Source organism: Terrabacter sp. 01T434 (assembly GCF_056398545.1).
Genome location: NZ_JBFTPP010000008.1, coordinates 57,249 through 113,451, shown reverse-complemented (window position 1 = coordinate 113,451; position 56,203 = coordinate 57,249). Strand labels below are relative to the sequence as shown.

The following is a 56,203-nucleotide window of genomic DNA, read 5'->3' as shown; positions in this document are numbered from 1 at the left end:
CTTCCTCGGGCTCCTGCGCGTGCAGAAGCTCCTCGTCGCGGCCAAGCACAGCGCGCCCCGCCTCGAGGACGGCGTCGACGTCACGGCATACCCCGTGCTCTTCGTCGTCGCGGGCGCTGGCACCGTCCGCATCTCCGAGCTCGCCACGACCCTGCACAACGACGCCTCGACCGTCAGCCGGCAGGTCAGCTCGCTCGTCAGCACCGGGCATCTCGAGAAGAGCGCCGACCCGAGCGACGGACGCGCCTGGGTCGTCTCCCTGACCGAGCACGGCAGCAACGCCGTCGCCCGCATCCAGGCGAGCCGAGCGGCGTGGTTCCAGGGGCTGCTCGCCGACTGGGACGGACCGGTGACCACGGAGTTCGTCACGCGGTTGGGCGAGCTCGGTGATGCGCTCGACGCCAACCTCCGGGCCCGGGGTGCACCGACGCCCCCCATGCCCTTCGACACCACCAGAGACCAGAAGCAGAAAGAGGACTGACATGTCCGACACCACCGCCGAACCGCCGCGGGTCGACGCCACTGCGGACGCGCCCGCCGGCGCGGGCCCCGACCGGCGCCCGGTGCTCTCCCACAAGGAGATCCTCACCATCCTCGTCGGCCTGATGATGGGGATGTTCCTCGCAGCCCTCGACCAGACCATCGTCGCGAGCGCGATGCGCGTCATCGCCGACGACCTCAACGACCTCGCCGGCCAGGCCTGGGTCACGACGGCATACCTGATCACGAGCACCATCGCGACGCCGCTCTACGGCAAGCTAGGCGACATCTACGGGCGCAAGAAGCTCTTCCTCTTCGCCATCACGATCTTCACGATCGGCTCGATGCTCTGCACGCTCGCCTGGTCGATCCCGTCCCTCGCGGCCTTCCGTGCCGTCCAGGGCATCGGCGCCGGCGGCCTCTTCTCGCTCGCCCTCGCGATCATCGGCGACATCGTGCCGCCGCGTGAGCGCGCGAAGTACCAGGGCTACTTCCTCGCCGTCTTCGGCACGTCGAGCGTGCTCGGCCCGGTCATCGGCGGGTTCTTCGCCGGCCAGGAGACGATCCTCGGCGTCACCGGCTGGCGCTGGGTCTTCCTCGTCAACGTGCCGATCGCCGTCGCGGCCCTCGTCGTCGTCACCCGCACGCTCCACCTCAAGCACACCCGCCTCGACCACCGCATCGACTACTGGGGCGCCCTGAGCCTCTCGGTCGCCCTCGTGCCGCTGCTCATCGTGGCCGAGCAGGGCCGCGAGTGGGGCTGGGACTCCGCGACCGCGATCACCTGCTACGCCATCGGCGCAGCCGGCATGATCGCGTTCTTCCTCTTCGAGCGCGCCATGGGTGAGGAGGCGCTCATCCCGCTGCGCCTCTTCACGAACCGGACGGTCGCCTCGTCGTCGATCGCCTCGGTCTTCATCGGCATGGGCATGTTCGGCGGGCTCGCCGCGATCCCGCTCTACCTCCAGATCGTCAAGGGTTCGACGCCGACCCAGGCCGGTCTGCAGCTGCTGCCCATGACGCTCGGGATCATGTCCGGCTCGATCATCTCGGGCCAGCTCATCTCCCGGACGGGGCGCTACCGGCACTTCCCGATCATGGGCGCCGCGATCCTCGTGCTCTCGCTCTACGGCTTCCACTTCGTCGGCGCGGACACCCCGCTCTGGAAGACGATGATCGGGATGTTCTTCTTCGGCATCGGCCTCGGCTTCAACTTCCAGCCGCTGACCCTCGCCGTGCAGAACGCCGTCGACCGCCGCGACATGGGCGTGGCGACCTCGTCCGCGACCTTCACCCGTCAGATCGGCGGCACGCTCGGCACCGCGGTCTTCCTGTCGATCCTGTTCTCGCAGGCCGGCACGAAGATCTCCGAGGCCTTCGCGGCGATCGCACCGACGCCCGCCTTCCAGGCAGCGCTGCGCAACCCGACCGGCGGCGACCCTGCCACGAACAAGGCCTTCGTCCAGCAGTTGCAGGCCGCCCAGCAGGGCGGCGGTTCGGGTGCGGGGGTCGGCGGCTCGGCCCTGTCGGACAGCTCGTTCATCAACCAGCTGGACCCGGCGCTCGCCAAGCCGTTCCTCGTCGGCTTCTCTGACGCCATGTCGGTCGTCTTCCTGGTGGCGGCAGGCGTTCTCGTGTTCGCCTTCATCGCGACGCTGTTCCTCCCGAACCTCGACCTCGGTCCCAAGCCGGGCGCCGCGGCGGCCAAGGACGACGAGGCCGTGGCCATCCCCGCCGGCCACTGACGCCGGGTCCCGCTCCCGCTGCTCCACGTCGAGAGGCCACGTTCGGCCGCTGGACGACAGTCGAAAGGCCACCTCTGCTCGCTGGAGGTGGCCTTTCGACATGTCCGAGGCGGCCCTACGTGGCCTCTCGACGGTTCAGGGCACCGAGGGCGTATGCCGGGTGGCGCTGGTGCGCTGGTGCGCGAGGGTCGACAGACGGTGTTGCGCATGATGCTGCGTCTGGTGGGGTCATCACCCCACCAGACGCAGCACCATCGGTCGATCCATCATCGGTAAGCCCCAGTCCGACCGGCCAAAGGTGGCCTTTCGACATGCCGGGGGCGGCCACACGTGGCCTTTCGACGGTTCAGTGCGGCGGGGGCGTATGCCGTGTGGTGCGGTCAGCGGGAGGCGTGCGGTCAGCGGAGGGTGTGCAGCTCGCGGCGGGTCAGGAACGCGCGGGTGCCGAGGGCCATGACGAAGGCGAAGCTGCCGGCGATGATGGCCACCCAGTAGCCGTGCTGGGCCCCGATGTGGTCGACGACCACACCCGAGACGGCCGAGCCGGCCGCGACACCGACGATGATGCCGGTCAGCACGATCGTCATGCCCTCGTTGAGCTGTGCCTTCGGGACGATGCGCTCGATGAGGTTCATCGTCGTGATGAGGGTCGGCGCGGTCGCCATCCCCGCGACCAGCATGAGGCCGGCGAGGATCCAGAGGTTGCTGGCGAAAAGCACCGGCACCTCGAGCACCGCCATGCCGAACGTGCCCGCGACGAGGAGCTTGACGAGGCTGCGCCCGTGCGAGACGTGACCGAAGACGAGCCCGGCGGAGGCCGACCCCACGGCATACAACGCGAGGATGGCGCCGGCTGCGCTCGGCGCGCCCAGGTCCTGCGAGACGGCGAGCGTGACGACCTCGTTGACGCCGAAGATCGCCCCCGTCATCACCATGATGAAGGCGAGCGGGACGAGCCCCGGCACGGTGTACGCGTGCGCCGTCGGGCGCTCGTGGTGCGGGACGACGGGCGGCTCCGTGGAGCGCGCCGAGATGAAGACGAGGACGCCGACGGTGTAGGCGATGGTCGCGAAGGCGAATCCGGCCTCGGGGAAGAGCGTCGTCGACAGCCAGATCGCGAGGACCGGGCCGATGACGAAGGTGACCTCCTCCATGACCTGCTCGAACGACATGGCCGCGTGGAGGTTCTTCGGGTCGTCGGCGAAGATGTGCGACCACCGCGCGCGGGCCATCGTGCCGAGGTTCGGGATGGCGCCGCACAGCGGGAAGGTGATGAAGAGCAGCCACGACGGCCAGCCACGCAGTGACGTGAGCAGGGTCATGACCGCCCAGAAGCCCGACCACAGGAAGAACGGGATGGCGATGCGCCGCTGGCCGTAGCGGTCGACGAGTCGGCCGAGGATCGGCGCGAAGAGCGCCAGGGACACCATGCCGACCGCCACCACGGCCCCGGCCAGTGCGTAGGAGCCGGTGCGCGCCGCGACCATCGCGACCACCGACACGGCGAACATCGAACCGGCCGTGCGGGCAACGAACCCCCCGGCGATGAAGACGCGGGCCCCCGGCACCTCGAAGAGAGGTCGGTAGGACGCCAGCACAGATGCTCCTCTCGGTCGGGGACGGCCAACCTCCCCATCCTTGCATTCCACCACCCGAGGAGCGGAATGCCCGGTTTGCGGTGCGGCGCGCGTCAGCTGCCGTGCTTGCGGCGCAGCGACCACATCTGTGGGGAGCGTTCGAGCTCGACGGCGACGTCCCACGGCATGCCGCCGGGGGCGGTCTCGCGGCGGAAGCTCGCCACCATCCGGCGGGCCAGCGCAGGGTCCTTCGCGACGCGGCCGGCGACCTCGAGCGCGCGATCCTGCACGTCGCCGTCGTCGTATGCCGCCCAGGCGAGTCCCAGCGCGACGGCGCGCTCCCCGTCGACCTCGTCGCCGAAGAGCCCGAGGGCGGCGGCGGCCTCACGCCCGGCGACCCGGTCGATCAGGGTGAAGTGCCCGCCGCCGGGGTGGATGCCGATCTGGGCGAACCCGGGCAGCAGACGTGCCGTGCGCGAGACGATCCGCAGGTCGGTGGCCAGGGCCAGGTTGAGACCGGCCCCGACGGCCGCGCCGCGCACGGCCGCCACGGTCGGGACGCCGATGGACCCGATGGTGGTGAACGCGGCATAGACCGTCTCGAGGTTGCGGTAGGCCTCGTCCTCGACCGGGTCTCGGCCGGTGTCGGCCAGGACGCTGCGGACCGCGCCCGCGCAGAAGTGGGCGCCGCCAGTGACGACAACGGCACCGACCGCGTCGTCGGCCTCCGCCGTGCGGGCCGCGTCGATGAGCTCGCGCGACATCTCCACCGACAGCGCGTTGCGCCGCTCAGGCGCGTCCAGCGTGATGAGCGCGACGCCGTCGGCCACGTCGTAGCGGATCTCGGTCATGCGGCGAATCTCCTTTGGCGAACTGGCACTTCAGCCGCCGTCGTAGGGGTGGACGCGGGCACTCGAGGGCTTCGCGCGACCGGTCGTGATGAGGGTCCAGAGCCGGTCGTGACCAGCCGAGGACGCGAGCGCCGTGAGGGTCTCGTCCCAGTCCTGCAACGAGCCGTACTCGCTGCGCCGGGCCAGGATCGGTTTGGTCAACGTGTGCAGCTCGTGCTCCAGCGTCGTGCCGATCGCGCCGAGCACCTGGTGCGCGCCCCGGACCACGACCGACGCAGCGTGCCCGACGCACGACTTGGCCACCCCGACCGCGAAGAGCATCCCGGGATCGCGCCAGTCCGAGGCGGCGGCACGGGCGACGGCCGCGTCGGTGGCGGCCCGGGCCAGCGCGGTCTCCGAGGCGATGTCGGCCACGAGGTGCTGCACCGCCTGGAAGCGCCCGATCGGCCGGCCGAACTGCTCACGCTCACGTACGTGCGCGAGGACCACCTCGACGACCCGCTCCATCGCGCCGACGACCTGCGCGCACCGGGCGAGGGCGCCGCGCAGGTGGAACTGCTCGCCGATCTCGTGGGCGACGACGGTGCCGGCCTCGAGGTCGTCGAGGTCGAACTCGACCGTGTCGCTGGGCTCGCCGGCCAGGTTGCGCCGCTCCTCGATGGCCACGCGCTCGACGGGCACGTCGGCCACGCGCCACTGGTCCCGATCCTCCCACAGCGCCACGATCCGGCTCGCGTCGCGTGCCCACGTGACGTTGAGGGCGACCCCGGACGGGTCGGGACGGCATACGGTCCGCAGGCCGCCGTCGTTGGGCAGGGCCGCGGCCTCGAGGAGCCAGCCACCGAGCATGTCGTGCTCGGCGAGCGGCACGGGCGCGGCGGCCGCGGCGGCGAGCCCGAGCAGGGCCGCGGCCTCGACCCAGCTGCCGCCGCTGCCGCCGGCGGCCTCGCTGCCGGTCAGGCGGGTCAGCCCGAGGTCCTCGAGCCGCTGCCACAGGCCGCGGTCGAGGTCGACGACGGCGGCGGGCGTGGCGCGGGTGGCACGGTAGTCGTCGAAGAGGTCGGTCAGCACGCCGACGAGATCGGGGTCGGGCGTCGTGGGGGCGGCGAGGTCGTCGAGCTCGTGACGGTCGGCCATCAGCGCATCCCCAGTCCGCGGGCGATGACGCCACGCAGGATCTCGTTGGTGCCGCCGCGCAGGGTGAAGCCCGGTCGCTGCAGGATTGCGGCGTGCAGCAGCGTGTCGAGCTCGTCGTCGATCGCCCACCCCGAGGCGGTGAGGGTGTCGACGTAGTCGGCGATGTCGCCCTCTCCCGTCGTGCCGAGCACCTTGACGACTGCCGCGGCGGTGTCGGCGTCCTGATGGTTCTCGAGCGCCGTGGACACGGCGAACGACATGTGGTGCAGGGCCGCGACGCGCGCGACGTGACGGCCGAGGCCGGGGTCGGTGGGCAGGCGCCCCTCGTCCATGGCCTGTGCGGCGGTCGCGAGGAGCTGGAACGTCGAGAGGACGCGTTCGGGGCCGCTGCGCTCGTAGGCGAGCTCGGAGGTCACCTGCGCCCAGCCGCCGCCGACCTCCCCGAGCACCCGGTCGTCGGGGATGAACACCCCGTCGAGGTGCACCTCGTTGAAGTGGTGGTCCCCGCCCATCGAGATGATCGGGCGGATCGTCACCCCCGGCGCGCGGAGGTCGACGATGAACTGGCTGAGGCCCTCGTGCCGACGGGCCGGGTCGAGCGGCGCCGAGCGGGCCAGCGCGAAGAACGCGTCGGCCTCGTGCGCTCCGGACGTCCAGACCTTGGTGCCGGTGAGGCGCCAGCCCCCGTCGACCCGCTCGGCGCGGGTGCGGACGCTCGCCAGGTCCGAGCCCGAGTCCGGCTCGCTCATCCCGATCCCGAAGACGACCTCACCGCGGCTGATGCCCGGCAGGAACGCCTGCTTCTGCTCCTCCGTGCCGTAGCGCAGCAGCGACGGCCCGATCTGCCGCTCCGCGATCCAGTGGGCCGCGACGGGCGCCCCGACGACGAGCAGCTCCTCCGTGATGACGAACCGCTCGAGGTACGTCCGGCCCTGACCGCCGTACTCGGTCGGGATGACCATCCCCAGCCAGCCGCGCCGGCCCAGCTCACGCGTGAACTCGCGGTCCCACCGGGTCAGCCACGTGTCGACGTGCGGCACGAACGCCCCGGCTGCGACCTGCTCGGCCAGGAACGCGCGAACCTCGAGGCGGAGCTCGGTCAGCGCGGGCAGCTCCCGGGCACCGGGAGGGACGAGACGGGCCGACATGCTCACCTTCCTCACGCGACGTCGCAGCGGTTCGTGCGCCACTCTCCCACACGGGCGCCCGAGGGGCGCGAGGCCGTATGCCGTCCGGTCGAGACCCGCTCGCGCCCTGGCGTGGCGTGGGGCGGGCCGCTCGCTCGAGGCGGACGGATTGCTCTTTCGATCAGAGGCTGGTGGCGACGAGGTAGGCGCAGAGGCCGACGATGACCGTCGTGATGAGGGCGGCGACGGCCGTGGTGAGGCGGTGGTTGACGAGGACGCCCATGAGCCGGCGGTCACGCGTGAAGAGCAGCAGCGGCACGAGGGTGCCCGGCAGCGCGAACGAGAGGACGACCTGGCTCCAGACGAGCGCGTGGGTCGGCTCGACACCGAGGCCGAGGATGACGAGCGCGGGCACGACGGCGAGCATGCGCCGCAGCAGTGGCGCGATGGGGCGACGGCCGAACCCCTGCATGACGACGTCACCGGTCTGGACCCCGACGAGCGTGGACGCGAGGCCCGAGGCCAGGAGGGCGACGGCCAGCATCGTGGCGACGATCTGCCCGGAGTCGGCTGCCAGTGCGGCATACGCCGACTCGATGCTCGCGCCGGCAGCCGACGGCAGGGCCGCGGAGAAGACGACGAGACTGACGTTGGCGACGCCCGCCACGGTCATGGCGGTGACGACACTGCGCACCGTGCTGCGGCCGGCGCGCAGGCGCTCCGAGTGCCCGACCTCCGCCGAGCCGTCGTCGTGACCCCGTGACGCCGCGGAGTGGAAGTGCAGGGCGTGCGGCATGACGGTGGCGCCGACGATGCCGACCGCGAGCAGCGCCGCCGACGAGTCGAGCGGGCCCGGCACGATCGACTTCAGGAGCGCGACGCGGTCGACGTCCGCCACGAAGACCTGCCAGACGAGTGAGGTGATGATGACGACGAGGAGCACGAGCACCACGGAGTCGAAGTGGCTGCGGCCGCGCACCTTGAGCGTGAGAACGACGAGGCTGAAGAGGGTCACGCACACGGCCCCGGCCATGAACGGCATACCGAAGAGCAGCTTGAGGGCGATCGCGCCGCCGACGATCTCGGCGAGGTCGGTCATGATGACGACGAGCTCGGCCTGGGCCCAGAGCAGGGCCCGGCCGACGCCGGGGAAGCGCTCGGAGCTGTGCTCCGCGAGACTCTTGCCGGTGGCCATGCCGAGCTTGGCGGCGAGGTACTGGATGACCATGGCCGAGCAGCTGGCGAAGACGACGACCCAGACGAGGGCGTAGCCGTGCTCGGCACCGGACGTGATGTTGACACCGAAGTTGCCGGGGTCGACGTAGGCGATCGCCGCGAGCAGCGCCGGCACGAGCGTGCGGGGCGCGCTGATGGTGCCGCCGAGGCCCCGCTCCGGCGAGCGGTCGTCGACGCGCGGCTGCTGCGCCACCCGCTCTTCCATGGGAGACAGCATCGGGCCTGCGCGACTCCACCGCCAACTCCCGGCTCAGCGTGCTCCGGCCACGCCCAGCAGGGCCGCGATCCCCAGTGCGCTGCGCGGGTCGTAGGCCGCGGTCCACAGGCCCCCGTGGGCGGCGGCATACGCCTCGTCCTGCCAGGCGGTCGGCTGGGCCGGCGAGCCGGTGCGCAGGTCGTGGACGAGCAGGGCGGCCATCAGCGTGTTCGCGGTGCCCGGCTCGAAGACCTCGATGCCGAAACGGTGGGCGCCGGCGTAGGCCGCGGCGAGCGCCCGGTTCTTCACGACCGAGCGGGTCCGCGTGGGCGGTGCGACCTTGAACGACACGAGACCGCCGTCGGCGCGGTATGCCGTCGCCCGCCACCGCTGGAGCCGCTTGGCGAGCAGGTAGTTGGGGCCCTGCTGGAGCACGACGCTGTCGTTGATGCCCGGGTCCTGGCCCGGCACGTAGTTGCGCCGCAGGAGCCGTCCGCCGCTGACGGTGCGCAGCGGCACCCGCAGCAGCTTCGAGGTGCGGCGGTGCGCGTAGCTGTCGACGGAGCGCTCGACCGCGGCACCAGGCACGGCGAAGACATCGGTCGGCGTCGCGAGGAAGGCGAGGGCGACGTCGTCACGGCCTTTGTCCTCGACGACGTGCCGGGTCAGGGCGTCGACGGCCATCGAGACGCGGACGTTCGTCTCGCCGTCGGCGTAGACGTAGTTGCCGATGGCCAGCGGGCCCTCGAGGGCTGCCACCCACTGCGTGACGGACCCCAGGTCGTGGACGAGGTCGCCGCCGGCCCGCCCCGCAAGGGGCCCGTCGCCGTGACGGACGGGCATGGTGATCGACCCGGCGAGTCGTCGCGTGTCGGCGATCAGCCTGTCCCACAGGTCTTTCCGGGGGAGGTCGACGGCCGCGACATCGGCTCCCCATCGGAGCAGGGAGCGCAGTGGCCCCATCTCGGCGGCCGCACCGAGCACGACCACGGTGCGGTCGGAGAGGTCGAGCCAGTCGGGATTGTCGATGACACGGACAACGGCCTCGGCGCAGGTGGGCTCGACGGTGCCGGCCTCGACCCAGAGGTCGAGGCGACGGCGCAGCGCGTCCCCCGAGAGGCGCTCACCGGCATACGGCACCGACAGCACGCGATCGGGCGTGCCCTCGCCGCGGACGGTCTCGGAGCCCATCGGCTCAGCCCGTTGGTCGGACGCGAAGGCCGCCTCGAGAGGGTGGTCCCCGGTGGCATCCGCCCAGCGCATCCTCCGGTGCAGGGAGTCGAGGCCGCTCGCCGCGATGGTCTGCGCGGCTCCCGGGGCTGCGACCCCTGCCTCGACGAGGCGCCGGAAGTGCGGGAGGTAGCCCTGGCGCCAGTTGGTCTCGCGCTCGGCCGACGCGGCGCCCACAGGGTCGACACCCCGCAGGGCGTCGGCGACGACGGCCCGTCCGGTGGCGGTCGTGCTGCGGCGTCCGGATGCCGGGTCGAGTGGGAAGACCACTCCGCTGGGGTCGCTCATGGGCCCATCCTGCCCGAGTGTCCATCGACGGCAACGAGGCCGACATCACTCCGCCGCGCTGGTGCAGTCCACCACGTGTCCCCCCGAGACGCGCCCGAACGGAGGATCATGGGGACATGAGCACCAAGACGGCCGCCCGTGCGGCAGAGCTGGAGACGAGCCGGGCCAACGAGGTCGAGCGCATCACCGGCCTACGTCGAGAGTTCGCCGACGTCGTGGAGGCCTCGGAGGCCAACATGGCCGATGACGAGCACGACCCCGAGGGATCGACGATCGCCTACGAGCGCACCCAGATCGGCGCGCTGATCCAGCAGGCCGAGCAGCACCTCACCGAGATCGACGCCGCCCTCCAGCGCATCGCCGACGGGACCTACGGTCGCTGCGAGGTGTGCGGCGACCCGATCCCCGACGAGCGGCTCCGGGCACGGCCGGCGGCCCGCACCTGCATCGCTCACGCGGGAGCCGCCCTCCGCCGCTGAAGGTTCGGCGGCCGGTCGGTGCTCAGTGCAGGCCGGCAGCGATGCGGTCGAAGGCCTGGTCGATGTTGCGCTCCAGGCGGCCTGCCCCGCCGTTCTGCTGGTGCTCGATGCAGGCCCGCACCGCCGCGATCGCGACGGCCACGGTGAGGCGCGGCTCGAGCGAGGCCCCGGCCCGGACGCCGAGCCGGCGCTCGAGCGCCGCCGTCAGGGCGTTCTCGATGCGGATGTTGTTGCCCACGAGGGCAGGCGCGAGCGAGGGCTCGCCGAGCAGGATGCGCCGCCGCTTGGCCCGGAGCTCGCGGTCGATCGAGGTGGGCGCGAGCATGCCGGCGAGGATCCGACGGAGGGAGCCGAGCGGCGACTCGCCCTCCGTGTCCTCCTCGAGCGACGCGGCATACGCCTCGAGCTCCTCGGCCGTCGTGCCGATGACGGCGGCCTCCTTCGACGGGAAGTAGTTGAAGAAGGTGCGGGCGCTCACGCCGGCGCGGGCCGCGATCTCCTCGGTGGTGACGGCGGCGAAGCCCTTCTCCTCGACGAGGTCGAGTGCAGCGAGGTTGAGCGCGCGGCGGGTCTCGCGCTTCTTGCGCTCACGCAGGCCGCACGACTCGTCGGTCAGCAGGTCCGTGCTCATGTCTTCATGGTGACACGATCAGTGCATGGACTGCAATTTTGCAGTCACTGCACATTCGGCGTACCGTGGCCGGCATGCCACAGACGACCCAGGGGGTAGCCACGAGCTCCGCGCCGACCACCACCCCGCAGACCCGCAGCGCGAGGCACGCGGCGAAGCCCGCCGGCCTCGACCGTTCGACCCGCAACATCTTCATCGCGCTCATGCTCGGCATGCTCGTCGCGTCGATCAGCCAGACGATCGTCGGACCGGCGATGCCGCGCATCGTCGCCGAGCTCGGCGGGATCGACCACTACTCGTGGCTCGCCACCGCCGCCATGCTCGTCAGCGCGATCACCGTGCCGATCGTCGGGAAGATGAGCGACCTCTACGGTCGGCGTGGCTTCTACCTCGGCGGGCTCGTCGTCTTCATGGCCGGCTCGGTCCTGTCCGGCTTCGCGCAGAACTTCTGGTGGCTCATCGCTGCCCGCGCCATCCAGGGCGCCGGCATGGGCACGCTGATGCCGCTCTCGCAGACGATCATCGGCGACATCATCCCGCCGCGTCAGCGCGGCAAGTACCAGGGCCTCATGGGCGGCGTCTTCGGCCTCGCCTCGATCCTCGGCCCGCTCGTCGGCGGCTTCGTCACCGACAACTGGGGTTGGCGCTACCTCTTCTTCATCACGCTGCCCGTCGGGGTCTTCGCCTTCTTCGGCATCAGCCGCTTCCTCCACCTCGAGCACACGCCGCGTGAGACCGTCGTCGACAAGGCCGGCATCGCCGCGCTGTCGATGACGCTCATCCTGCTGCTCGTGCCGACGTCACTCGGTGGCACGACGCTCGACTGGGGCTCCCCCGCCATCATCGGCATGTACGTCGCCGGCGTCGTCCTGCTCGGCGTCTTCATCGCCATCGAGCGCAAGGCCGTCGAGCCGGTGCTGCCGCTCCGCCTCTTCAAGAGCCCGCTGTTCACGCTCTCCAACATCGCGGCCTTCATGGTGTCGGTCATGATGTTCGGCGCGATGATCTACCTGCCGGTCTACGCCCAGGGCGTGCTCGGCGCGTCGGCCACCAACTCCGGCCTGATCCTCATGCCGATGTCGGTCGCGATGATCGGCCTGTCGATCATCTCCGGCCTCGTGATCACCAAGACCGGCCGCTACAAGCTGCAGACCATCGCGGGCATCCTCATCATGGGCGTCGGCTTCTGGCTGCTCACCCAGCTGCACTACGGCTCGAGCCAGCTCGACCTGACACTGTCGATGATCGTCTTCGGCGTCGGCCTCGGCATGGCGCTGCAGGTCTTCACCCTCATCATCCAGAACTCCTCGCAGCGCAAGGACCTCGGCGTCGCCACCGCGTCGACACAGTTCTTCCGCAACGTCGGCTCGACCGTGGGCACCGCCGTGTTCGGCACGATCATGACGAGCGGGCTCGCCGGCAACATCGCCGCGCACCTGCCGGCCTCCGTCGTCAAGCAGATGCAGGCCTCGGGCCAGCAGGTCAGCGCAGGTTCGGTGCTCGACCCATCCGCCCTGGCCACGCTGCCGCCGCAGGTCGCCACCGGCGTGCAGCAGGGTCTGGCCGACTCGCTCCACACCGTGTTCGTCTGGGGCCTCGTGCCGTTCGTGCTCGCGCTGCTCGCCGCGCTCTTCATCAAGGAGGTGCCGCTGCGCGACACCGTCCACACCCCCGACGAGGCGGGCATCGAGCTGCTCGACACGATGTCGCAGTCAGCCGTCGACGACGAGCTCAAGGTGCCGCTCGGCCGCGAGGCCGGCAACACGCGGACGCACGAGCGCCTGCTCGGCCTGCGCCTGGGCCTGCTCGCCGACTCGGCGCTCCGCGGTGACCGGCCGCTCCTGACCCGGGCCGTGACCCGGCTCGGCGAGGGCGACCTCGACGCCGGCGCGGCGCTGCTGCACCGCACCTCGCGGATGCTGACCTCCGAGGACCCCGCGCTCGTCGCAGAGACGGAGCGGTTCGCCGTCGAGGTCGCGGCGCGGGCCAAGGTCTCGGGCGGCATCCTCGACGAGGCGCTCAAGCGCGAGCTCGCCACCGCCGTGGCCGAGCGCGACGCCCGCACGGTCATGACGACCGTCGAGCCGACCGTGGCCGAGCGTCACGAGGCGGTCGACGTCCGCCTGCTCTCCGCGGTCGGTGACGACCTCACCGCCGCCTACCTCGTCGACCGGCAGAACGCCCGGGTCGCCGAGCAGGCCGAGGCCGCGGCGCGCTGACCTGACCCAACCTGGCCCGACCTGACCCAACCTGAACCGTCGAGAGGCCACGTCTTGTCGCCTCCTGCACATCGAGAGGCCAGTTCTCGCCCCCGAGGACTGGCCTCTCGACTGTCACGAGGCGACCACTGGTGGCCTTTCGACGGTTGAGGGGTGCTGGGAGTGGGCGGTGAGGCTGGACCCGGCGACGCGGCATACGGTGTCGGGATGAGCAAGGTAGCCCTCGTCACGGGCGCGTCGTCCGGCATCGGCGAGTCCATCGCCGTCCACCTCGTCGAGTCGGGGTGGACGGTGTATGCCGTCGCCCGCCGCGTCGAGCGCATGGCCGCGCTCGAGTCCCGCGGCATCATCCCCTTCGCGATGGACGTCACCGACGACGCGTCGATGGTCGCGGGCGTCGACCGCATCATCAGCGAGCAGGGCCAGATCGACGCCCTCGTCAACAACGCCGGCTACGGCTCCTACGGTCCGGTCGAGCACGTACCGCTCGACGAGGGCCGCCGGCAGTTCGAGGTCAACGTCTTCGGCCTGGCGCGGCTGACGCAGCTCGTCATCCCGCACATGCGCACCCGGCGCCGCGGGCGAGTCGTCAACATCTCCAGCATCGGCGGCAAGATCTACGAGCCGCTCGGCGCGTGGTACCACGCGACGAAGTTCGCGGTGGAGGGCTTCAGCGACAGCTTGCGCATCGAGCTCGCACCCTTCGGCATCGACGTCGTCATCGTCGAGCCGGGGCCGATCATCTCGGAGTGGAACACCATCGCCCGCGAGAGCATGGTCGAGCGGTCCGTCGGAACCGTCTACGAGGACCTCGCCCGCCGGATGGCCGTCATGTTCGAGCGGGTCGACACCCCGAGGATGAGCGCCGGGCCGGAGGCCGTGGCGGAGAAGGTGGTCAAGGCGCTCGAGGCCGCGAACCCGGCGGCCCGCTACCCCGCCGGCAAGGGCGCTCGGGCCATCGTCACGGCGCGCAAGGTCCTGCCCGACAAGGCGATGGACCTGCTCGTCCGTCAGGCCTTCAAGGGCTGACCGAGCCGCCGCGCCGTCGCGACCAGCTCGGCGGCAGGCCCCGTGAGGCGACGAGGTTCGCGCCACACCGCTCGCAGCCGTCGGGTGAGAACCAGGCCCTCCACCTCGACGACCCGCAGGGTGCCGGCCTCGACCTGGTCGCGCACCGCGAGGGTGCTGACCACGGCAGGGCCGACGCCGGCGAGCACGCTCGTGCGGACGGCCGCCCCGCTGGCCAGCTCGAGCAGCGGCTCGGCGCGGGGGAGGTCGCGCAGCGCGTCGTCGAGCGTCGTTCGCGTGCCGGAGCCCGGCTCGCGCACGACCAACGGCGTCGCGGCCAGCTCTTCCGGGAGCAGTGCCCTCCGTCGCCGGGCCCATGGGTGGGCGGGCGTGACCACGACGACGAGTCGATCGTGCGCCACGGTGCAGCTGTAGAGACCGCGTGGCACCGAGGGGGACTCGACGAAGCCGACGTCGCACGCGCCGGCCTCGACCTGTTCGAACACATGGGTCGAGTTGTGCACCTGGAGCTGGATGCGCAGGTCCTCGTGGTGCCGACGCAGCTCACCGAGCCACGCCGGGACGAGGTGCTCCGCCACCGTCATGCTGGCGCCGACCGCCAGCTCTGCCCGGCGAGCTTCCCGGAGCGTCTCGGCTGCCTCGAGCAGCCGACCTGCGTCGGCGACCACCTCACGTGCCCAGTGCACCACCACGGTGCCCTGCGGGGTGAGCGCCGAGCCGCGCGGCCCTCGTCGGAGCAACGGCACCCCCAGCTCGCTCTCGAGCCTGCGCACCGCACGGCTCGCGTTGGGCTGGGCCATCCCCTCCCGTCGTGCCGCCGCACCAAGGCTGCCGAGGTCGTCGACGGCCACGAGGACGGCCAACACCGACAGGTCGGGCCACAGGCGTGACATGCGTGGAGCATATGGCTTCACTCCCCATATCAACGAGATATGTATCCATGCAGCATGTCCGGCTACCGGGACAAGGCCGGTGCGACGAGGCTGGCACCATGTCGACCTCCGTCACCCCGCGGCACGCGAAGACCCCCGCTCGACCTGCGGCTGTGGCGGCTCGCGTGCTGCCCGGCCTCGCCGTGGCTGCCGGGGTCTCGGCGGCGGCCCTCGGCGTCAGCCAGTGGCTCCCCTCGCTCAGCCCGCTGCTGCTCGCCATCGTCGCGGGCGCCGCGCTCGCCAACGCCGGCTGGCTCAGCCCGCGCCTGGAGCCGGGCCTCGCCGTGGCGTCGCGACGACTGCTGCGCCTCGGTGTCGCGCTGCTCGGGCTCCAGCTCGCGCTCAGCGACGTGCTCGGGCTGGGGTGGGGAGTCATCGGGGTCGTGGTGGCAGTCGTCGTGCTCGGGATCGCCGGCGCGATGGCCGTGGGGCGACTGCTCGGACTCAGCCGCTCGCAGACCCTGCTCATCGCCGGGGGCTTCTCGATCTGCGGCGCCGCTGCCGCTGCGGCCGTCGACGGCGTCATCGACTCCGAGGACGACGAGCTCGTGACGTCCGTCGCCCTCGTCGTGCTCTTCGGGACGGCGATGATCCCGCTGCTCCCCCTGCTCGCGGGCTGGATCGGGCTGGGCCCGGAGCGCGCCGGGATCTGGGCCGGCGCGTCCATCCACGAGGTGGCCCAGGTCGTCGCCGCCTCCGGCGTCATCGGCGGGGGCGCACTGGCGCTCGGCGTCGTCGTCAAGCTCGGCCGGGTCCTCATGCTCGCGCCGGTGCTGGCTGTGATCAGCCTCCGTGAGCGGCGGTTGCGCTCCCGGGCCGAGGCTTGTGGCCCCATCGACGGCGCGGCAGCCAGCGGCCGCGGAGGTCGTCCTCCGCTCGTGCCGCTCTTCGTCGTCGGCTTCGTCGCGCTCATGGCGGCGCGGACCAGCGGGCTCGTGCCGTCTGCAGCGCTCTCGCTGGCCAAGCCGGCGGAGACCGCCCTGCTCACCATGGCGATGTTTGCCCTCGGCACCGGGGTTCGGGTCGGCTCCCTGCGGCGGGTGGGTCCGCGGCCCTTCGTGCTCGCGGCCGTGACGACGGCGTGGGTGGCGACGGTCTCGCTCGGCGGCATCCTCCTGGCCACCTGATCGTCCCGCGCCGACGGAGACCGTCGTCCGCGGGTCCCGGTCCTGCACGTCGAGAGGCCAGCTCTCGCGACGAGAACTGGCCTCTCGACTGTCGTCGGGCGGCCAGACGTGGCCTTTCGACGGTTGGGGCTGGTGGGGGGTCAGCCCCAGACGAGTGCCTGTGCCGGGTCGGCCATGATGGCGGCGAGGTCGCTGAGGAAGCGGCTGCCGAGCTCGCCGTCGATGAGCCGGTGGTCGAAGCTGACCGCGAGCTGCGTGACGTGCCGGATCGCGATCTCGTCGTTGCCCTGCGCGTCGGTGACGACCCACGGCTGCTTTCGGATCGCGCCGAAGCACACGATCGCCGACTCACCCGGGTTGATGATCGGGGTGCCGCTGTCGACGCCGAAGACGCCGACGTTGGTGATCGTCATCGTGCCGCCCGACATCTCGGCGGGCTGGGTGCGCCCCTCGCGGGCCGTCGCCGTCAGGGCACCGATGGCCTGCGCCAGCTCGAGCATCGTCATGGCGTGGGCGTCCTTGATGTTGGGGACGATCAGGCCACGTGGGGTCGCCGCAGCGATGCCCAGGTTGACGTAGTTCTTCTGGACGATCTCCTGGTTGGCCTCGTCCCACGTCGCGTTCATGCCGGGGTTGCGCCTGACCGCGAGGACGAGTGCCCGGGCGAGCACGAGCAGCGGGGTCACCTTGACGTCCTTGAACTCGCGGCTGCCCTTGAGGCGGTCGACGAGCTCCATCGTCTTCGTGACGTCGATGGTGATCCACTCGGTGACGTGCGGCGCCGTGAAGGCCGAGCCGACCATCGCCTGCGCGGTCATCTTGCGGACACCCTTGATCGGCGTGCGCTCCTCGCGCTCACCCGCACCGAACGGCGTGCGGTATGCCGTCGCGGCAAGGCTCGTGGTCGAGTCCGCCTGCGCTGCAGCGCCGTTCACGGACGCGCCGCTTGCGTGGTTGGTCACGTCGTCGCGGGTGATGACCCCGTCGGCGCCCGTCGGCGTGACCGACGCGAGGTCGATGCCGAGGTCCTTGGCGAGCTTGCGCACGGGCGGCTTCGCCTTGGGCCGACCGGCAGGAGCAGCGCCGGCGTGGACGGCGGGAGCCGGCGACTCGACGCGAGCGGCAGGAGCAGCGGGTTCGGCGATCGGCGCGGCGGCAGCGATCTGCTCGGTCTCCGTGCGGGCAGCAGCCACCGGAGCGGCGCCCATGCCCTTGCGGGCCCGACGGGCGGTGGCGCCGGCCTTGGCGCCGTAGCCGACGAGGATGGCCTCGGACGCCCCTTCGGCCGGAGCGGCCTTCTCCCCGGGGATCGACGGCGCGGCCGCGGGTGCCTCGTCGCCGCCCAGGCCGTCGTCGATCGAGATGATCGGCGTGCCGACGTCGATGGTCTGGCCGACCTCGACGAGCAGGTCCTTGACGGTGCCGGCCCACGGGATGGGCAGCTCGACGAGCGACTTGGCGGTCTCGATCTCGAGCACCATGTCGTTGACCTTGACGGTGTCGCCGGGCGAGACCTTCCACTCGACGATCTCGGCCTCGACGAGGCCCTCACCAGGGTCAGGCAGGTTGAACGTCTTGATTGCCATGTGTCGCAGCCCTTCTCAGTACGCGAGCGCGCGGTCGACGCCGTCGAGGATCCGGTCGAGGTCGGGGAGGAACTCCTCCTCCATCCGGCTCGGCGGATAGGGGATGTTGGCGCCGTTGACGCGGATGACCGGCGCCTCGAGCTCGTAGAAGCACTGCTCGGTGACCTGCGCGGCGATCTCGGACGCCATGCCGAGGAAGCTGCTCGCCTCGTGGACGACGACGAGCCGGCCCGTCTTGCGCACGGACGCCACGATGGTCTCGATCGGCAGCGGCGAGAGGGAGCGCAGGTCGATGACCTCGATGCTCGTGCCCTCCGCCTCCGCAGCGGCGGCCGACTCGAGCATCGTCTTGACGACGGGGCCGTAGCCGACCATCGTCACGTCGCTGCCCTGACGGATCACGTTGGCCTCGAAGAGCCCCCGAGGCGCCGACGCAGCGGACGTGTCGTACTCGGCGCGGTCGTGGTAGCGCCGCTTCGGCTCGAAGAAGATCACCGGGTCGTCGCACGCGACGGCCTGCTGGATCATCCAGTGCGCGTCCTCGGGGTTGCTGCACGCGACGACGCGCAGGCCCGCGGTGTGGGCGAAGTACGCCTCGGGGCTCTCGGAGTGGTGCTCCGGGCTGCCGATGCCGCCGCCGAACGGGATGCGGATGACCATCGGAATCTTCACCGCGCCGAGCGCACGGGCGTGCATCTTGGCGACCTGGCTGACGATCTGGTCGAAGGCCGGGTAGACGAAGCCGTCGAACTGGATCTCGCAGACGGGGCGGTAGCCGCGCAGCGCCATGCCGACCGCCGTGCCGACGATGCCGGACTCGGCGAGCGGGCTGTCGATGACGCGGTCCTCGCCGAAGTCCTTCTGGAGGCCCTCGGTGATGCGGAAGACGCCGCCGAGCTTGCCGATGTCCTCACCGATGAGCACGACCTTGGGGTCGGCCTCCATGGCCTTGCGCAGGCCGTTCGTGATGCTCTTGCCCAGGGTGACCTTCTCGAGCGCCATCAGTTCGCCTCCTCGAAGCTCGCCTTGTAGGCGAGGTAGGCGGCACGCTCCGCCTCCATGACGGGGTGGTCCTCGGCGTAGACGTGGTCCCACATCGTCTCGCCGGGCATCGTCTCCATCGTGACGCAGCCCTCGCGCAGCTCGGCGGCGAACTGGTCGGCCTCCTCGTCGATGCGGGCGAAGAAGGCCTCGTCGGCCATGCCCTCGTGGGCGAGGAGCGTCTTGAGACGCAGAATCGGGTCGCGGAACTTCCACTCCTCGACCTCGGCCGAGACGCGGTACTTCGTCGGGTCGTCGGCGGTCGTGTGCGCACCCATGCGGTAGGTGTAGGCCTCGATGAGCAGGGGGCCGTTGCCGTTGCGCGCCTCGTCGAGACAGTGCTGCGTCACGGCATACGTGGCGAGGATGTCGTTGCCGTCGACGCGGACGCCGGGGAAGCCGAAGCCGCGGGCGCGCTGGAAGAGCGGGATGCGGGTCTGCTTCTCGACGGGCTCGGAGATGGCCCACTGGTTGTTCTGGCAGAAGAAGACGACCGGCGCGTCGAAGCTCGCCGCATAGACGAACGCCTCGTTGACGTCACCCTGCGAGGAGGCGCCGTCTCCGAAGTAGCAGATGACCGCGGTGTCGCGGTCGGGGTCGCCGGTGCCGACGTTGCCGTCCATCCGCACGCCCATCGCGTAGCCGGTGGCGTGCAGCGCCTGGGCCCCGATGACGATCGTGTAGAGGTGGAAGTTGTTCTCCTGCGGGTCCCAGCCGCCCTGGCTGACACCGCGGAAGAGCTGCAGCGAGCTCTGCGGGTCCATGCCGCGCACGAAGCCGACGCCGTGCTCGCGGTAGGTCGGGAAGACGAAGTCGTGCGGCTTGAGCGCGCGACCGGAACCGACCTGGGCGGCCTCTTGGCCGAGCAGGCTGGGCCACAGGCCGAGCTCGCCCTGGCGCTGCAGGGCGTAGCCCTCGGCGTCGAGGCGCCGGATGAGGACGAGGTCGCGGTAGAAGCTGCGCAGGTCCTCGGGGGTCAGGTCCGCGACGTACTTGTCGTAGTCGGGGTGGGACACACGCTGACCCTCGGGGGTCAGCAGCTGGATCATGTCCGGGCCACCGTCGCCGACCGCGGGGGTCGGCTCCTGCAGCTCGGCGACAACCTTGTCGCTCACTGGGGCTCCTTCGCCGGTGAGACCGGCCTACTCGTTCGGCCCGCAAACGGGGGTCTCCCGCTCGTCGGCTTCTGGGGGCGCAAGGCCGCCGTTCGTGACGACGGACACGTGCTTGGTCCTCGGACCGGAACTTACCGGAGAGCCCTGCGAATCTCACAATGCGGGATGGTTCCGCGCCCGGCACGGACGGCGCGCGTGTGGCAGCATGCTCCGCAGCTCACGACAGGGGATGGACATGTCAGCCGAGGGGACCAACGGCGCACGCGCCGCGCGCAAGGCCTGGCGGTCACTGCCGCGACGGACCCGGCGTGAGCTGGTGCTCGCGGCCGTGAAGGGGCAACGACCTCGGACGGACCCGGCCACCTGGCGAACGGCACTCGACTGGGCGCAGCTGTACCCGGCCCAAGCCCTACCCCAGGTCTTGATGGCCGCCTGTTTCCTCTACCTCGCCATCCGCGGGATCTACGACCAGTTCAGCTGGCTGGTCGTGGGCTTTGCCTGCCTCCTGGTGGTCGACGCCGCCTGGACGGCGATCGCGGCCTCCCGGATCCGACGCAGCCCGGGGCCAGTTGACCCCGGGCAGCCCTCGGCGCGCACGGTCGGCCACGGCACGCCCTGACCCGTCGCGATCGATGGCGTATGCCGCGTGCTCGGGTCACGCCCACCGGTGGCGTCAGCGGCGGGTGCCCCACGTCCAGGCCGGGGTGGTGAGCAGGCCCTGACCCTGCACGAGGGTCTCGCCGAGATCCTTGACGAGGGTGACACCCCGCGCAGGTGAGCCGAGCCCCACCGGGACGTCCTCCTCGTCGGCGTCGACCACGTCGAGCTCGCGGACCAAGGCGTCGGCGTGGGAGACAACCATGACCTGGCTGCGCTCGGCCGCGGCTCGGATGAGCCGGGCGAGCGGCGCCAGCAGGTCGGGGTGCAGGGACGTCTCGGGCTCGTTGAGGACCATGAGCGGCGGCGGGTCGGGGGTCAGCAGGGCCGCGACGAGGAGCAGGTAGCGCAGCGTCCCGTCGGAGAGCTCGGCTCCGGCGAGCGGGCGCAGCATCCCGGGCTGGTGGAGGGCCACGTCGAACCGCCCGTTGTCGACGGTCACCTCGAGGATCGCGCCGTCGAACGCGTCGGCGACGGCGCGGTCGAGCTCGGACCGGCCGTTCTCGCGGATCGTCTGCAGCGCCGCCGCGAGATCGCGGCCGTCGTCGGCGAGCACCGGGGTGCGGGTGCCGACCTGAGGCTTCCGGACCGGCGCCTCGGCGTCGGCACGGAAGCCGTCGTAGAAACGCCATCCCCGGATCATCCGACGCACCCGGAGCAGCTCTGGTGCGCGCTCGGGGTCGGCGAGCTCGGTGAGCATGCTCTCCCACGGGCGGATCGACCGCGTCAGCTCGGTCCAACCCGGACGGGCCGTGCGCTGGGCCGCTCGCGCTCCGGACCCCTCGGAAGTCTTGTAGGCGGCCGGGGAGCCGGGCTCCGCGACGGGGTCGGACTCCCACTCCGCCGACTCGTCGTCCCCGCCGCCTCCCCACTCGGAGGCCCAGTCGTCGTCGCCACCGACAGCGGCACGGGTCTCGACGACGCCCCACCGCCGCCTCACGAGGACGGAGCCGGGACGCATCACCGGGCCGGACCACACGACCTCGCGCTTGATCTCGGGGTCGCGCAGGAAGGCCGACGGCGAACCGGCGCCGGCGTCGCTGCCGGAGGCCTGTTGCGGCAGACCGAGGTCGACGAGGTAACCGAAGTCGTCGGAGGCGAAGCCGAGCTGCAGGCTGATCGGCCCCTTGCGCCGCGTGCCCTGGACACCGTGGCCGCGATCGCGGGCACCCCCGAGCGTTGCCGGACCGGCCCAGAGCGCGGACTGCAGGCCGCCCTCGCGGGCCAGCGTGCCGATGACGTCACCCCGACCGCAGCCGGCGAGCAGCCGAAGCGACCGGTAGAGGCTGGACTTGCCGCTACCGTTGGCGCCGGTGACGACGTCGAGCCCGTGCAGCGGCACGACGACGTCTCGCAGGGAGCGGTAGCCGGACACGGCGACGGCGGTGAGCATGTCCCGACGGTAGGCCGCAGGTCCGACAGCGAGCGGCCGCCGTCAGCCGGGCGCCGACTCGCCCGAGGCGCCGTCCGAGCTGCCGGTCTCACCTGCTCCGCTCGACCAGGCCGGGAGCTCCTGCAACGCCCATCGGTTGCCGTCAGGGTCGCTGAAGTGGACGAAGCGGCCCCACGGCTGCTCCTCGACCTCGGACACCTCGACGCCGCGCCCGACGAGCTCGGCGCGCACCGCCTCGGCGTCGGCGATGACCAGCTGCAGGTTGTCGAGGCCGCCGGGCACGATCTGCGTCAGCCCCTTGCCGATGGCGATCGAGCACGCCGACCCGGGCGGAGTGAGCTGCACGAAGCGGATCTCGTCGCTCACCGTGTGGTCGTGGTCGGCGTTGAAGCCGACCCTCTCGACGTAGAACTCCTTGGCCCGGTCGACATCGGTCACGGGCACCGCCACCAGCTCGAGCTTCATGTCCATGCATCGACGGTAGGCCCGAGCGCCGACACGCGGGGACGATGGCCGCCGCCCTCCCGCGCGCGTCAGTCGGGGTCGTCGCTGAACCCCACCGAGGGCGTATGCGTACTGCCGGGTGGCGTGTCAGCGCGCGGTGCCGCGTCAGCGCGCGGTGCCGCGTCAGCGCGCGGTGCCGCGTCAGCGCGCAGTGGCGCGAGGCGCTGCAGCACGAGGGAGGCACGGTGCTCCAGAGCCGCGCTCGGTCCCGGCAGCACGACCGGGACGGCCACGAGCGCGAGCGTCACCGCGAGCACCCCGACTGACACCACCTCGAGCCAGGCCGCCGTGGTCGTGATCTCGACGAGACCTGGCTGCGGACCCATCGACCGGTCGTCGAACGACACCCGCTCGACAACGGACCCCGTGACCGTCGCGAGCGCGACGCCGAGCCCCACGGCGGCCGTCAGCTCCCCGCGCCGCCCCGGTACGACGACCCACGTCGCCAGCCCGGCGGCCGCGAGCACGAGCACGACGACGAGGAGCACGAGCCGGGCCACCGGGTTCGGTCCGCCGAAGGCATCGAGCAGGACCCCGTCGGACGAGTAGACGACCTGCCTCCCCCAGGACCAGATGCGCTGCTCGTACCCCTTGGTGAAGTCGCCGACCTCGGGCGCCCGGACGGCGAACACGCGGGTCGGCCACACGGTCGTGGACGCGGCCAGCAACACACCGACGCCGCCGAGCGCGGCGCCGGCCAGACGCATACGCCAGCCGTCCCGGCGCGATCCGTCCTCTCGGGCGGACGACTCGGCGCCCGCCTCCCCCTCGGTCATCACGGCCGTCGGATCTCGTCGGGCGTCCCCGTGTCGTCGAACGACACTGGCGACGAGGCCAGATGCTCACCGGCCGGCCGCAGACCGGCCGGTTCGCCTGCTCCCGCTGCGTACCGAGGGCCAGGGGCCTGCGTCGCACCGAGCTCCACGACCCGCCCACCAACGCCGGCCGTCGCGACCATGAGCACGACGGCGACGAGCAGCACGACCGCCGCAACCGTCTCGAGCGTCCCGGCTCCCGTCATCTGCGAGCGGACCGTGAGGCCAGAGGCACCCTGGTCGACCTCCCCGAGCGAGCGGCCGAGACGGTCGGCCACCGTCGTCAGCACCCGCCCCGTGAGCAGGGCGACGGTGACGAGCGCGGCGCCGCGCCCCCAGCCGACCCGTCGCGACGCCCAGGCGGCGACGCCGACGAGTGCCGCGACGAGGAGCACCACGAGCACACCGAGGGCTATCGGGTTCCAGTCGTCGCGCAGCTCGACACCCTCCAGACCGGTGACGCGCACCCGACCCCAGCTCCACTCCCACTGGCGGGACAGGAGGGAGCCGTGCTCGCGGTCCGACACCGACATCTCCCACGTCGGCGAGAGCAACGAGGGCACGACGAGCAGGATCGCCGCGAACGCGACGCCGGCCGCGAGCCATCGGCCGGCCGGCCCGTCACGCACCGTGCCCATGCCGACCTCCGACCCCAGCGACACCTCCGCGCCTCGGTGCGCGGCTCACCTCATTGTCGCCCCGTCAGCGGGCGCCGAACGCCGCCGCGACCTCGACGAGCCGAGAGTTGGCCTCGACCTCGCCGATCGTGACACGTACGCCGTCGTCGCCGTACTGGCGCACCGTCAGTCCCGCCTCGGCGCAGGCCTGCGAGAAGGCGGTGGAGTCGGCTCCGAGGGGGAACCAGACGAAGTTCGCGTCGGACTGGGGCAGCTTCCAACCCTGGTCCGAGAGCGCCTGGACCACCCGGTCGCGTTCGGCGACCAGTGACTCGACGCGCTCGTTCAGCTCGTCGAACGCATCGAGCGAGGCGATGGCGGCGACCTGTGCGACCGAGTTGACGCCGAAGGGCGTGGCCGTCTTGCGGAGGGCAGCGGCGACGGGAGGGTGCGCCACGGCATACCCCACCCGGAGGCCGGCGAGGCCGTACGCCTTGGAGAAAGTGCGCAGGACGACGACGTTGGGGCGGTGGCGCCACACGTCGAGCCCGCGCACGGCCTCGGCGTCGCGGACGAACTCGACGTACGCCTCGTCGACGACGACGATGACGTCGCTCGGGACCTTGTCGAGGAACGCCTCGAGCTCGGCCTGGTGCACGCACGGACCCGTCGGGTTGTTGGGCGTGCAGACGAGGATGACGCGGGTGCGGTCGGTGATCGCCGCGAACATCGCGTCGAGGCGGTGCCGGGCCTGCTCGTCGAGGCCGACCATGACCGGCTTGGCGCCAGCCAGCTGCGTCACGATCGGGTAGGCCTCGAACGAGCGCCACGCGAACACGACCTCGTCGCCGGCATCGCACGCGGCGTTGACGATCTGGGCCAGGACGGCGACCGAACCGGTGCCGGTGGCGATGCACTCCGTCGGCACGTCGAGCGCCTTCGCGAGCCGGGCGGTCAGCTCGGTGACCGCCATGTCGGGGTAGCGGTTCACCGTCGCCGCGGCGTCGTCGATCGCCGCGAGCACCGACGGCAGCGGACCGTAGGGGTTCTCGTTGGACGAGAGCTTGTATGCCGTGACCCCGCCGGGTGCCGCCGCGGGCTTGCCGGGCTTGTAATCGGGCATCTGCGCGAGCACCTCGCGCAGACGGACGGTGTTCTCGGCCGTGTCGCTCATACTCGAACTGTAGAGGCAGTGTCCACGGGAGCGACCGGCCCATGGACGCTCCCCTGACGTGGGACCCGGTCTGTGGCTAGGCTCACATCGTCGCGCCACCGCCGCCTCGACGCTCTTGTTCATGCCCGCTCTTTCCGAAAGTCAGATCATGCGCATCGGCATCCTCACCGGGGGCGGGGACTGTCCCGGCCTCAACGCCGTCATCCGCGGCGCCACCCGCGCCGCCGAGGTCACGTACGACAGCACCGTCATCGGCTTCCGCAACGCGTGGCGCGGGGTCATGGACAACGACTACGAGATCCTCGACGTCGACCGGTGCCGCGGCATCCTGCCCCTCGGCGGCACGATCCTCGGCACGAGCCGTGACCAGCCCTTCGCCCACGAGGACGGTCTCAAGCGCGTCCGCAAGGCCTACGACCGGCACGGCCTCGACGCCATCATCGGTGTCGGCGGTGAGGGGTCGATGGGTGTGGTCAACCGCTTGCACGAGAACGGCTTCCCCGTCATCGGGGTGCCGAAGACGATCGACAACGACATCTCCCTGACCGAGATGACGTTCGGCTTCCAGACGGCCGTCCAGATCTGCACGGACGCGATCGACCGCCTCCACACGACGGCCGAGTCGCACCACCGCGTCCTCGTCGTCGAGGTCATGGGCCGGCACGTCGGCCACATCGCGATCTGGTCGGGCCTCGCCGGAGGTGCGGCCATCACGCTCGTGCCGGAGGAGCCCTTCGACATCGACGAGGTCTGCGAGCGGATCGTCCACCGCCACAAGAAGGGCCGCTTCGCCACCATCGTCGTCGTCGCGGAGGGGGCGGTGCCCAAGGCGGGCACCATGGAGATCCCGGCTCCCGAGATCGACAAGTACGGCCACCAGATCCTCGGCGGCATCGGCTCGATCCTCGCCCGCGAGATCCAGGGCCGCACCGGCATCGAGAGCCGGATGACCGCCCTCGGCCACATCCAGCGCGGCGGCTCGCCCGTCGCCTTCGACCGCGTGCTCGGCACGCGTTTCGGGGTCGCCGCTGTCGAGGCCGCCCTCGACGGGGCGTGGGGCCAGATGGTAGCGCTCCAGAAGGGCCGCATCGAGCGGGTGCCCGTCGCGGACGCCGTCGGCACCCTCAAGACGGTCGAGCCCGACCTGCTCCGCCTCAACGCGATGTTCCAGCCGCGCATCCCCGGCGACGAGCACCCCGGACTTCCCGCAGAGGCGCCCACCCCCATGGAACACTGAGCGCATGCTCATCAACTTCGCGCTGCAGACGGTCATCAACGCCGTCGCCCTGTGGGTGGCTGCGTGGGCCATCCCCGGCATCACGTTCGGCGGCGGCTCGACGGGTCAGGTCGTCAAGACCGTGGTCATCGTGGCACTGATCTTCGGCATCGTGAACATGTTCATCAAGCCGCTCCTCAAGCTCATCTCACTGCCGTTCATCATCCTGACGCTGGGACTCTTCGTCTTCATCGTCAACGCGCTGATCCTGCAGCTCACGTCGTGGCTGGCCGGCACGTTCAACCTCGCCTTCCACGTCGAGCACTTCTTCTGGGACGCCGTGTTCGGCGCCCTCATCATCACCTTCGTGTCGATGATCCTCAGCTTCGTCAAGACCGACTGAGCCCGGTCACTCCGGTATGCCGTGAGCCCGCCTTCCGTCCGGAAGGCGGGCTCACGGCATACGACCCCTCTCACACCCGAGGGTCAGAGCAGCGGGCGGTGGAGCGCGAAGCGCAGTGGCTGGCCGGGCCGGGCCTGGGCCGCGTGGGCGACGTCGTCGGGGTGCACGACGGCGACGACGGGGTAGCCACCGGTGACGGGATGGTCGGCGAGGAAGATCACCGGGCGACCGTCCGGAGGCACCTGCACCGCGCCCTCGACGATGCCCTCGGACGGCAGCTCGTGGGTGCGCTGCCGCGTCAGCGCCGGGCCCTCGAGCCGCAGCCCGATCCGGTCGGACGCTGCAGTCACCTCGTAGGTGGCGCGGCCGAGGCGGGTGAGCGAGTCGGCGGTGAACCAGTCGGCGCGCGGACCGGGGACGGCACGCAGCACGACCTCGTGGGGAAGGGGCGCCACCGCGGCGTGGTCGACGCCGGGCATCGGACCCGCGGGCCGGCCCAGCTCGACGGTGTCGCCGTCGCGCAACGGGGCAGGGCCCAGGCGCGAGAGGAGGTCGGTGGCGGCCGACCCGAGCACGAGCTCGCACGCCACGCCACCGCGCAGCGCCAGGTACGTGCGCACGCCACGGGTCGGCATCCCCAGCTCGAGCACCTGACCTGCCCTGACGGTGACGGGCGTGCAGCAGGCGTGTGCCCGACCGTCGACGCACAGCGGGGCCGGTGCGCCGGCGACCGCGACCGTGGCTGCCTCGGTGAAGCGCAGGACCAGCCCGCCGAACGTCGTCTCGAGCGCCGGTGCGCCCTCGGCGTTGCCGACCAGGCGGTTGGCGAGGCGGAGGCTCGGCCGGTCGACCGCGCCCGAGCGACCGACGCCCAGGTGCGCGAGGCCGGGACGGCCGAGGTCCTGGAGCGTCGTCAGCGGCCCGGCCCGCAGCACCTCGATCACGGGTCGAGCCTGGTGAAGCGGACCCGGGTGCCCGGGGCGAGCAGGGCCGGCGGCTCACGGTCGAGGTCCCACAGGGGCGCCTCGGTGCGGCCGATGAGCTGCCAACCGCCCGGCCCCTCCCGCGGGTAGATGCCGGTGAACTCGCCGGCCAGGGCGACGGAGCCCCGGGGGACGCGCGTGCGCGGGGTGGTCCGGCGCGGCACGACGAGGGCGGCGTCCCCCCCGACGATGTAGGCGAAGCCGGGCGCGAACCCGGTGAACGCCACGCGGTAGGTGGCGGCGCTGTGGCGGCGCACCACCTCGTCGACCGACAGGCCGGAGAGGCTCGCGACCTCGTCCAGGTCGTCCCCGTCGTACGTCACGAACACCTCGACCTCGTGGTCGGGCCGGTCCTCGTCACCCCGGCGCACGTCGAGCGCGGCGAGCGCCTCGGCCACCCGGCCGTGTGAGGCGGTGTCGTCGAAGGTGATGAGCACCGTCCGGGCCGCAGGCACGAGGTCGACGACGCCAGGGAGCGCGCCGGCGCCGCGTGCCTCCTCGAGCGTCCGGTGAAGCGCCATGACTTCCGGGAGGTCGTCGCACTCGACGAGCAGCCCGCGGTGACCGGCAGCCAGAGTGCGCATCATCAGGGCACTTCCGTGAACGGGCGGAGCACGACGCCAGCGTCGTCGACCGCGCGACGCACGGCGTGCGCCATCTCGACGGCACCGGGGGTGTCTCCGTGGATGCAGATCGACTGTGCCGCAACGGAAATGGTGCTCCCGTCGATGGCGACGACGGTGCCCTCCGTGGCCATCTGGACGCAGCGGCGCGCGACCACGTCGGCGTCGTGGATGACGGCTCCGGGCTGATGACGCGGGACGAGCAGACCGTCGGGGCTGTAGGCGCGGTCGGCGAAGGCCTCGGCGACCGCGATCAGCCCGTCGGCCTCTGCCCGGATGAGCAGCTCGGAGCCGGCGAGGCCCAGGACCGGCATCGACCGGTCGAAGAGGGCGACCGCCTCCGTGACGGCGCCGGCCGTCACGGAGTTGCTCGCTGCCGCGTTGTAGAGGGCGCCGTGCGGCTTGACGTAGCTGACGCGGGCTCCCTCGACGCCGGCGATGCCGTGCAGGGCCGCGATCTGGTAGATCAGCTCGTCGACGAGCTCGGCCGGGTCCATCTCGATGTGGCGCCGACCGAAGCCGGCGAGGTCCCGGTAGCCCACCTGGGCGCCGACGGCCACGCCGAGCTGCGCCGCGCGGGCGCACACCCGCCGCAGGATGCTGGGGTCGCCGGCGTGGAAGCCGCAGGCCACGTTGGCGCTCGTCACGACGCGGAGCATGGCCTCGTCGTCGCCGAGGGTCCACCGTCCGAAGCCCTCGCCGAGGTCGCTGTTGAGGTCGATGGCACTCATGTGGCGGACCGTACCGTCGCCTCGCTGGGCTGCTCTCCGTGGGTGTCGCGGGTGTGGCGGGTGTCGCGGTGCAGGTCGTCACGCGCCGTCTCGGGTGCGAGCAGGACGCACACCACGGTGACGGCCAGCATCGCCGCGACGTAGGTGGCCACGGCATACGCGCTGTCGAAGTGGGCCAGCAGTGCGGTGGCGACGATCGGCGCGATGCCGCCCCCGACGATCCCGGCCAGCTGGTAGCCCATCGACGCACCGGTGTAGCGCACGCGGGTCGGGAACATCTCGCTGATGAAGGCGGCTTGCGGGCCGTACATCGCCGCGTGCGCGACGAGTGCCAAGACTGCGGCGACGAGGATGAGCACGAAGTTGCCGGTGTCGAGGAGGCGGAAGAAGACGAAGACCCAGACGGCCGCCGCCACGGCTCCGGCCAGGTAGACCGGGCGCCGACCGAAGCGGTCGGAGAGGTGGCCGAACCACGGGATGGCCACGACCTGCACGCCGGCCGCGACGAGGACGGCGTTGAGGGCGTACTGCTTCGGCAGGCCGAGGTAGGTGGCGACATACGTGGCGATGAAGAGGACGAACGTGTAGAAGGCGACGTCGACGCCGACGCGCGCGCCGATGGCCAGCAGCACCTGGCGCCAGTAGCGACGCAGCACCTCGACGATGGGCGCCTGGGGCGCACCCTGGTGCTCGACCTCCTTGAACATGGGGCTCTCGCTGAGTGTCCGGCGGATCCAGATCCCGACGATGACGAGCAGCCCGCTCAGCAGGAACGGGACGCGCCAGCCCCACGACCGGAACGTGGCGTCGGACGTGAGGACCCCCATGAGCGCGAGCACGCCGTTGGACAGCAGCAGGCCGATCGGCACGCCGACCTGGGGCCAGCTGGCGTTGAGGCCGCGACGGTGGCCGGGGCCGCTCTCCAGGGTCATCAGGACCGCGCCACCCCACTCGCCGCCGAGGCCGAGGCCCTGGATGAAACGGAGGACGACGAGACCGATCGGGCCCCACACGCCGATGGCCGCGTACGTCGGCAGGAGGCCGATGGCGAAGGTCGCGAGACCCATGAGCAGCAGGGTCACGACGAGCACGTTCTTGCGCCCGAGCCGGTCCCCGTAGTGCCCGAAGACGATGCCGCCGAGCGGCCGCGCGATGAAGCCGACGGCGAAGGTGGCGAACGCCAGGATGGTGCCGACCAGCGGGTCGAAGGTGGGGAAGAAGAGCTTGTTGAAGACCAGCGCCGCGGCGGTGCCGTAGATGAAGAAGTCGTACCACTCGAGCGAGGTGCCGATGAGGCTGGCGGCGATCACGCGGCGGACCGAGGACACGGAGGACACCGAGGACACCGAGGACACGGAGGACACGGAGGACTTCGAGGACCCTGGGGACACGGACGGGGTCGGACTCATGTCGGCTGCTCCTGACGTCGGGCGCTGACGGCGGTGTCAACGACTGCGGACGACGGTAGTGGATTGTTGAGCAATCCAACAAGACCACAATGGAACATTGTCGCGCCGCCCCGGCTATGCTCGGGGCCGTCACGGCGCAACGACACGGATGGCAGGACGATGACCCAGACGGAGCCCGCACTGCCCACGCTTCCCCGTCGGGCCAGCACGGCTGAGGCTGTGGCCGAGGTCCTGCGTGTCCAGATCGCCGAGGGCCGGCTGCGGCCGGGAACGCAGCTGCGCGAGGAACACATCGCCGGAGCGATGGAGGTCTCGCGCAACACCGTCCGCGAGTCCTTCCGCCTGCTCGGGCACGCTCGCCTCGTCGAGCACGCCCTGCACCGGGGAGTGTTCGTCCGCACGGTCGGACCGGACGAGATCCGGGCGATGTACCGCACGCGTCGGCTCGTCGAGCCGCTCGGCCTCGTGCGCGTCGACGCGCGCGGTGTCACGGCGCTCCACGAGATCGTCGAGCGCGCGGAGTCGGCTGTCTCGCAAGCCGACTGGAGCGCGGTGGGGACGGCGGACATCGACTTCCACCGACGGATCGTGGCCGCCTGCGACAGCGTGCACCTCGCCGCGATGTTCGAGGGGCTCCTGGCCGAGCTGCGCCTCGGCTTCCTGCGCCTGCCCGACGCGCAGACCCTCCACGAGCCCTTCCTGCAGCGCAACCGGCGGCTGCTGGTCCTGCTCGAAGCAGGCGACCTCGAGGCGGCCGTCGCCGAGCTCGACGACTACCTCGTGACGGCGGAGGCCAACCTGCTCGAGGCGGTCCGCGACCGCTGACACGGGCTGTGCGCGAGCCGCCCATGACCCATCGGGGTGTCGGTGGTGAGGGTGTCGGTGCAGGGTCCTACCGTCGTGGCATGCGGTTGCTCCACACCTCCGACTGGCACCTCGGGCGCACGCTCCACGGCGTGAACCTCCACGAGGCGCAGTCTGCTGTCCTGGAGCGCATCTGCGAGCTCGTCGAGGAGCCGCCCGACGGGGTGCCGATCGATGCCGTGCTCGTCGCGGGCGACATCTACGACCGCGGCGTCCCGCCCGTCGAGTCCGTGCAGCTCTTCGAGTGGACACTCTCGCGGCTGTCGGCGGTCACGACCGTCGTCGTCACCTCGGGCAACCACGACTCCGCGATCCGCCTCGGCTACGGCGCCGGCCTCTTCCGCGACACCATCCGGATGGTCACCGACCTCGGTCAGCTCGACCTGCCGGTGCTGCTCGAGGGGAGCGACGGCGTGCGGGCCGCCGTCTACGGCATCCCCTACCTCGACCCCGACCATGCGCGAGTTGCGCTGGCCCGCGGCGGGGAGCCTCTGCCGCGCTCACACCAGGCCGTCGTCGGGGCGGCGTGCGACCGCATCCGCGCCGACCTGGCTGACCGCCCCGGCCTGCGCTCGGTGGTGCTCGCGCACGCGTTCGTCGCCGGCGCCGAGCCGAGCGACTCCGAGCGCTCGATCATGGTCGGCGGCGTGGACCGGGTGGCCGGCACGGTCTTCCACGGCATCGACTACGCCGCGCTGGGGCACCTCCATGGCCCGCAGGCTCCGGACTCGGCGAACGGGTCGGTCGTGCGCTACTCCGGTTCACCGCTGCGCTACTCCTTCTCCGAGCAGGAGCACGAGAAGGTCGTCCTCCTCGTCGACGTCGACGCCTCGGGTCCTGCGCGTGTGACGCCGGTCGAGATCGTCCAGCCGCGCGCCATGGCGACGCTCCGCGGGTGCCTCGACGACCTGCTCGAGGCGGCCGCGTTCACGGCCGCCGAGGACGCGTGGGTGCGGGTCACGGTCACCGACCGGGTCCGGCCGGACTCGCTCATGGACCGCCTCAAGTCCCGCTTCCCGCATGCCCTGCAGGTCTTCCACGAGCCCGAGGGCGCCATCGACCGCGGGCGCGCCGGCACGACACTCGTCAGCGAGCGCGACCCGCGCGAGCTCGGCTCGGACTTCATCGCCTACGTCACCAAGACCGAGGCGAGCGACGGCGAGGTCGACGTCTTCGCGGCGGGCTTCGAGGCGGCCGTCAGGGCCCAGCACCGGGCTGAGGCGCAGGAGGTGGCGTGACGTGCAGCTGCACCACCTGTCCATGACGGCCATCGGGCCGTATGCCGGCACCGAGGTCATCGACTTCACGACCGTCGGGCGCGCCGGCCTCTTCCTGCTCGAGGGCCCCACGGGCTCGGGCAAGTCGACGATCATCGACGCCATCACGTTCGCCCTCTACGGCAAGGTGGCCCAGGCGTCGGCCGACGTCGAGCGCATCCACTCGCACCACGCCGACCCGCGCACCGTGCCCGTCGTCGTGCTCGTCTTCGAGACCCAGTCGGGGCTCTTCCGCGTCCAGCGCACGCCGCGCTTCGAGCGACCCAAGTCGCGCGGCCCAGGCACCACCGTGCAGCAGCCGACGATCAAGCTGTGGCGACTGCAGACGCCCGACGACCTCGCGGGCGGCGAGCTGCTCTCGACCAACATCGGCGACTGCGACGACGAGATCACCCGCGCCGTCGGCCTGACCCGCGACCAGTTCGTGCAGACCGTGATCCTGCCGCAGGGCGAGTTCGCGACGTTCCTGCGGGCCCGGTCCGAGGACAAGGGCAAGCTCCTCGAGAAGGTCTTCGGCACGGCCTTCTTCCGCCGGGTCCAGGACGAGATCGTCGAGGCCGGGCGGGCCGCGCAGGCGCGGCGCCAGTCGGCCGTCGACGAGATCCGCCTCGCCGTCCACGCCCTGGCCGTGTCGGCCGGGCTCGAGACCGAGCGCCGGGACGTGCTCGAGGCCCTGAGCCGCACCGCCCCCGAGTCCCTCGACGCCGAGCTGACACAGGTCGTCGACGAGCTGACCACGCGCGAGCGCCACGCGGGCAAGGCCAGCCGCGAGGCGATCGAGACCCACAAGCAGATGGCCGACATGGTCAGCGACGCCCGGCTGCGCATGCAGCGCCGCGAGCGGCTGAGGCAGCTCCAGCAGCAGGAGCACGACCTCGGCAAGCAGGCGGTGGCCTTCCGACGGCTCGGTGAGGAGGTCGCGCGCGCCCGCCAGGCTCGTCCCGTCGCCGGCGCCGTCCGCACCCTGGCCCAGTCCGAGGCGACGCTCAAGCGCGCCGAGGTGGCCCTGACGCAGGCCCGGGAACGGGTCCAGCCCGCCCTGCGCGACCGCGGTCCGGCCGCCCTGCGCGAGGCCGCGGCCCAGGCCCGTGAAGTCGTCGGCTCCCTCACCGGCGCCATCACCGTCGAAGGGGCGTTGCCCGGCCGCGTCAGGGAGCTGGCGCTGCTGCGCGAGCGGCTCGACGGCATACGCCGGTCGGTGGCATCCGTGTCGACCGAGCTCGAGGCGTTGCCCGCAACGATCGCGATGCACGACGCGGCCCTGACCGAGGCGCGCCGCCTCGCAGCGCTCCTCGACGGACGGGCGGCCGAGGGCGAGCGCGCCCGGGACCGGCTCGAGGCAGCTGTGGCCCACGAGGCCGCGGCATCCCGGGTGCCCCGCGCCGAGTCTGCAGCGGCTGCGGCGCTGTCGACGGTGGCGGCGGCGGAGACGTCGCTCGCCGGGTTGCGCCGGGCTCGCATCGACGGCATCGCCGGCGAGCTGGGTCTCTCTCTCGTCGAGGGCGACCCGTGCCCGGTCTGCGGCTCCGTCGAGCACCCGTCCCCGGCCCACCCGACGCTCGATGCCGTGACGCCCGAGCAGATCGACGCGGAGGAGTCCAGGGTCGGGCAGCTCCGGGAGCAGGCCACGCGGGCGGTCGAGGCGCTCGGCACCCTGCGGTCCGAGGTGCGTGAGCTCGCGGCGCGCTGCGACGGACTCGACGTCGCGACGGCCCGGGCGCGAGCCGAGTCCGCTGCTCACGAGCTCGCCGCGTCGGTGCAGGCTCGCTCCGACGTCGAGGCGGGGGCGGCCCGCGTGGCCGACCTGCGCCGACGCGTCGACGAGCTGTCGGCGCAGAAGAGCAACCTCGGGGCCGACGCCGCCCGCACCGAGCAGTCCGCGGCCGACCTCGAGGCGCGCGTCACCGAGGAGACGTCTCTCGTCGAGCAGGCCCGCGACGGCCACCCCAGCGTCACGGCCCGGCGTGACGACCTCGTCGCCGCTGCCGCCCGAGTGGACGCCCTCGTCGACGCCCTCGCCCAGCGCGACGTGGCGGCTGCGTCCGTCGCCGAGGACACCGCGGCGCGCGACGCCGACCTCGCCCAGTTCGGCTTCGCCGACGTCGCCGAGTGGATGGCGGCCGACCGTGGGGCGGAGTGGATCAACGCCAAAACGCGTGAGATCGCCGAGTTCGAGCGTGCCTGCACCCAGGTCAGGGCGGGGCTCACCGGTCCCGAGCTCGCCGACGTCCAGCTCGACGCCCTCTTCGACGACATCGAGCAGCTCGAGGCGCTCGCCGCCGCCGCCAAGAAGGAGCTGGAGGCCGCGACCAACGCGCACGGCAGCCTGCGCGACCAGGTCAGCCGCACCAAGCGACGCGTCACCGACGTGCGCGAGGCCATGGCGCGCAACGCAGCCGTCATCACTGAAACGGCTGACGCCGTCCGGGTCGGCCAGCTCGTCGCAGGCAACGGCGACAACCAGCTCAACCTCGACCTGGCCAAGTACGTCCTCATCCGCCGCTTCACCGAGGTGCTCTCTGCCGCCAACACCGAGCTGGGGCGCTTCTCCGGAGGCCGCTACACGCTCGAGCACACCGACGCGAAGAAGGGCAACGCCAAGTCGGGCCTCGGCGTGCGTGTGCACGACATGCACACCAACCAGGTCCGCGAGGTCGGCACGCTGTCCGGCGGCGAGACCTTCTACGTCTCGCTGTCGCTCGCGCTCGCGCTCGCCGAGGTGGTCCGGGCCGAGTCCGGCGGGGTCGACCTCGGCACGCTCTTCGTCGACGAGGGCTTCGGGACGCTCGACCCCGACGTGCTCGACGACGTCATGCACACGCTCGAGGGGCTGCGCGAGGGCGGCCGCACCGTCGGCATCGTCAGCCACGTGACGGAGCTGAAGGCGCGCGTGGCCGACCGCATCGAGGTGCTCGTCCGACCCGACCGCACCAGCACCTTGCGCATCACCGCCTGACCGCCCAACCGCCCAACCGCCCAACCGCCCAACCGCCCAACCGCCCAACCGCCCAACCGCCCAACCGCCCAACCGCGACGCGAACAGCGCACCGGACCAGGGCGGTCCTCCACCCCAATCGAAAGAGCGATCCGTCCGCTCGGCACACGGCGCCGGAGGGCGCACCGCCCTACGCTCCGGGCATGAGGATCGCCGCGAGCGTGTTCGTCGGGCTGGCCGCGCTGCTGCACGCCTACATCTTCTGGATGGAGAGCTTCGCCTGGACCCGGCCGACCGTCTGGAGGCGCTTCGGCGTCGCCGACCAGGCCGCGGCCGAGCTGACCCGGCCCATGGCCTACAACCAGGGCTTCTACAACCTCTTCCTCGGGCTCGGCGCCGCCCTCGGGCTCGTGCTGTGGTGGTCCGGGCACGACACGGCCGGCCGCACCCTCGTGCTGTTCTGCACCGGCTCGATGGCCCTCGCCGCGACCGTCCTCGTGACGACGGGGCTGACCTACCTGCGGGCCGCGTTGACCCAGGGCACGCTGCCGCTCATCGGCTTCGCACTGACGCTGCTCAGCTGACCTCGGCAGCGGCCTGGGTCACGCGCGCCGCACCGACCACGAGGATGACGACGCCGATGACGGCCGACCCGCTGGCGAGGGCGGAGTAGCCGAGCGAGCCCACCACGACTCCAGCCGCCACACCCCCCGCGGCGCCCGCCAGCCCCATGAGCACGTCGGCAAGACCCTGGGTCGCCGGACGCTCGTCGGTCGTGACGACGGAGGTGAGCAGGGTCGAGCCCGACACGAGCGTGCACGACCAGCCGACCCCGAGCAGGAAGAGCGCGACGAGCAGCAGCCCGGACCAGCCCGCCTGTGATCGGGAGGCGAGCAGTGCGGCGAGGGTCAGGATCACGCCGCCCGTCATGGCGACGGACGCAGGACCCCAGCGGTCCACCGCGGCGCCGACGAGGGGCGACAGCGCGAACATTCCGAGGATGTGCATCGAGATGACGAAGCCGATGACCTCGAGGTCGGCGTGCCCGTGCTGCATGTGGATCGGCGTCATGACCATCACGCTGACCATCACGAGGTGGCCCAGCGCCATGACGAGCATCGCCTGGAGGGCCCGCGGGTTGCCGCGCACCACAGCCAGGCCGCGACGCATCGACCCGTCGTGGTTGGGCGCCTCCGCCGGGCCCGCGGCGGCCGAGACGACGACGTCGACCTGCTGAGCGCCGCCGTCGGCGGTCGGGTCCGGCGCCTGCGCTCGTCGGAGCTCGGCCCGCGCCTCGGCGTCGAGCGCGCGGGCGGTGAGCAGCGGGTCGGGTCGCAGCAGTCGGTCGACGACGAGCCACGCGAGCACGAAGCCGACGAGCGAGAAGAGGAACGTGCCGGCCAGCTCCGGCAGGCCCAGGCGCTGCGCGAGCGCCTTGCCCGGTCCGACGAGGTTCGGACCGGCGACGGAGCCGATGGTCGTGGCCCAGACGACGATGGACAGGTCACGGCCCCGGCGCAGGGGCGCGGCGAGGTCGGCTGCGGCATACCTCGCCTGGTTGTTGGCAGTGGTGCCGCCGCCGAAGAGGAACATGCCGACGGCGAAGAGCGGGAACGAGCGCAGCACCGCCGCGACGAGGACGAGCGCCGCACCCACGAACGCCACGGCCAGGCCCCAGCGCAGGCCGACGCGACGCCCCCGGGCGGCCGTCGCCCGCGCGACGGGGATCGTCAGCAGGGCAGTGCCGAGGACCTGCGCGGTCGTGCCGACACCCGCGAGGGCCTCGGTGCCGCTGAGGTCCTCGGCAAGCAGTGCTCCGACGGCGATGCCGCAGGCCATCCCGACCCCGCTGAGGATCTGCGACCCCACGAGGGTCCGAACGACCTTGCGCTGCACGGTCGTCCGGTCGAGCTGGGCAGGAGCAGAGACCACCCCGGCCTCAGACGTGTCGGCGCGACGTGATGACGCGGAAGCGGTTCGCGACGAAGGCGGCGTCGGTGTAGGCGGCGTTCGCGGCCGGGTTGGCGCCGGTGCCGTGAAGGTCGGAGAAGGCTGCCGTCTGGTTGACGAAGATCTGGCCGGTGAGGTTCTCGGACAAGGCGACTCCTCCCTCGGCGGCGGCGTCCCGCGCGGCGTCGAGGACCGCGTCGCTCGTGGAGTAGACGGCAGCCGTCATGGCTCCGTGCTCGCCCACGGTGTCAGCGAGCTGCGCGAGCGACTGCTCCGTCGACGCCGTGCGGATGAGGAAGCCGACCGGCCCGAAGCACTCCTGCGTGTAGATGTCCTCGCGCGCTACGTCCACGGCGACGAGACCCGGGGCGCGGACGACGGCGTCGGCCCACCCCGGGTGGGTGATGCGACGAGAGTCGAGCACGACGCGACCACCCGCATCCTCGGCGATCGACGCAAGCGACTCCGCGTTGTCACGGACCTGGTCGTTGACCGTGGCCCCGAGCAGCTCGACGGCCTTGGCGTCGTCGCCGGTGAGCGGGCCGACGGCCCCGGCCAGCCGCTCGCCGAACTCGTCGAAGGACAGGTGGCCCTCGTCGGTGTCGATCCCACTCTCGGGGACGTAGAGGTTCTGCGGCGCCGTGCACATCTGGCCGGAGTAGAGGGTGAGGCTGAAGGCGAGGTTGCCGAGCATGCCTTTGAGGTTGTCGGTCGAGTCGACGACGATCGAGTTGAGGCCGGCCTTCTCGGTGTAGACGAGCTTGCCGTGGGCTGCCGCCGACTGCTCGAGCCAGGCGCCGAAGGTCGGGCCGCCGGTGTAGTCGATGATCGCCACCTCGTCGCGCTCGGCGAGGGTCTTGGCGAGGCCCTTCCCGTCGGCCTCGGCGGCGAGCTGCACGAGGGCCGGGTCGAAACCGGCCTCCTCGAGCACCGTCCGCGCGACCTCGACCGAGATCGCGAGCGGCAGCACGGCACGCGGGTGTGGCTTGACGACGACGGCGTTGCCGGTGACGAGCGAGGCGAAGATGCCGGGGTAGGCGTTCCACGTCGGGAACGTGTTGCAGCCGATGACGAGCGCGATCCCGCGCGGGACGATCCGGTAGTCCTTCTGCATCCGGGTCGGCGCGGGGTTGCCCTCCCGGTCACGGCCAGGCTTCTCCCAGAGCACCGACGCGGGCACGCGCTCCTGCTCGGCGAGGCCGGCCGCGACCGCCTCGATCGCGCGGTCCTGCGCGTGCGGGCCACCGGCCTGGAACGACATGACGAACGGCTGACCGGACGTGTGCATGACGGCGTTGGCGATCTCGAAGCTGCGCTTGTTGATCCGGTCGACGATCTCGACGCACACCGCGGCGCGTACCTGCGGGCCGGCGTCCCGCCAGGCCGGCATCGCCGCCCGCGCGGCCGCGAGGCCGGCGTCGAGATCGAGCGCCGGGTAGGTGACCCCGAGCGTCGGTCCGTAGGGCGAGACCTCGCTGCCCACGAAGGTGCCGTCGGTCGGCTGACTCGAGAGGGCGGCATACGCCGTGTTCAGGTGCGCCTCGTGCGCGGCCAGCCCCTCGGCGGCGGCCGCCTCGCCGTAGACGCGGGGGCTCGGCGACTCGGGGTAGCGGGAGTACCAGCTGCGGCTCGCCAGGGCCTGACGGATCTCGTCGAGGACTCCCGCGTGCGCGTCGAGCAGGGGGTGGGTGGGCGTCGTTGCCGGTGCAGTCACGGGTCGATGCTAGCCCCGGCGGACACCGCGGTCGTATGCCGTCGGCCGCCGTCTGGCGACCGCCCGCCGCGCACGCGGGCGGGCGACCCGGCAGGATGGCGGGCATGGACACGGACCTCACCGAGCCCGACCGACCACGCCCCGACGCGGCTGACGAGGGGTCGGCCTTCGGCCCCGTCGGCGTGGTCGGAGCCGGCGCCATGGGGGCCGGCATCGCGCAGGTCGCCGCGACCGCCGGTCACGCCGTCGTGCTCGTCGACGCGCTACCCGGCGCTGCTGCAGGTGCCATCGAGAGGATCGGCGCTGCCGTGTCGCGCCTCGTCGAGAAGGGCCGACTGCCGGCCGACGAGGCGAACGCGGTGCTGGCGCGGATCACCCCCGCGGAGTCCCTCCACGATCTGCCCAACTGCGGGCTCGTCATCGAGGCCGTGCCCGAGGACCTCGACCTCAAGCGCCGCATCTTCGCCGAGCTCGCCGATCGACAGCCGTCGACCACGGTCCTCGCGACGAACACCTCCAGCATCGACATCGACGACATCGCCGCTGACGTGGCCGACCCGGAGCGCGTGCTCGGCCTGCACTTCTTCAACCCGCCGCCCGTCATGAAGCTCGTCGAGGTCGTGCACGGCGAGCGCACCGCCCAGGCCTACGTCGAGCACGCCACCGCGCTCATGACGTCCTGGGGCAAGACGCCGGTCCGATGCAGCTCGACCCCGGGCTTCATCGTCAACCGGGTGGCGCGTCCCTTCTACGGCGAGGCGCAGCGGATCGTCGAGAGCGGTGTCGCCGACGCGGCGACGGTCGACTGGATCCTCCGTGAGCGGGGAGGCTTCCCGATGGGGCCGCTCGAGCTCACCGACTTCATCGGTCAGGACGTCAACCTCGCCGTCGGCACGTCGGTGTGGGAGCAGACGGGTCGCGACGAGCGCTACACGCCGACGACCTTCCAGCAGGACCTCGTGTCGGCTGGGCGTCTCGGTCGCAAGTCGGGCCGGGGCGTCTACACGTATGCCGCCGACGGCTCCGTCGACGGGCCCGAGCCGGACGTCGAGCTCGCCGAGCGGCTCGTCGGCGGACCGGTCGCCACCGACCCGCTCGCCCGTACGCTCGCGATGATCGTCAACGAGGCTGTCGACCTCGTGGCCCGCGGGGAGGCGAGCCCCGACGACGTCGACACGGCCATGCGGCTCGGGACGCGGTACCCGAAGGGCCCCCTCGCGTGGGGACGCGAGATCGGGTTCGACGTCGTCGCCCGTCAGCTCGCCGAGCTCGACGAGGCCTATCCGGGGGGCCGTTACCGGCCCAGCCCGGCCCTGACCGACGGGAGCCTCACATGAGCGAGACGCAGCTGCCCGCGGGTGGCGGGGAGGGTCTGGACGGCACCGACCCGGACGCCGGTGTCGCCTTTGCCCGGCAGATGTGGGCAGACGACGAGGCCTCGCGGCGCCTCGGCATGGAAGCCGCCCTCGTCGAGCAGGACCACGCCGTGGTCCGGATGGCGATCCGCGAGGACATGGTCAACGGCCACGCCATCTGCCACGGCGGCTACATCTTCACCCTTGCCGACTCGTGCTTCGCGCTCGCCTGCAACTCGCGGGGGCGCCTCACGGTGGCTGCCGGGGCCGACATCTCCTTCACCGCACCGGGCCGGCTCGGCGACGTGCTCGTCGCCGAGGGGCACGTGCGCTCGGCCTTCGGACGTAGCGGCATCACCGACGTCACGGTCAAGCGGGAGTCGGACGGTCAGATCATCGCCGAGTTCCGCGGACGCAGCCGCTCCCTCAAGCGCTCCTGACCCCACCCGTCGAAGGCCACGTGTGGCCGGGTGCCGAACGTCGAAAGGCCACGTGTGGCCGGGTGCCGAACGTCGAAAGGCCAAACCCGCGACGGGGTTTGGCCTTCCGACAGTTACGGGGGCGACCACACGTGGCCACTCGACGGTTGCGAGGCGACCACACGTGGCCACTCGACGGTTGCGAGGCGACTACACGTGGCCTCTCGACGGTTGCGAGGCGACCACACGTGGCCACTCGACGGTTGCGAGGCGACTACACGTGGCCTCTCGACGGTTGCGAGGCGACCACACGTGGCCTCTCGACGGTTACGAGGCGACCACACGTGGCCACTCGACGGTTGCGAGGCGACCACACGTGGCCACTCGACGGTTACGAGGGGGTCAGCGGGAGCGGCGGGTGCCGGCGCGGGAGCCGGCGGAGAACGACGCTGCGCTGCCACCGCTGCTCGTCGAGTAGACGGTCGACGAGCCGCCGCGACGGCCGGAACCACCGGCGCCACCAGCGCTGCCGGCACCGCCGGAGCGACGACCACCCTGGCCACCACCCTGACCACCACGGCCACCGCCGGCGCCACGACCGGCACCGGCTGCGCGGCCCGAGCCTTCGTCGCCGCGGCCTCGACCGCGACCACCCTCGCCGGCCGGACGCGCGGCTCCGGCACCACGGCCACCGGCGGACGCCCCGCCGTTGCCGCCGCGGCCGCGACCGCGCCCACGACCGGCGCCGCCACGGGCTGAGCCGTCACCCGAGCCCGACGGAGTGACCTCGCGGACGAGGCCACCGGCATACGACCGGTCGCCGGGGGCGAGCTCGGTGAGGAGCGGGTGTCCGAGCTGGACGCGCGTCGTCGTCGGCTTGATGCCGGCCTTGCGCGTCAGGTCACGCACGTCGCGCACCTGGTCGTCGAGCATCATCGTGACGACGGTGCCGTCGTTGCCCGCGCGGGCCGTGCGGCCCGAGCGGTGGAGGTATGCCTTGTGCTCGACGGGCGGGTCGGCGTGGATCACGAGCGCGACGTCGTCGACGTGGATGCCGCGGGCGGCGATGTCGGTCGCGACGAGCGTCTGGGCGCGGCCGGAGTGGAAGTCGTCCATGTTGCGCGTGCGGGCGCCCTGGCTGAGGTTGCCGTGCAGCTCGACGGCCGGAACTCCCGAGGCGTTGAGCTGCTTGGCGAGCTTCTTGGCCCGGTGCTTGGTGCGCGTGAAGACGACGGTGCGCCCCGGTGCGGCGGTGAGGTCCAGCAGCACGGGAAGGTGCGCGTCGGCACCGACGTGAAGCACGTGGTGGCTCATCGTGGACACCGGCGACTGGGCCGAATCGGCCTCGTGCGTCACGGGATTGGTGAGGAAGCGCTTGACGAGGACGTTGATCGCACCGTCGAGCGTCGCCGAGAAGAGCAGGCGCTGGCTCTTCGGCGGCGTCTTCTCCATGATCCGGCGGACGCCGGGGAGGAAGCCGAGGTCGGCCATGTGGTCGGCCTCGTCGAGGATCGTGATCTCGACGCCGTCGAGGAAGACGTGACCCTGCTGCATGAGGTCCTCGAGGCGGCCCGGGCAGGCGACGATGACGTCGACGCCGTTCCGGAGCCCCTGGACCTGCGGGTTCTGGCCGACGCCGCCGAAGATCGTCTGCGACGTGAGGCCGAGCGCCTTGGCGAGCGGCGCCATGGCCGTGTCGATCTGGGTGACGAGCTCACGCGTCGGCGCGAGGATCAGGGCGCGGGGACGCCGGGCCTGGCGGCGCTGGCCCGACTGGGACAGGCGCGTCAGCAGCGGCAGCAGGAACGCGTACGTCTTGCCGGAGCCGGTGCGACCGCGGCCGAGCACGTCGCGGCCGGCGAGCGAGTCAGGCAACGTCGCCGCCTGGATCGGGGTCGGGACGGTGATGCCGAGGTCGTCGAGGACCGTGACGAGGTGGACGGGGACGCCGAGGACGGCGAAGTTCGTGTCAGTGGACACAGGTGGGTACTCCAAAGAATGTGGAAGCGGTCGTTCTGCCCGGCGCGACGGCCTCGGCTGTGAGGTGTCGCGGCGCAAGAGCGAATCGACGGGGCCGGCGACACTCCGCCTGGCCAAGAAGAAGCGACCCGAGGCAGAACTGGGCGGGCCGCTGGTGACAAGTCTACCCGAGGGCGACCCGTGCTGCTCACGGACCCCGTTCCCCACGAGCGCGCGAATCTTTCCTGTCTTTCGGACATACCTCACGAACGGCGGAGGGGAAACGAAAAAAGTGTGACGGCCGCCACAACGCTTCCCTACCGTCGAAGATGCGGCGTCGCCGAACGCCGCGAGAGCTCGCCGATCTACTGCTCTCAAGGACAACGAGGGGCAACCACATGTCAAGCAAGATCCGTGCCATCACTGCTGTCGTCGCCGCGTGCACGACAGCCACCGCGTTCAGCGCCCTCACGGCGTCGAGCGCCTCCGCCCACGGCTCCGGGGACGGTCCGGCGCACTCGCCGAAGGTCCTGAACAGCCGTGTCATCGCGCCGTTCGGGATGTCGATCTCGGGCCAGGACGTCTGGTACACCGACGGATTCGTCGGCACCGTCAACAAGATCTCGAAGGGGGCCGACACGGTCGTCACGACGGGGCCGCAGCCCGAGGTCGCCGGCATCGACGTGATCCAGGGGGGCGCGACCTACGCCTTCACGTCGTCCAACGACGACCACTCCTCCACCTCGCTGACGATCCGCAGCAAGGGCCGGCCGGACGTCGTCGCCGACCTCAGCGGCTACGAGAAGACGGTGAACCCCGACAAGCACGCCACCTACGGCATCGTCTCCGGGGGCAAGAGCTGCGCACCCGGGGAGCTCGATGCCTTCTTCATGAAGGCCTTCCAGATCCCGGCGACCTACAAGGGCCAGGTCGACTCCCACCCGTATGCCGTCGCCTACATCGGGGACGGGGCGTGGGCCGTGGCCGACGCCGGGGGCAACGACATCCTCCGCGTCGACCGTCGCGGTCACGTGTCGACGATCGCCGTCCTGCCGCCTCAGCCCGTCACCATGACGGCCGCGCAGGTCGCCGCCATGGGGGCGCCCTCCTGCCTGGCCGGAGCGAAGTACAACTTCGAGCCCGTCCCCACCGACGTCGAGCGCGGCGCGGACGGGAAGCTCTGGGTCTCGACGCTGCCCGGCGGTCCGGAGGACCCGAGTCTCGGAGCCCGCGGATCCGTCTACTCCGTCAACCCGTGGAAGCACTCGACCCAGCGCATGGCCACCGGCTTCCTCGGCGCGACCGACCTCGCCCTGGGCCAGGACGGCGCCGTCTACGTCGCCGAGCTCTTCGGCGGCAAGGTGACGAGGCTGAAGCACGGGCGGACCTCCACCGTCGTCACGACCGACCGACCGCTCTCGATCGAGGTCCAGGGGGAGTCGCTCTACGTCGGCACCCTCGCGGACGTCACGTTCGGCCCGGCCGGCCCCGTGGTCAACGCTCCCGGCAGCATCACCCGCTACCGCCTCTGACGAGACCACCGCTCACGATGCGGGGGTGGGTGTCGCCACGCACCCCCGCATCGCCCCCCTGACTCGACCAACATCGCGATCCGCATACGATCACGCACAACCCGGTGCCGGTCCGGGCCATGAGTGGCAGGATCGGCCGCACCGAAGGCGCATCGAGGCGCCCGCGGTCAGCCCGTTCGCCAGTGCTCGGAAGGACCCCTTCTCATGCGTCGCATGTCCCTCATCGCCGTCTCCGGCTTCGTCGCCGCCGGCCTCACTCTCTCCGCCTGCGGCTCGAACTCGCTGTCCACCTCGCCCGGCGCGGGCAGCACGCCTGCAGGGACGGCCGCGGGCGGCGGCGTCGACCAGGCCCTTGCGGCCAAGGTCCCCGCCAAGCTCAAGTCGGCCGGCAAGATCGTCGTCGGCACCGACCCGACCTACGCCCCCAACGAGATGCTCGCCACGGACGGCAAGACGGTCGAGGGGTGGGACGTCTCCCTCTTCGACGCGGTGGCCGCAAAGCTCGGCCTCAAGACCGAGTACGTCCCGGCCGGCTTCGGCACGATCATCCTCGGCGTGACAGGCGGCAAGTACGACATCGGCGTCTCGAGCTTCACCATCAACCCGGACCGCAAGAAGGAGGTCAACATGGTGAGCTACTACAGCGCCGGCACGCAGTGGATCGTCGCCAAGGGCAACCCCGAGAAGGTCAGCATCGACGACGCCTGCGGCAAGAGCATCGGCGCGCAGAAGGGCACCGTGCAGGCCGAGGACCTTGCCGCGCGCAGCAAGAAGTGCACCGACGCCGGCAAGCCCGGCATCACGCAGGTCATCCAGACCGGCCAGGACCAGGTCACCGCCGACGTCGCCAGCGGCAAGACGGCCGCCATGCTCGCCGACTCGCCGGTCGGGCTGTATGCCGTGAAGCAGACCGGCACGCTGGAGGCGCTCGGCAAGATCTACGACTCGGCTCCCTACGGCTACGTCGTGCCCAAGGACCAGACCGACTTCGCCAACCTGCTCGTCGACGCCCTCAAGGCCGCCAAGGCCGACGGCAGCTACGAGGCGGCCCTGAAGAAGTACGCCGTCGAGGCCGGCGGGATCGACAACTTCGCCGTCAACCCCTGAGCGCCATGACCGACGCGACGTCAGAGCGCCCCGGCGTCATCCACGCCCGGCCGGTGCGCCACCCGGGCCGGTGGGTCGCCCTTGCCGTGATCATCCTGCTCATCGGGATGATGATCAGCTCGTTCGTGACCAACCCGCGCTGGGACTTCTCCAAGGCGCTCGAGATCATGCAGCAGACCCCGGTGATCGAGGGGCTCTGGAAGGGCACCATCATCGGCACCGTCGGCTCGATGGCGATCGGCATCGTCGGCGGCGTCATCATCGCCGTGCTCCGCCTGTCGCAGAACCCGGTGCTGCGCGGCGTCTCGTTCGTCTACACGTGGTTCTTCCGCGGGATCCCGCGCCTGGTCCTGCTCGCGATGATCGGCAGCGGCGTCGGCTTCCTCTACAACAAGGTCGATTTCGGCGTCCCGTTCGGCCAGCAGCTCGCCTCGTTCATGGGGCTGTCGAGCGACTTCACGTTCTTCACCCTCAACGTCAACCAGTTCTCGAGCACGCTGCTCGCCGGCATCATCGGCCTGGGCCTCTCCGAGGCCGCCTACATGGCCGAGATCGCCCGGGCCGGCATCCTGTCCGTCGACACGGGTCAGGCCGAGGCGGCTGCGGCGCTCGGCATGAGCCGGGGCAAGGCGATGCGTCGGGTCGTGCTTCCCCAGGCGATGCGCGTCATCGTTCCGCCGACCGGCAACGAGACGATCGCCATGGTCAAGGACACCTCGCTGCTCTCGGCGATCCCCGTCATCACCGAGCTCTTCTACCAGACGAGCGCGATCGGCAACCGGACGCTGCTCATCATGCCGGCGTTCGTGGCCGTCACCGCGTGGTACCTCATCGTCGGGTCGGTGCTCATGGTCGGCCAGTACTTCCTGGAGAAGCGCTTCGGCCGCGGCTTCGGCACCGGGGCCCCCAACAAACGCTTCGCGCGGCCGGCCGGGGCGGGAGGCGCCTGATGTCCGACACCACGAACACCCCGATGGACGTCGCGACCAGCAGCACCATGGCCGTCGACCGCTCTCGCACCGAGGGAGAGCAGCCCCTGGTCCGCGCCGTCAACGTCATGAAGAGCTTCCACGGCACCGAGGTGCTCAAGGGGATCGACCTCGACGTCCGTCGCGGCCAGGTGGTCGTCCTCCTCGGTCCCTCCGGCTCGGGCAAGACGACCCTTCTCCGGTGCATCAACCAGCTCGAGGCGATCGACGGTGGCCGCATCTGGGTCGACGGCGACCTCGTCGGCTACCGCGAGAAGGACGGCCACCTGCACCACCTCACCGACAAGCAGGTGGCGGCGCAGCGTCGCGACATCGGCATGGTGTTCCAGCGGTTCAACCTCTTCCCGCACATGACGGCTCTGCAGAACGTCGCCGAGGCGCCGGTGCAGGTCAAGGGCGTCGACAGGAAGCACGCACGCGAGCGTGCCGTCCAGCTGCTCGAGCAGGTGGGCCTCGGCGACAAGCCGGACGCCTACCCGGCGCAGCTCTCGGGCGGCCAGCAGCAGCGGGTGGCGATCGCGCGGGCCCTGGCGATGGACCCGAAGCTGATGCTCTTCGACGAGCCCACCTCGGCCCTCGACCCCGAGCTCGTCGGCGAGGTGCTGCGCGTCATGCGCGACCTCGCCCAGCAGGGCATGACGATGATCGTCGTGACGCACGAGATGGGCTTCGCGCGTGACGTCGCCGACCACGTCGTCTTCATGGACGGCGGTGTCGTCGTCGAGGAGGGCAAGCCGAAGGACGTCATCCGCAACCCGCAGCACGAGCGCACCAAGTCGTTCCTCGCGCGGATGCGCACCGAGGACGAGGAAGAGACGACCGACGCCCAGAAACCCTGAGCCGCAAACACACCCGGTAACAGTCAACCCGTCACGATTGCACCCGTGGCGCGTTGACTGTTACCGGGTGTGTTGCACATGCAGGCGTGGGCAGAATGGGGCCATGACGACGGAGTCACCCTCGAGCCGACCGGCACTCCCCGACCACGAGATCCCCACCCTCGAGGTGGGTGAGCTGCGCGACCTGCAGCTCGAGCGTCTGCGACGGACGGTGCGGACGGCATACGACAACGTCTCGCACTATCGCGATGCCTTTGACGCCAAGGGTTTCCATCCCGATGACCTGCGGTCGCTCGACGACGTGAGTCGTATGCCATTCACGACCAAGGCGGACCTGCGGGCCAACTACCCCTTCGGGATGTTCGCCGTCCCGCGGGAGCAGGTCGTACGCGTGCACGCGAGCTCCGGGACCACGGGACGTCCCACCGTGGTGGGCTACACCAAGGCCGACATCGACACGTGGGCCGACCTCATGGCCCGCTCGATCCGGCTCGCCGGCGGCCGTCCCGGCGACATCGTCCACGTCGCGTACGGCTACGGCCTGTTCACCGGCGGTCTCGGAGCCCACTACGGCGTCGAACGGCTCGGTGCGACCGTCGTGCCGGTCAGCGGCGGCATGACCGAGCGCCAGGTGCAGCTCATCCAGGACTTCAAGCCGCGGGTGATCATGGTGACGCCGAGCTACTTCCTCAGCCTGCTCGACCAGATGGAGCGCGAGGGCATCGACCCGGCCGGCACGAGCCTCGAGGTCGGGATTTTCGGCGCCGAGCCGTGGACCGAGTCGATGCGCCAGGAGATCGAGCGCCGCACCGGCATGGACGCCGTCGACATCTACGGCCTCTCGGAGGTCATGGGCCCCGGCGTCGCGCAGGAGGCCGCGACGACGAAGGACGGGCTGCACCTCTGGGAGGACCACTTCTACCCCGAGGTCATCGACCCGATCACCGAGGAGGTCCTGCCCGACGGAGAGGTGGGCGAGCTCGTCTTCACGTCGCTGACGAAGGAGGCGATGCCGGTGATCCGCTACCGCACCCGGGACCTGACGCGGCTGCTCCCCGGCACGGCCGTCCCGTCGATGCGCCGGATGGAGAAGATCACCGGACGTACCGACGACATGATGATCATCCGCGGCGTCAACGTCTTCCCGACCCAGATCGAGGAGCACGTGCTCGCCGAGCCGCGGCTGTCGCCCTACTTCCAGTGCGTCCTGACCCAGCCCGGCCGGATGGTCGAGCTGACGGTGCTCGTCGAGCCGCTGACGCGCCTGGAAGCGGGCGCCGCCGACGAGATCGCCCGCACCCTCCAGCACGCGATCAAGACGCACATCGGCACGACGTGCCGCGTCGAGGTGCGCGACCCAGGATCGATCGAGCGCTCCATCGGCAAGGCCCGCCGCATCGTCGACCAGCGCGGCACGGGCTGACGCGGACCGTCGCCGAGTGCTTGACTCGGTCCACAGGGGGCTTGCGGACCGAGTGAGGGGATGGGCATGGGCACGATGAGTCGACGACTGTGGCGGGCGGGGAACGCGGGCGCCACCTGGACCTACCGACACACCGGCGGGCGGATCGGCGGCCGGGCCCGTGGCGGCAGCCCCGTCCTGCTGCTCACGGCTCCCGGACGCAGCTCCGGGCAGCTGCACACGGTGCCGGTCGCGTACGTGGAGCGCGACGGCGCCTACTACCTCGCCGCGACGGCGGGCGGGCAGCCGAAGGAGCCGCAGTGGATCCGCAACCTGCGCGCGACTCCCACGGCCACCATCCAGGTGGGCCGCCAGCAGATGCCGGTCTCGGTCGAGGTGCTGGCCGGGGACGCCCGGGAGGCGGCTTGGCACGACTTCGTCACCACCTACCCGAGCTTCGCCCCGTACGAGCAGAAGGCCGGCCGCCGCATCGCCATCGCGAAGGTGACCCCGACCCGTTGAGGCAGCCCGTAGGGTGTCCGGATGCCGGAGGTCCTGCCGATGCCCGATGCCCCGCCGCCGACCGACGGGCCGGTGCTCGCGCCGTATCCCGTGACGGTGCCGGAGGGTGCACGACCGCTCGGCGTCGCGCCCTTCCTCGGGGTCGGTGACGTCGTCATGTGGCGCTATCGGGACCACGGGTGGCGCAGCGGAGGCCCCGAGAACACTTCACCGATGCGTGTCGTCCGCGACGACGAGCGCGGCCTCGTCGCCTGGCTGGCACCGGGCACCGTCCAGCTGACGAAGAGGTATTCCGACGGCTCGGACCTGCGTGACGTGCCGATGGGTGAGCGGTTCCTCCGGGACGCCCAGCGTGTCCAGGCCCTGACACGGTGGCGCGGAGCCGGCATCCTGCGGATCGCGCCGGCCGACGCCCCCTGGTCGGTGTGGCTCTTCTGGGACGTCCCGGAGGAGCACGACCCGGCGGACCCGGCCGCGCACGACAGCTGGGAGTTCGGCGGCTGGTACGTCAACCTCGAGACGGCCCACCAGCGTGCCGGGCACAAGACCTTCACCGGCGACCACGTGCTCGACCTGTGGATCGAGACCGACGGGACGATCAACGTCAAGGACTCCGACGAGCTCGAGGCGGCCGTCGAGCAGGGGCGGGTGACGGCCGGGCAGGCCCGGGCGATCCGGCTCAACGGTGAGCACGGGCGGGCGTCCTTCGCGCGCGGCGACTGGCCGTTCGACGACGAGTGGACGCGGTGGCGGCCGGACCCGGCGTGGACGGCACCCAGCCTGCGTCCCGACGAGCGCTGGGACATCGACCTCGTCGACTGAGCGCGCGTGAGCCTCGCCCGCGTGTGCACCTCTCGTTGTTCTGACAACACGAAGTGCACACGCGGGACTACCTCGGCAGGAACCGCCGGCGAGGGGCGAGGTATCAGCAGGACACCACCCCGCTCTGAGCTGTGGGAGCGATCAGCACCCCCTTCCCGCCGCACAAGGAGCACGTCATGGGCATCCCTCCACACGCAGCCCGCCTCGCCGGCGCCTGGGCCGTGAAGTCTGCGGCTGCCCAGCAGTCCGTCCATGAGTCCGGACCTGTGTCGGATCTGCCAGCTGGTCCCGAGCCGACCCCATCACCGTCACCTCGGCCCCATCGCGACCGATCGCACCGCATCGCCGTCTCGCGCATCCTGCACCCGCTGCACCGGCACGCCTGACGCGGCGACCCGGCATACGACCTCCGCTCGGGTCGGCTGTCAGGCCCCGCGCTGGGCGCGACGGACGATCTCGACGGCTGCGGCATCGCCCACACCCGCCTGGCGGGCCGCCGCCACGAACCGCTCGGCGAGCACCGCGAGCGCCGCCTCGGCAGCGTGCTCCCCCGAGGCGACCACCGTGCCGGCCCGGCCGCGCGTCTCGACGAGCCCAGCGGCCTCGAGCTCCTTGAAGGCGCGGGCGACCGTGTTGGCCGCGAGGCCGAGATCGACGGCGAGCGCCCGAACCGTCGGGAGCCGGTCGCCGGGCACGAGCCGGCCCGAGCGGATCAGCGCCTCGACCTGCGAGCGCACCTGCTCGAAGGGGGCCTCCCGGGAGGCGGGGTCGACGACGACGTCGAGTTCGGTCACCCGGGAAGTAAGGCAGCGGGGCGCGGCCCTGTCAACGCCGACCCGCGCGTGAGCGGCGTCACGCTCCAACGCTGGACACCTGCGGGGTCGGTCCTCGGACCAGCCGCTAGCATCTACTACGTCATGTAGTTTTGGTGCTGACCCCTTGCGGAGCCCTCATGGATGCAACGGACCTGGCCCGGTGGCAGTTCGCCATCACCACCGTGTACCACTTCCTCTTCGTGCCGATCACGATCGGCATGTCCCTCATCGTCGCCGTCTTCCACACCGCCTGGGTGCGCACGCACAACCCGCAGTGGATGAGGCTGGCGAAGTTCTTCGGCAAGCTCTTCCTCATCAACTTCGCGCTCGGGCTCGTGACGGGCATCGTGCAGGAGTTCCAGTTCGGCATGAACTGGAGCGACTACTCGCGCTTCGTCGGCGACATCTTCGGTGCGCCCCTCGCCATCGAGGCGCTGCTCGCCTTCTTCCTCGAGTCGACCTTCCTCGGCCTGTGGATCTTCGGCTGGGGCCGGCTGCCGGAGAAGCTGCACGCGGGGACGATGTGGCTGGTGCACATCGGGACGGTGCTGTCGGCCTACTTCATCCTCGCCGCCAACTCCTTCATGCAGCACCCGGTCGGCTACACGTACAACAAGGCGAGCGGCCGCGCCGAGCTCACCGACTTCTTCGCGGTGCTGACCAACAAGGTCCAGCTCGTCACCTTCCCGCACGTCATCTTCTCGGCGTACATGGCGGGCGCCGGCGTCGTCATGGGCGTCGCGCTGTGGCTGATGCGCCGCGAGGCCAAGCGCGCCGCTGACGATGCGCAGGAGGTTGCCCGCACCGACGCACCGCTGTACCGCCGGGCGACCCGGATGGCCGCGGTCTTCACGCTCGTCGCGGCCGTCGGCGTCGTCATCTCCGGCGACGCGCAGGGCAAGATCATGACCGAGGTCCAGCCGATGAAGATGGCGGCGGCCGAGGCGCTCTACGGCTCCGTGCCCGGGGGTGTCGGAGCGCCCTTCTCGGTGCTGACGGTCGGCTCGCTCGACGGCTCGCACGCCAACGCCATCATCGAGGTCCCCGGCCTGCTCAGCTTCCTCGCGACCGGGGACTTCAAGGGCGCGGTGAAGGGCATCAACGACCTCAAGGCCGCGTACGCCCAGACCTACGGGGCGAGCGGCAACCCTCGCGTCGCCGACACCACCACCGCCTACGTCCCCAACATCCCGACCACCTACTGGTCGTTCCGTCTCATGATCGGGCTGGGCGTCGTGACGGCGCTCATCGCGCTCGCCGTCCTGTGGCTGACCCGCAAGGGGCGCACCCCGACGTCGAGGTGGCTGGCGTATGCCGCCGTGGCCGCTCCGCTCCTGCCCGTCTTCGCCAACAGCTTCGGCTGGATCTTCACCGAGGTCGGCCGCCAGCCCTGGCTCGTCTTCGGCCTCATGACGACCGCCAACGGGGTCTCACCGAACGTCTCGATGGGCGAGGTCATCACCTCGATGGTCGTCTTCACGCTCCTCTACGGGGCGCTGGCCGTCGTCGAGATCAAGCTCTTCCTGCACTACGTCCGCAAGGGGGCCGAGCCCTTCGAGGAGCCGCAGGACCCCGCCGACCGGGACGAGGACGCACCCCTCGTCTTCGCCTACTGAGAAGGGCTGAGCTGCAATGGATCTCGCCACCTTCTGGTTCATCGTCATCGGTGTCCTCTGGACGGGCTACCTCGTCCTCGAGGGCTTCGACTTCGGCGTCGGCATGCTGATGCCCGTGCTCGGCGGCAAGCGCTACGCCTCCGACGCCGTCGACGCCGAGAAGCGCCGCCGCGTCCTGCTCAACACGATCGGCCCGGTGTGGGACGGCAACGAGGTGTGGGTGCTGACCGCCGGCGGTGCGACCTTCGCGGCCTTCCCGCACTGGTACGCAACGCTGTTCAGCGGTTTCTACCTGCCGCTGCTGCTCATCCTCGTCGCCCTCATCGTGCGCAACCTCGGCTTCGAGTACCGCCACAAGCGGCCCGAGGCACGGTGGAAGGCGCGCTGGGACCTGGCGATCTTCTGGGGCTCGCTCGTGCCCGCGCTGCTCTGGGGTGTCGCGCTGACGAACATCGTGCGCGGCGTGCCGATCGACGCGAACAAGGAGTACACCGGCAACCTCTTCACGCTGCTCAACCCGGCCGGCCTGCTCGGCGGACTCGTCTTCGTGGCGCTCTTCCTCACGCACGGCGCGGTCTTCGTGGCGCTCAAGACCGACGGCAAGATCCGTCACGAGGCGCGCCGGATCGCCGAGCGCGTCGGGGTCGTCGCCGCGGCGCTCGCGGTCGTCCTGCTCGTCTGGATCGGCCTCACCGACGGCAAGCTCGCCTCGTGGGTGACCACCGTGGTTGCGGCCGTCGCGCTCCTCGGGGGGCTCGCAGCCAACCGGGCCGGGCGCGAGGGATGGGCGTTCATCGGCACGGCCGTCACCATCGCCATGGCGGTCGCGACGTACTTCCTCGTGCTCTTCCCCAACGTCATGCCGAGCTCGACGAACCCGGCCTGGAACCTGACGATCCACAACGCGTCGAGCACCGACTACACGCTCAAGGTCATGACGATCGTCGCGCTGATCTTCACGCCGATCGTCCTGATCTACCAGAGCTGGACGTACTGGGTCTTCCGGAAGCGCTTGACGGTCAAGCACATTCCTGAGGACGCGCCCCTCGAGAAGGTCCCGCACTGACTCGCGACACCCCATCACCCGACACTCGAGAGAGCACGGACTCCGTGAAGCCCTTAGACCCACGACTCCTCCGGGTGGTCCCGGCCGCCCGGAGGCCGGTCGTCGTCCTCGCCGCCGCCGGCATCGCGAGCGGCCTGACGACGATCGCGACGGCCTTCGCGCTGTCGGCGGTCGTCGTGGCCGTCGTCGAGGGGCGTGACCTCCTCACGCCCCTCGCTTGGCTGCTCGGGCTCTTCGCGGTGCGGGCCGTGCTCGCGGCGGTGACGGAGCGGGTGGCCGCGTGGGCCGGCGTCTCCGTGTCGTCGGCGCTGCGGGCCGCGCTGCTGCACCGGTGGGGCACCGTCGACGCGGACGACCGCCTCGAGCCCGGCGCCGCCGTCTCGCTCGCGACCGCGGGCACGGCAGCCGTCGAGCCGTATGCCGCCCGCTTCCTCCCGACACTCGTGACCGCTGCCGTCGTGCCGGCTCTCGCCATCGCGACGCTCGTCGTCGTCGACTGGCCGAGCGCTCTCGTCGTGGCGCTCACCCTGCCGCTCCTGCCCGTCTTCGCCGCCCTCATCGGCAAGGCGACCGCCGAGTCGACCGAGCGGCGGTGGTCGGCACTGGCGGCGCTCTCGGGCCACTTCCTCGACGTCGTCCGCGGCCTGCCGACGCTCGTCGCCTACGGGCGGGCCCGGCGGCAGGTCTCGACGGTCCGTGAGGTCAGCGACCGGCACCGCCGCGCCACGATGGAGACGCTGCGCATCGCGTTCCTGTCGTCGGCCGCGCTCGAGCTGCTCGCGACGATCTCGGTCGCACTCGTCGCGGTGACGGTCGGCCTGCGCCTGTCCACCGGGTCGATGGCCCTGGGTCCGGCGCTCGTCGCGATCCTGCTCGCCCCCGAGGCCTACTGGCCGGTGCGCCGGGTCGGAGCGGAGTACCACGCCGCCGCCGACGGCGCCGTGGCCCTCGACGCCATCCTCGCCCAGCTGGAACCCGCTCCCTCCGACCTCTCTTCCAGCTCCCCGTCGGGGAAGGTCGCTGGACGTGTCGGGGAGGTGCGGCTGCGCGCCGTCTCCTACGCGTATGCCGGGTCGCCGGCCCCCGTCATCCGTGACCTCGACCTCGTGGCCGGCCCCGGGCTCACGGTCGTGACCGGCCCGTCCGGCGTCGGCAAGTCGACGCTGCTCGACCTGGCAGCCGGACTGCGTCGGCCGACGGCCGGCACGGTCGAGGCGCCGGCCTCGCACTACGTGACACAGCGGCCGTTCCTCGCGACCGGGACCGTGCGCTCGGCGCTGACGATCGGCCATCCGGCCACCGACGACCAGCTCTGGGAGGCCCTGCGCGCGGTCGAGGTCGACGGTGTCGTCGCCGCCCTGCCCGGTGGCCTGTCCGCCGACCTGGGCGACGACGGCTTCGGCCTGTCCGCCGGGCAGCGCCAGCGTCTCGCCCTGGCCCGTGCCTGGCTCGCGCCCGAGACCCTCCTGCTCCTCGACGAGCCGACCGCCCACCTCGACCCCGAGGGCGCCGAGCACATCGCTGCCCTCGTCGCCGAGCTCGCCGAGCGCCGTGTCGTCATCGCCGTCACCCACCGCGACGAGCTGCTCGCCCACGCCGACCACCACCTCGTCCTCACCAGCTCCCGAGAGGAGGCCTCACGATGAGCAGCCCCACCCGGCGGGTCTGGTGGCCCTCTGCCGGCACGGTCCGCGGCGGCTTGCTCGGTGGCATCGCGACCGCCGCCGGCATGGCGCTCACCGCGACATCGGGCTGGCTCATCGTCCGAGCGTCCGAGCAGCCGGTCATCCTCACGCTGCTCACCGCGATCGTCGCCGTCCGCGCCTTCGGCATGGCGCGACCCGTGTTCCGCTACTGGGAACGGCTCACGAGCCACGACGCTGCCCTCGCGCTTCTCGCCGAGCGCCGGACGTCGGCCTACGAGGCCCTCATCCCACTCACTCCGGCCCGCCTCGGACGACGCCGCCGATCCGACGTGCTCACCGGGGTCGTCGACGACCTCACCGACGTCGTCGACGCCCAGGTCCGGGTCACGGTCCCGGTCATCTCGACGGCCGTCGCCGGCGGCATCGTCATCGCCCTGACGATGGTGCTCGCTCCCCCCGTGGGCCTCGTCATGCTGGGGCTCGGGCTCGTCGTGTGCCTCATCAGCGCGTTGGCCGTTCGGCTCGAGTCCCGTTCCCTCCCAGAGCTGCTCGCTGCCCGCGCCGAGGTGATGCGCGTCAGCGAGCTCATGTCGAGCCAGGCCGGTGAGCTGCGTGCCGTCGGCGGCTGGCACACGGCGCTCGGCTGGCTGGACGACGCCCACGCCGCGCTCGACCGGGCCACGCGGCGCATCAGCGCCGGCCGCGCGGCCGCATCCGCCCTCTTCCTCATCGCCGTGGGCGCAGCCGTCGCGGTGACCGCGGTCATCGCCCAGGACCTCGCCGTCTCGACCCCCGTCAAGGCGCTCCTCGTGCTCACGCCGGT

General features: G+C 71.5%; 51 protein-coding genes (2 of these 51 only partly in view). 27 read left to right on the top strand and 24 right to left on the bottom strand.

Translation table 11 applies throughout. The features are described from left to right. A protein-coding gene (locus AC1DIW_RS16980) for a MarR family winged helix-turn-helix transcriptional regulator (protein WP_442279404.1) crosses the window boundary here: on the top strand, positions 1-481 show its 3' portion. 32 nt of this gene lie to the left of the window's left edge; only the last 481 of its 513 coding nucleotides appear in the window; the start codon falls outside the window, past its left edge; the stop codon is at positions 479-481. 1 nt (position 482) lies between these two features. Continuing rightward, positions 483-2,225 carry an MDR family MFS transporter gene (locus AC1DIW_RS16975; protein ID WP_442279405.1) on the top strand — a complete coding sequence of 581 codons (1,743 nt, stop codon included), beginning with the start codon at positions 483-485 and terminating at the stop codon, positions 2,223-2,225. 398 nt (positions 2,226-2,623) lie between these two features. Here the strand turns inward: AC1DIW_RS16975 and AC1DIW_RS16970 are convergent, their stop codons facing one another. The 6 genes from AC1DIW_RS16970 to AC1DIW_RS16945 all read right to left on the bottom strand — a co-directional run bounded on the left by AC1DIW_RS16970 (position 2,624) and on the right by AC1DIW_RS16945 (position 9,867). Then, entirely contained in the window at positions 2,624-3,823 is a 1,200-nt protein-coding gene (locus AC1DIW_RS16970; protein ID WP_442279406.1) for an MFS transporter, read from the bottom strand. A gap of 92 nt (positions 3,824-3,915) precedes the next feature. Further along, complete coding sequence (locus tag AC1DIW_RS16965) at positions 3,916-4,653, bottom strand: enoyl-CoA hydratase-related protein (protein ID WP_478109646.1); 738 nt, start codon at positions 4,651-4,653, stop codon at positions 3,916-3,918. Positions 4,654-4,683: 30 nt separating this feature from the next. Further along, positions 4,684-5,790 (bottom strand): acyl-CoA dehydrogenase family protein, encoded by a 1,107-nt coding sequence (locus tag AC1DIW_RS16960; RefSeq protein ID WP_478109645.1) that lies wholly within the window; start codon positions 5,788-5,790, stop codon positions 4,684-4,686. Further along, the gene (locus AC1DIW_RS16955; RefSeq protein ID WP_442279409.1) at positions 5,790-6,938 is read right to left on the bottom strand and encodes an acyl-CoA dehydrogenase family protein; all 1,149 of its coding nucleotides are present in this window, start codon (positions 6,936-6,938) and stop codon (positions 5,790-5,792) included. Before AC1DIW_RS16955 ends, AC1DIW_RS16960 begins: the two co-directional genes overlap by 1 nt. Before the next feature lie 160 nt (positions 6,939-7,098). Next, positions 7,099-8,358, bottom strand: a complete 1,260-nt coding sequence (locus AC1DIW_RS16950; RefSeq protein ID WP_478109643.1) for an Nramp family divalent metal transporter — start codon at positions 8,356-8,358, stop codon at positions 7,099-7,101. 45 nt (positions 8,359-8,403) lie between these two features. Then, complete coding sequence (locus tag AC1DIW_RS16945; protein WP_478109642.1) at positions 8,404-9,867, bottom strand: hypothetical protein; 1,464 nt, start codon at positions 9,865-9,867, stop codon at positions 8,404-8,406. A 116-nt stretch (positions 9,868-9,983) separates the two neighbouring features. Between AC1DIW_RS16945 and AC1DIW_RS16940 the strand changes: the two genes are divergently transcribed. Next, positions 9,984-10,346, top strand: coding sequence for a TraR/DksA family transcriptional regulator (locus AC1DIW_RS16940; protein WP_442279412.1), 363 nt, complete (start codon positions 9,984-9,986; stop codon positions 10,344-10,346). 22 nt (positions 10,347-10,368) lie between these two features. Here AC1DIW_RS16940 and AC1DIW_RS16935 read toward each other — a convergent pair whose 3' ends face one another. Beyond that, positions 10,369-10,977, bottom strand: a complete 609-nt coding sequence (locus tag AC1DIW_RS16935; RefSeq protein ID WP_478109641.1) for a TetR family transcriptional regulator — start codon at positions 10,975-10,977, stop codon at positions 10,369-10,371. A 74-nt stretch (positions 10,978-11,051) separates the two neighbouring features. Between AC1DIW_RS16935 and AC1DIW_RS16930 the strand changes: the two genes are divergently transcribed. Together AC1DIW_RS16930 and AC1DIW_RS16925 are read left to right on the top strand one after the other, a co-directional pair. Next, positions 11,052-13,196 carry an MDR family MFS transporter gene (locus AC1DIW_RS16930; protein ID WP_478109639.1) on the top strand — a complete coding sequence of 715 codons (2,145 nt, stop codon included), beginning with the start codon at positions 11,052-11,054 and terminating at the stop codon, positions 13,194-13,196. Between the two features lie 207 nt (positions 13,197-13,403). Beyond that, on the top strand, positions 13,404-14,225 hold the full coding sequence (locus AC1DIW_RS16925) for an oxidoreductase (protein ID WP_478109637.1): 822 nt from the start codon (positions 13,404-13,406) through the stop codon (positions 14,223-14,225). Here the strand turns inward: AC1DIW_RS16925 and AC1DIW_RS16920 are convergent. After that, positions 14,207-15,118 carry a LysR family transcriptional regulator gene (locus AC1DIW_RS16920; RefSeq protein WP_478109636.1) on the bottom strand — a complete coding sequence of 304 codons (912 nt, stop codon included), beginning with the start codon at positions 15,116-15,118 and terminating at the stop codon, positions 14,207-14,209. The genes AC1DIW_RS16925 and AC1DIW_RS16920 overlap by 19 nt on opposite strands. A gap of 98 nt (positions 15,119-15,216) precedes the next feature. On the opposite strand from AC1DIW_RS16920, the gene AC1DIW_RS16915 reads away from it, so the two are divergent. Continuing rightward, positions 15,217-16,284 carry a YeiH family protein gene (locus AC1DIW_RS16915; protein ID WP_478109634.1) on the top strand — a complete coding sequence of 356 codons (1,068 nt, stop codon included), beginning with the start codon at positions 15,217-15,219 and terminating at the stop codon, positions 16,282-16,284. A gap of 140 nt (positions 16,285-16,424) precedes the next feature. Here the strand turns inward: AC1DIW_RS16915 and AC1DIW_RS16910 are convergent, their stop codons facing one another. The 3 genes from AC1DIW_RS16910 to pdhA are packed head-to-tail and all read right to left on the bottom strand — an operon-like array spanning position 16,425 to position 20,026. After that, the gene (locus AC1DIW_RS16910) at positions 16,425-17,870 is read right to left on the bottom strand and encodes a dihydrolipoamide acetyltransferase family protein (protein ID WP_478109633.1); all 1,446 of its coding nucleotides are present in this window, start codon (positions 17,868-17,870) and stop codon (positions 16,425-16,427) included. Between the two features lie 15 nt (positions 17,871-17,885). Next, positions 17,886-18,872, bottom strand: coding sequence for an alpha-ketoacid dehydrogenase subunit beta (locus tag AC1DIW_RS16905; protein ID WP_478109631.1), 987 nt, complete (start codon positions 18,870-18,872; stop codon positions 17,886-17,888). Then, positions 18,872-20,026 carry a pyruvate dehydrogenase (acetyl-transferring) E1 component subunit alpha gene (gene pdhA / locus AC1DIW_RS16900; RefSeq protein WP_442279420.1) on the bottom strand — a complete coding sequence of 385 codons (1,155 nt, stop codon included), beginning with the start codon at positions 20,024-20,026 and terminating at the stop codon, positions 18,872-18,874. The genes AC1DIW_RS16905 and pdhA overlap by 1 nt, the downstream gene beginning before the upstream one ends. Positions 20,027-20,261: 235 nt before the next feature. Between pdhA and AC1DIW_RS16895 the strand changes: the two genes are divergently transcribed. Beyond that, positions 20,262-20,645, top strand: coding sequence for a hypothetical protein (locus tag AC1DIW_RS16895; RefSeq protein ID WP_442279421.1), 384 nt, complete (start codon positions 20,262-20,264; stop codon positions 20,643-20,645). A gap of 54 nt (positions 20,646-20,699) precedes the next feature. On the opposite strand, the gene AC1DIW_RS16890 is transcribed toward AC1DIW_RS16895, so the two are convergent. From AC1DIW_RS16890 to hisC, 5 genes are all read right to left on the bottom strand, one after another. Then, complete coding sequence (locus tag AC1DIW_RS16890; RefSeq protein ID WP_478109629.1) at positions 20,700-22,076, bottom strand: AAA family ATPase; 1,377 nt, start codon at positions 22,074-22,076, stop codon at positions 20,700-20,702. Between the two features lie 42 nt (positions 22,077-22,118). After that, positions 22,119-22,547 carry a glyoxalase superfamily protein gene (locus AC1DIW_RS16885; RefSeq protein WP_478109628.1) on the bottom strand — a complete coding sequence of 143 codons (429 nt, stop codon included), beginning with the start codon at positions 22,545-22,547 and terminating at the stop codon, positions 22,119-22,121. Between the two features lie 62 nt (positions 22,548-22,609). Continuing rightward, positions 22,610-23,356 carry a hypothetical protein gene (locus AC1DIW_RS16880; RefSeq protein ID WP_478109627.1) on the bottom strand — a complete coding sequence of 249 codons (747 nt, stop codon included), beginning with the start codon at positions 23,354-23,356 and terminating at the stop codon, positions 22,610-22,612. Further along, entirely contained in the window at positions 23,356-24,057 is a 702-nt protein-coding gene (locus AC1DIW_RS16875; RefSeq protein ID WP_478109625.1) for a hypothetical protein, read from the bottom strand. Before AC1DIW_RS16875 ends, AC1DIW_RS16880 begins: the two co-directional genes overlap by 1 nt. A 40-nt stretch (positions 24,058-24,097) precedes the next feature. After that, positions 24,098-25,186, bottom strand: coding sequence for a histidinol-phosphate transaminase (hisC, locus tag AC1DIW_RS16870; protein WP_478109624.1), 1,089 nt, complete (start codon positions 25,184-25,186; stop codon positions 24,098-24,100). Between the two features lie 148 nt (positions 25,187-25,334). Between hisC and AC1DIW_RS16865 the strand changes: the two genes are divergently transcribed. Beyond that, a complete protein-coding gene (locus AC1DIW_RS16865; protein ID WP_442279427.1) occupies positions 25,335-26,423 on the top strand; it encodes a 6-phosphofructokinase in 1,089 nt (362 codons plus the stop codon). A 4-nt stretch (positions 26,424-26,427) separates the two neighbouring features. Next, positions 26,428-26,805 carry a phage holin family protein gene (locus AC1DIW_RS16860; protein WP_442279428.1) on the top strand — a complete coding sequence of 126 codons (378 nt, stop codon included), beginning with the start codon at positions 26,428-26,430 and terminating at the stop codon, positions 26,803-26,805. An 83-nt stretch (positions 26,806-26,888) separates the two neighbouring features. Here AC1DIW_RS16860 and AC1DIW_RS16855 read toward each other — a convergent pair whose 3' ends face one another. Genes AC1DIW_RS16855 through AC1DIW_RS16840 form a run of 4 tightly spaced genes read right to left on the bottom strand, consistent with a single transcriptional unit; the run spans position 26,889 to position 30,452 of the window. Further along, positions 26,889-27,749, bottom strand: coding sequence for a 5-oxoprolinase subunit C family protein (locus tag AC1DIW_RS16855; RefSeq protein WP_442279429.1), 861 nt, complete (start codon positions 27,747-27,749; stop codon positions 26,889-26,891). After that, positions 27,746-28,375 carry a 5-oxoprolinase subunit B family protein gene (locus AC1DIW_RS16850; protein ID WP_442279430.1) on the bottom strand — a complete coding sequence of 210 codons (630 nt, stop codon included), beginning with the start codon at positions 28,373-28,375 and terminating at the stop codon, positions 27,746-27,748. The genes AC1DIW_RS16855 and AC1DIW_RS16850 overlap by 4 nt, the downstream gene beginning before the upstream one ends. Next, positions 28,375-29,142, bottom strand: a complete 768-nt coding sequence (locus AC1DIW_RS16845; RefSeq protein WP_478109621.1) for a LamB/YcsF family protein — start codon at positions 29,140-29,142, stop codon at positions 28,375-28,377. The genes AC1DIW_RS16850 and AC1DIW_RS16845 overlap by 1 nt, the downstream gene beginning before the upstream one ends. Then, positions 29,139-30,452 (bottom strand): MFS transporter, encoded by a 1,314-nt coding sequence (locus AC1DIW_RS16840; RefSeq protein WP_478109619.1) that lies wholly within the window; start codon positions 30,450-30,452, stop codon positions 29,139-29,141. The genes AC1DIW_RS16845 and AC1DIW_RS16840 overlap by 4 nt, the downstream gene beginning before the upstream one ends. Here AC1DIW_RS16840 and AC1DIW_RS16835 point away from each other — a divergent pair. From AC1DIW_RS16835 to AC1DIW_RS16815, 5 genes are all read left to right on the top strand, one after another. After that, positions 30,433-30,579, top strand: a complete 147-nt coding sequence (locus AC1DIW_RS16835) for a hypothetical protein (protein WP_478109617.1) — start codon at positions 30,433-30,435, stop codon at positions 30,577-30,579. The genes AC1DIW_RS16840 and AC1DIW_RS16835 overlap by 20 nt on opposite strands. Before the next feature lie 131 nt (positions 30,580-30,710). Continuing rightward, a complete protein-coding gene (locus tag AC1DIW_RS16830; protein WP_478109616.1) occupies positions 30,711-31,376 on the top strand; it encodes a GntR family transcriptional regulator in 666 nt (221 codons plus the stop codon). Between the two features lie 80 nt (positions 31,377-31,456). Further along, a complete protein-coding gene (locus AC1DIW_RS16825; RefSeq protein ID WP_478109614.1) occupies positions 31,457-32,653 on the top strand; it encodes an exonuclease SbcCD subunit D in 1,197 nt (398 codons plus the stop codon). Between the two features lies 1 nt (position 32,654). After that, positions 32,655-35,648 carry an AAA family ATPase gene (locus AC1DIW_RS16820; protein ID WP_478109612.1) on the top strand — a complete coding sequence of 998 codons (2,994 nt, stop codon included), beginning with the start codon at positions 32,655-32,657 and terminating at the stop codon, positions 35,646-35,648. A 182-nt stretch (positions 35,649-35,830) separates the two neighbouring features. Beyond that, a complete protein-coding gene (locus AC1DIW_RS16815) occupies positions 35,831-36,211 on the top strand; it encodes a DUF1304 domain-containing protein (protein ID WP_478109610.1) in 381 nt (126 codons plus the stop codon). Here the strand turns inward: AC1DIW_RS16815 and AC1DIW_RS16810 are convergent. Both AC1DIW_RS16810 and paaN read right to left on the bottom strand, forming a co-directional pair. Continuing rightward, a complete protein-coding gene (locus tag AC1DIW_RS16810; RefSeq protein ID WP_478109609.1) occupies positions 36,204-37,559 on the bottom strand; it encodes an MFS transporter in 1,356 nt (451 codons plus the stop codon). The two genes, AC1DIW_RS16815 and AC1DIW_RS16810, sit on opposite strands and share 8 nt — an antisense overlap. 7 nt (positions 37,560-37,566) lie before the next feature. Then, the gene (gene paaN, locus AC1DIW_RS16805) at positions 37,567-39,291 is read right to left on the bottom strand and encodes a phenylacetic acid degradation protein PaaN (RefSeq protein WP_478109607.1); all 1,725 of its coding nucleotides are present in this window, start codon (positions 39,289-39,291) and stop codon (positions 37,567-37,569) included. A 104-nt stretch (positions 39,292-39,395) separates the two neighbouring features. On the opposite strand from paaN, the gene AC1DIW_RS16800 reads away from it, so the two are divergent. After that, positions 39,396-40,628 (top strand): 3-hydroxyacyl-CoA dehydrogenase NAD-binding domain-containing protein, encoded by a 1,233-nt coding sequence (locus AC1DIW_RS16800; protein ID WP_478109605.1) that lies wholly within the window; start codon positions 39,396-39,398, stop codon positions 40,626-40,628. After that, on the top strand, positions 40,625-41,086 hold the full coding sequence (gene paaI / locus AC1DIW_RS16795) for a hydroxyphenylacetyl-CoA thioesterase PaaI (protein WP_442279440.1): 462 nt from the start codon (positions 40,625-40,627) through the stop codon (positions 41,084-41,086). Before AC1DIW_RS16800 ends, paaI begins: the two co-directional genes overlap by 4 nt. A gap of 381 nt (positions 41,087-41,467) precedes the next feature. Here the strand turns inward: paaI and AC1DIW_RS16790 are convergent, their stop codons facing one another. Next, entirely contained in the window at positions 41,468-43,045 is a 1,578-nt protein-coding gene (locus AC1DIW_RS16790) for a DEAD/DEAH box helicase (RefSeq protein ID WP_478109603.1), read from the bottom strand. A gap of 377 nt (positions 43,046-43,422) precedes the next feature. On the opposite strand from AC1DIW_RS16790, the gene AC1DIW_RS16785 reads away from it, so the two are divergent. The 7 genes from AC1DIW_RS16785 (at position 43,423) to AC1DIW_RS16755 (ending at position 50,237) form a co-directional block, all read left to right on the top strand. Beyond that, the gene (locus AC1DIW_RS16785; protein ID WP_478109602.1) at positions 43,423-44,556 is read left to right on the top strand and encodes a ScyD/ScyE family protein; all 1,134 of its coding nucleotides are present in this window, start codon (positions 43,423-43,425) and stop codon (positions 44,554-44,556) included. Positions 44,557-44,760: 204 nt separating this feature from the next. Continuing rightward, positions 44,761-45,663, top strand: a complete 903-nt coding sequence (locus AC1DIW_RS16780) for an ABC transporter substrate-binding protein (protein ID WP_442279443.1) — start codon at positions 44,761-44,763, stop codon at positions 45,661-45,663. Positions 45,664-45,668: 5 nt separating this feature from the next. Then, positions 45,669-46,613: an amino acid ABC transporter permease gene (locus AC1DIW_RS16775; RefSeq protein WP_478109600.1), complete on the top strand. Its 945-nt coding sequence runs from the start codon at positions 45,669-45,671 to the stop codon at positions 46,611-46,613. Between the two features lie 47 nt (positions 46,614-46,660). Continuing rightward, entirely contained in the window at positions 46,661-47,491 is an 831-nt protein-coding gene (locus AC1DIW_RS16770) for an amino acid ABC transporter ATP-binding protein (protein ID WP_442279461.1), read from the top strand. Between the two features lie 103 nt (positions 47,492-47,594). Then, entirely contained in the window at positions 47,595-48,914 is a 1,320-nt protein-coding gene (paaK, locus tag AC1DIW_RS16765; RefSeq protein ID WP_478109599.1) for a phenylacetate--CoA ligase PaaK, read from the top strand. Between the two features lie 66 nt (positions 48,915-48,980). Continuing rightward, positions 48,981-49,415 carry a nitroreductase/quinone reductase family protein gene (locus tag AC1DIW_RS16760; RefSeq protein WP_478109598.1) on the top strand — a complete coding sequence of 145 codons (435 nt, stop codon included), beginning with the start codon at positions 48,981-48,983 and terminating at the stop codon, positions 49,413-49,415. A gap of 21 nt (positions 49,416-49,436) precedes the next feature. Then, positions 49,437-50,237 (top strand): DUF402 domain-containing protein, encoded by an 801-nt coding sequence (locus tag AC1DIW_RS16755; protein ID WP_478109596.1) that lies wholly within the window; start codon positions 49,437-49,439, stop codon positions 50,235-50,237. 425 nt (positions 50,238-50,662) lie between these two features. Here the strand turns inward: AC1DIW_RS16755 and AC1DIW_RS16750 are convergent, their stop codons facing one another. Next, entirely contained in the window at positions 50,663-51,031 is a 369-nt protein-coding gene (locus AC1DIW_RS16750) for a GntR family transcriptional regulator (protein ID WP_442279448.1), read from the bottom strand. A gap of 158 nt (positions 51,032-51,189) precedes the next feature. Between AC1DIW_RS16750 and AC1DIW_RS16745 the strand changes: the two genes are divergently transcribed. The 4 genes in view from AC1DIW_RS16745 to cydC are tightly spaced (at most 44 nt apart) and all read left to right on the top strand, a layout consistent with a single transcriptional unit that may run on beyond the window. After that, positions 51,190-52,668, top strand: coding sequence for a cytochrome ubiquinol oxidase subunit I (locus tag AC1DIW_RS16745; RefSeq protein WP_478109594.1), 1,479 nt, complete (start codon positions 51,190-51,192; stop codon positions 52,666-52,668). A 16-nt stretch (positions 52,669-52,684) separates the two neighbouring features. Next, a complete protein-coding gene (gene cydB / locus AC1DIW_RS16740; protein WP_442279450.1) occupies positions 52,685-53,734 on the top strand; it encodes a cytochrome d ubiquinol oxidase subunit II in 1,050 nt (349 codons plus the stop codon). A 44-nt stretch (positions 53,735-53,778) separates the two neighbouring features. Further along, positions 53,779-55,380: a thiol reductant ABC exporter subunit CydD gene (cydD, locus tag AC1DIW_RS16735; RefSeq protein ID WP_478109592.1), complete on the top strand. Its 1,602-nt coding sequence runs from the start codon at positions 53,779-53,781 to the stop codon at positions 55,378-55,380. After that, positions 55,377-56,203, top strand: the 5' end (the start) of a protein-coding gene (gene cydC, locus AC1DIW_RS16730) for a thiol reductant ABC exporter subunit CydC (RefSeq protein ID WP_478109590.1). 955 nt of this gene lie beyond the right edge of the window; 827 of the gene's 1,782 nt are visible here — the first part of the coding sequence; it begins with the start codon at positions 55,377-55,379; its stop codon lies beyond the right edge, outside the window. Before cydD ends, cydC begins: the two co-directional genes overlap by 4 nt.

What these genes read in the sequence shown, in the direction of transcription:
- AC1DIW_RS16880 (WP_478109627.1), bottom strand. Translation starts at nt 23,356, where the DNA reads ATGACCGAGGGGGAGGCGGGCGCCGAGTCGTCCGCCCGAGAGGACGGA.
- AC1DIW_RS16915 (WP_478109634.1), top strand. Translation starts at nt 15,217, where the DNA reads ATGTCGACCTCCGTCACCCCGCGGCACGCGAAGACCCCCGCTCGACCT.
- AC1DIW_RS16940 (WP_442279412.1), top strand. Translation starts at nt 9,984, where the DNA reads ATGAGCACCAAGACGGCCGCCCGTGCGGCAGAGCTGGAGACGAGCCGG.
- AC1DIW_RS16745 (WP_478109594.1), top strand. Translation starts at nt 51,190, where the DNA reads ATGGATGCAACGGACCTGGCCCGGTGGCAGTTCGCCATCACCACCGTG.
- AC1DIW_RS16960 (WP_478109645.1), bottom strand. Translation starts at nt 5,790, where the DNA reads ATGGCCGACCGTCACGAGCTCGACGACCTCGCCGCCCCCACGACGCCC.
- AC1DIW_RS16975 (WP_442279405.1), top strand. Translation starts at nt 483, where the DNA reads ATGTCCGACACCACCGCCGAACCGCCGCGGGTCGACGCCACTGCGGAC.
- AC1DIW_RS16905 (WP_478109631.1), bottom strand. Translation starts at nt 18,872, where the DNA reads ATGGCGCTCGAGAAGGTCACCCTGGGCAAGAGCATCACGAACGGCCTG.
- AC1DIW_RS16760 (WP_478109598.1), top strand. Translation starts at nt 48,981, where the DNA reads ATGGGCACGATGAGTCGACGACTGTGGCGGGCGGGGAACGCGGGCGCC.
- AC1DIW_RS16925 (WP_478109637.1), top strand. Translation starts at nt 13,404, where the DNA reads ATGAGCAAGGTAGCCCTCGTCACGGGCGCGTCGTCCGGCATCGGCGAG.
- cydB (WP_442279450.1), top strand. Translation starts at nt 52,685, where the DNA reads ATGGATCTCGCCACCTTCTGGTTCATCGTCATCGGTGTCCTCTGGACG.
- AC1DIW_RS16945 (WP_478109642.1), bottom strand. Translation starts at nt 9,867, where the DNA reads ATGAGCGACCCCAGCGGAGTGGTCTTCCCACTCGACCCGGCATCCGGA.
- AC1DIW_RS16885 (WP_478109628.1), bottom strand. Translation starts at nt 22,547, where the DNA reads ATGGACATGAAGCTCGAGCTGGTGGCGGTGCCCGTGACCGATGTCGAC.
- paaK (WP_478109599.1), top strand. Translation starts at nt 47,595, where the DNA reads ATGACGACGGAGTCACCCTCGAGCCGACCGGCACTCCCCGACCACGAG.
- AC1DIW_RS16950 (WP_478109643.1), bottom strand. Translation starts at nt 8,358, where the DNA reads ATGGAAGAGCGGGTGGCGCAGCAGCCGCGCGTCGACGACCGCTCGCCG.
- AC1DIW_RS16850 (WP_442279430.1), bottom strand. Translation starts at nt 28,375, where the DNA reads ATGATGCGCACTCTGGCTGCCGGTCACCGCGGGCTGCTCGTCGAGTGC.
- AC1DIW_RS16785 (WP_478109602.1), top strand. Translation starts at nt 43,423, where the DNA reads ATGTCAAGCAAGATCCGTGCCATCACTGCTGTCGTCGCCGCGTGCACG.
- AC1DIW_RS16845 (WP_478109621.1), bottom strand. Translation starts at nt 29,142, where the DNA reads ATGAGTGCCATCGACCTCAACAGCGACCTCGGCGAGGGCTTCGGACGG.
- AC1DIW_RS16770 (WP_442279461.1), top strand. Translation starts at nt 46,661, where the DNA reads ATGGCCGTCGACCGCTCTCGCACCGAGGGAGAGCAGCCCCTGGTCCGC.
- AC1DIW_RS16860 (WP_442279428.1), top strand. Translation starts at nt 26,428, where the DNA reads ATGCTCATCAACTTCGCGCTGCAGACGGTCATCAACGCCGTCGCCCTG.
- AC1DIW_RS16800 (WP_478109605.1), top strand. Translation starts at nt 39,396, where the DNA reads ATGGACACGGACCTCACCGAGCCCGACCGACCACGCCCCGACGCGGCT.
- AC1DIW_RS16910 (WP_478109633.1), bottom strand. Translation starts at nt 17,870, where the DNA reads ATGGCAATCAAGACGTTCAACCTGCCTGACCCTGGTGAGGGCCTCGTC.
- AC1DIW_RS16890 (WP_478109629.1), bottom strand. Translation starts at nt 22,076, where the DNA reads ATGCTCACCGCCGTCGCCGTGTCCGGCTACCGCTCCCTGCGAGACGTC.
- AC1DIW_RS16935 (WP_478109641.1), bottom strand. Translation starts at nt 10,977, where the DNA reads ATGAGCACGGACCTGCTGACCGACGAGTCGTGCGGCCTGCGTGAGCGC.
- AC1DIW_RS16930 (WP_478109639.1), top strand. Translation starts at nt 11,052, where the DNA reads ATGCCACAGACGACCCAGGGGGTAGCCACGAGCTCCGCGCCGACCACC.
- hisC (WP_478109624.1), bottom strand. Translation starts at nt 25,186, where the DNA reads ATGAGCGACACGGCCGAGAACACCGTCCGTCTGCGCGAGGTGCTCGCG.
- AC1DIW_RS16955 (WP_442279409.1), bottom strand. Translation starts at nt 6,938, where the DNA reads ATGTCGGCCCGTCTCGTCCCTCCCGGTGCCCGGGAGCTGCCCGCGCTG.
- AC1DIW_RS16830 (WP_478109616.1), top strand. Translation starts at nt 30,711, where the DNA reads ATGACCCAGACGGAGCCCGCACTGCCCACGCTTCCCCGTCGGGCCAGC.
- AC1DIW_RS16825 (WP_478109614.1), top strand. Translation starts at nt 31,457, where the DNA reads ATGCGGTTGCTCCACACCTCCGACTGGCACCTCGGGCGCACGCTCCAC.
- AC1DIW_RS16865 (WP_442279427.1), top strand. Translation starts at nt 25,335, where the DNA reads ATGCGCATCGGCATCCTCACCGGGGGCGGGGACTGTCCCGGCCTCAAC.
- AC1DIW_RS16920 (WP_478109636.1), bottom strand. Translation starts at nt 15,118, where the DNA reads ATGTCACGCCTGTGGCCCGACCTGTCGGTGTTGGCCGTCCTCGTGGCC.
- AC1DIW_RS16965 (WP_478109646.1), bottom strand. Translation starts at nt 4,653, where the DNA reads ATGACCGAGATCCGCTACGACGTGGCCGACGGCGTCGCGCTCATCACG.
- AC1DIW_RS16755 (WP_478109596.1), top strand. Translation starts at nt 49,437, where the DNA reads ATGCCGGAGGTCCTGCCGATGCCCGATGCCCCGCCGCCGACCGACGGG.
- AC1DIW_RS16815 (WP_478109610.1), top strand. Translation starts at nt 35,831, where the DNA reads ATGAGGATCGCCGCGAGCGTGTTCGTCGGGCTGGCCGCGCTGCTGCAC.
- AC1DIW_RS16775 (WP_478109600.1), top strand. Translation starts at nt 45,669, where the DNA reads ATGACCGACGCGACGTCAGAGCGCCCCGGCGTCATCCACGCCCGGCCG.
- paaI (WP_442279440.1), top strand. Translation starts at nt 40,625, where the DNA reads ATGAGCGAGACGCAGCTGCCCGCGGGTGGCGGGGAGGGTCTGGACGGC.
- AC1DIW_RS16835 (WP_478109617.1), top strand. Translation starts at nt 30,433, where the DNA reads ATGAGGCTGGCGGCGATCACGCGGCGGACCGAGGACACGGAGGACACC.
- AC1DIW_RS16780 (WP_442279443.1), top strand. Translation starts at nt 44,761, where the DNA reads ATGCGTCGCATGTCCCTCATCGCCGTCTCCGGCTTCGTCGCCGCCGGC.
- AC1DIW_RS16895 (WP_442279421.1), top strand. Translation starts at nt 20,262, where the DNA reads ATGTCAGCCGAGGGGACCAACGGCGCACGCGCCGCGCGCAAGGCCTGG.